General features: G+C 67.8%; 53 protein-coding genes and 1 tRNA gene (1 of these 54 cut by a window edge). 26 read left to right on the top strand and 28 right to left on the bottom strand.

Features of this window, described 5'->3' with window-relative positions; genetic code table 11:
* A protein-coding gene (locus AC10QF_RS17905; RefSeq protein ID WP_005418176.1) for a mechanosensitive ion channel family protein crosses the window boundary here: on the bottom strand, positions 1 to 422 show its 5' portion. The gene continues 172 nt to the left of window position 1, outside the view; 422 of the gene's 594 nt are visible here — the first part of the coding sequence; it begins with the start codon at positions 420 to 422; its stop codon lies beyond the left edge, outside the window.
* A gap of 35 nt (positions 423 to 457) precedes the next feature.
* Positions 458 to 637, bottom strand: a complete 180-nt coding sequence (locus AC10QF_RS17900; protein ID WP_049415771.1) for a hypothetical protein — start codon at positions 635 to 637, stop codon at positions 458 to 460.
* A 126-nt stretch (positions 638 to 763) separates the two neighbouring features.
* Between AC10QF_RS17900 and AC10QF_RS17895 the strand changes: the two genes are divergently transcribed.
* Genes AC10QF_RS17895 through AC10QF_RS17885 form a run of 3 tightly spaced genes read left to right on the top strand, consistent with a single transcriptional unit; the run spans position 764 to position 2,765 of the window.
* Positions 764 to 1,342 carry an RNA polymerase sigma factor gene (locus AC10QF_RS17895; RefSeq protein ID WP_005418173.1) on the top strand — a complete coding sequence of 193 codons (579 nt, stop codon included), beginning with the start codon at positions 764 to 766 and terminating at the stop codon, positions 1,340 to 1,342.
* The gene (locus AC10QF_RS17890) at positions 1,339 to 1,872 is read left to right on the top strand and encodes a hypothetical protein (RefSeq protein WP_494542614.1); all 534 of its coding nucleotides are present in this window, start codon (positions 1,339 to 1,341) and stop codon (positions 1,870 to 1,872) included. Before AC10QF_RS17895 ends, AC10QF_RS17890 begins: the two co-directional genes overlap by 4 nt.
* Before the next feature lie 11 nt (positions 1,873 to 1,883).
* Complete coding sequence (locus AC10QF_RS17885; RefSeq protein WP_494542613.1) at positions 1,884 to 2,765, top strand: DUF4097 family beta strand repeat-containing protein; 882 nt, start codon at positions 1,884 to 1,886, stop codon at positions 2,763 to 2,765.
* A 49-nt stretch (positions 2,766 to 2,814) separates the two neighbouring features.
* Here AC10QF_RS17885 and AC10QF_RS17880 read toward each other — a convergent pair whose 3' ends face one another.
* The 3 genes from AC10QF_RS17880 to AC10QF_RS17870 all read right to left on the bottom strand — a co-directional run bounded on the left by AC10QF_RS17880 (position 2,815) and on the right by AC10QF_RS17870 (position 4,893).
* On the bottom strand, positions 2,815 to 2,997 hold the full coding sequence (locus AC10QF_RS17880; protein WP_005410566.1) for a hypothetical protein: 183 nt from the start codon (positions 2,995 to 2,997) through the stop codon (positions 2,815 to 2,817).
* An 11-nt stretch (positions 2,998 to 3,008) separates the two neighbouring features.
* Positions 3,009 to 3,302, bottom strand: a complete 294-nt coding sequence (locus AC10QF_RS17875; RefSeq protein ID WP_080104338.1) for a YkgJ family cysteine cluster protein — start codon at positions 3,300 to 3,302, stop codon at positions 3,009 to 3,011.
* Between the two features lie 229 nt (positions 3,303 to 3,531).
* On the bottom strand, positions 3,532 to 4,893 hold the full coding sequence (locus AC10QF_RS17870) for an Hsp70 family protein (RefSeq protein ID WP_065197357.1): 1,362 nt from the start codon (positions 4,891 to 4,893) through the stop codon (positions 3,532 to 3,534).
* Positions 4,894 to 5,072: 179 nt separating this feature from the next.
* On the opposite strand from AC10QF_RS17870, the gene AC10QF_RS17865 reads away from it, so the two are divergent.
* Positions 5,073 to 5,408: a zinc ribbon domain-containing protein YjdM gene (locus AC10QF_RS17865; RefSeq protein WP_494542612.1), complete on the top strand. Its 336-nt coding sequence runs from the start codon at positions 5,073 to 5,075 to the stop codon at positions 5,406 to 5,408.
* A 7-nt stretch (positions 5,409 to 5,415) separates the two neighbouring features.
* Here AC10QF_RS17865 and AC10QF_RS17860 read toward each other — a convergent pair whose 3' ends face one another.
* Positions 5,416 to 6,567 carry a transglutaminase-like domain-containing protein gene (locus AC10QF_RS17860; RefSeq protein ID WP_065179251.1) on the bottom strand — a complete coding sequence of 384 codons (1,152 nt, stop codon included), beginning with the start codon at positions 6,565 to 6,567 and terminating at the stop codon, positions 5,416 to 5,418.
* A gap of 229 nt (positions 6,568 to 6,796) precedes the next feature.
* Here AC10QF_RS17860 and AC10QF_RS17855 point away from each other — a divergent pair, with 229 nt between their 5' ends.
* The 4 genes from AC10QF_RS17855 to AC10QF_RS17840 all read left to right on the top strand — a co-directional run bounded on the left by AC10QF_RS17855 (position 6,797) and on the right by AC10QF_RS17840 (position 9,661).
* Positions 6,797 to 7,399, top strand: coding sequence for an HD domain-containing protein (locus AC10QF_RS17855; protein ID WP_494542611.1), 603 nt, complete (start codon positions 6,797 to 6,799; stop codon positions 7,397 to 7,399).
* Positions 7,400 to 7,448: 49 nt separating this feature from the next.
* Positions 7,449 to 7,622, top strand: coding sequence for an oxidoreductase-like domain-containing protein (locus AC10QF_RS17850; protein ID WP_049415754.1), 174 nt, complete (start codon positions 7,449 to 7,451; stop codon positions 7,620 to 7,622).
* Positions 7,619 to 8,236: a DUF998 domain-containing protein gene (locus AC10QF_RS17845; protein ID WP_005418159.1), complete on the top strand. Its 618-nt coding sequence runs from the start codon at positions 7,619 to 7,621 to the stop codon at positions 8,234 to 8,236. The genes AC10QF_RS17850 and AC10QF_RS17845 overlap by 4 nt, the downstream gene beginning before the upstream one ends.
* A gap of 78 nt (positions 8,237 to 8,314) precedes the next feature.
* Positions 8,315 to 9,661, top strand: a complete 1,347-nt coding sequence (locus tag AC10QF_RS17840; RefSeq protein ID WP_494542610.1) for a virulence factor family protein — start codon at positions 8,315 to 8,317, stop codon at positions 9,659 to 9,661.
* Between the two features lie 95 nt (positions 9,662 to 9,756).
* Here the strand turns inward: AC10QF_RS17840 and mprF are convergent, their stop codons facing one another.
* Complete coding sequence (gene mprF / locus AC10QF_RS17835; RefSeq protein WP_005418156.1) at positions 9,757 to 12,321, bottom strand: bifunctional lysylphosphatidylglycerol flippase/synthetase MprF; 2,565 nt, start codon at positions 12,319 to 12,321, stop codon at positions 9,757 to 9,759.
* A 192-nt stretch (positions 12,322 to 12,513) separates the two neighbouring features.
* Between mprF and AC10QF_RS17830 the strand changes: the two genes are divergently transcribed.
* Positions 12,514 to 12,861, top strand: coding sequence for a RidA family protein (locus AC10QF_RS17830; protein WP_005418155.1), 348 nt, complete (start codon positions 12,514 to 12,516; stop codon positions 12,859 to 12,861).
* 50 nt (positions 12,862 to 12,911) lie between these two features.
* Here the strand turns inward: AC10QF_RS17830 and rnfB are convergent, their stop codons facing one another.
* The 9 genes from rnfB to AC10QF_RS17785 all read right to left on the bottom strand — a co-directional run bounded on the left by rnfB (position 12,912) and on the right by AC10QF_RS17785 (position 22,041).
* Entirely contained in the window at positions 12,912 to 13,325 is a 414-nt protein-coding gene (rnfB, locus tag AC10QF_RS17825; protein ID WP_494542609.1) for an Rnf electron transport complex subunit RnfB, read from the bottom strand.
* Between the two features lie 24 nt (positions 13,326 to 13,349).
* On the bottom strand, positions 13,350 to 13,940 hold the full coding sequence (locus AC10QF_RS17820; RefSeq protein WP_005418147.1) for an HAD family hydrolase: 591 nt from the start codon (positions 13,938 to 13,940) through the stop codon (positions 13,350 to 13,352).
* Positions 13,941 to 14,018: 78 nt separating this feature from the next.
* Positions 14,019 to 16,091 carry a methionine--tRNA ligase gene (gene metG / locus AC10QF_RS17815; protein ID WP_111178661.1) on the bottom strand — a complete coding sequence of 691 codons (2,073 nt, stop codon included), beginning with the start codon at positions 16,089 to 16,091 and terminating at the stop codon, positions 14,019 to 14,021.
* Between the two features lie 99 nt (positions 16,092 to 16,190).
* Positions 16,191 to 16,634, bottom strand: coding sequence for a DUF2147 domain-containing protein (locus tag AC10QF_RS17810; RefSeq protein ID WP_065179246.1), 444 nt, complete (start codon positions 16,632 to 16,634; stop codon positions 16,191 to 16,193).
* A gap of 415 nt (positions 16,635 to 17,049) precedes the next feature.
* Positions 17,050 to 17,454 carry an SMU1112c/YaeR family gloxylase I-like metalloprotein gene (gene gloA2, locus AC10QF_RS17805; RefSeq protein WP_053498965.1) on the bottom strand — a complete coding sequence of 135 codons (405 nt, stop codon included), beginning with the start codon at positions 17,452 to 17,454 and terminating at the stop codon, positions 17,050 to 17,052.
* Complete coding sequence (locus AC10QF_RS17800; RefSeq protein WP_053498963.1) at positions 17,451 to 18,521, bottom strand: serine hydrolase domain-containing protein; 1,071 nt, start codon at positions 18,519 to 18,521, stop codon at positions 17,451 to 17,453. Before AC10QF_RS17800 ends, gloA2 begins: the two co-directional genes overlap by 4 nt.
* A 16-nt stretch (positions 18,522 to 18,537) precedes the next feature.
* A complete protein-coding gene (locus AC10QF_RS17795; protein ID WP_494542608.1) occupies positions 18,538 to 20,478 on the bottom strand; it encodes a DUF885 domain-containing protein in 1,941 nt (646 codons plus the stop codon).
* Between the two features lie 94 nt (positions 20,479 to 20,572).
* Positions 20,573 to 21,361 carry a queuosine precursor transporter gene (locus AC10QF_RS17790; RefSeq protein WP_049414431.1) on the bottom strand — a complete coding sequence of 263 codons (789 nt, stop codon included), beginning with the start codon at positions 21,359 to 21,361 and terminating at the stop codon, positions 20,573 to 20,575.
* Positions 21,358 to 22,041, bottom strand: a complete 684-nt coding sequence (locus AC10QF_RS17785; RefSeq protein WP_111096827.1) for a DUF502 domain-containing protein — start codon at positions 22,039 to 22,041, stop codon at positions 21,358 to 21,360. The genes AC10QF_RS17790 and AC10QF_RS17785 overlap by 4 nt, the downstream gene beginning before the upstream one ends.
* 76 nt (positions 22,042 to 22,117) lie before the next feature.
* On the opposite strand from AC10QF_RS17785, the gene AC10QF_RS17780 reads away from it, so the two are divergent.
* Entirely contained in the window at positions 22,118 to 23,431 is a 1,314-nt protein-coding gene (locus AC10QF_RS17780) for a hypothetical protein (RefSeq protein ID WP_099496198.1), read from the top strand.
* A gap of 137 nt (positions 23,432 to 23,568) precedes the next feature.
* On the opposite strand, the gene AC10QF_RS17775 is transcribed toward AC10QF_RS17780, so the two are convergent.
* The 4 genes from AC10QF_RS17775 to trxA all read right to left on the bottom strand — a co-directional run bounded on the left by AC10QF_RS17775 (position 23,569) and on the right by trxA (position 28,382).
* On the bottom strand, positions 23,569 to 24,021 hold the full coding sequence (locus tag AC10QF_RS17775; RefSeq protein ID WP_099496199.1) for a DUF4442 domain-containing protein: 453 nt from the start codon (positions 24,019 to 24,021) through the stop codon (positions 23,569 to 23,571).
* A 73-nt stretch (positions 24,022 to 24,094) separates the two neighbouring features.
* On the bottom strand, positions 24,095 to 25,720 hold the full coding sequence (locus AC10QF_RS17770; protein ID WP_049414428.1) for a CHASE2 domain-containing protein: 1,626 nt from the start codon (positions 25,718 to 25,720) through the stop codon (positions 24,095 to 24,097).
* The gene (locus AC10QF_RS17765) at positions 25,717 to 27,417 is read right to left on the bottom strand and encodes a FecR family protein (protein ID WP_049414427.1); all 1,701 of its coding nucleotides are present in this window, start codon (positions 27,415 to 27,417) and stop codon (positions 25,717 to 25,719) included. Before AC10QF_RS17765 ends, AC10QF_RS17770 begins: the two co-directional genes overlap by 4 nt.
* A gap of 107 nt (positions 27,418 to 27,524) precedes the next feature.
* Complete coding sequence (trxA, locus tag AC10QF_RS17760; protein WP_494542607.1) at positions 27,525 to 28,382, bottom strand: thioredoxin; 858 nt, start codon at positions 28,380 to 28,382, stop codon at positions 27,525 to 27,527.
* Between the two features lie 49 nt (positions 28,383 to 28,431).
* Between trxA and AC10QF_RS17755 the strand changes: the two genes are divergently transcribed.
* The 9 genes from AC10QF_RS17755 (at position 28,432) to AC10QF_RS17715 (ending at position 35,531) form a co-directional block, all read left to right on the top strand.
* Positions 28,432 to 28,611, top strand: coding sequence for a hypothetical protein (locus tag AC10QF_RS17755; RefSeq protein ID WP_146257503.1), 180 nt, complete (start codon positions 28,432 to 28,434; stop codon positions 28,609 to 28,611).
* Positions 28,612 to 28,639: 28 nt separating this feature from the next.
* Positions 28,640 to 29,239, top strand: a complete 600-nt coding sequence (locus tag AC10QF_RS17750; RefSeq protein ID WP_111178058.1) for a DUF998 domain-containing protein — start codon at positions 28,640 to 28,642, stop codon at positions 29,237 to 29,239.
* 105 nt (positions 29,240 to 29,344) lie between these two features.
* Positions 29,345 to 31,987, top strand: coding sequence for a leucine--tRNA ligase (gene leuS, locus AC10QF_RS17745; RefSeq protein WP_494542606.1), 2,643 nt, complete (start codon positions 29,345 to 29,347; stop codon positions 31,985 to 31,987).
* 137 nt (positions 31,988 to 32,124) lie between these two features.
* Entirely contained in the window at positions 32,125 to 32,709 is a 585-nt protein-coding gene (locus AC10QF_RS17740) for an LPS-assembly lipoprotein LptE (RefSeq protein ID WP_494542605.1), read from the top strand.
* A gap of 12 nt (positions 32,710 to 32,721) precedes the next feature.
* Positions 32,722 to 33,759 (top strand): DNA polymerase III subunit delta, encoded by a 1,038-nt coding sequence (gene holA, locus AC10QF_RS17735; protein WP_494542604.1) that lies wholly within the window; start codon positions 32,722 to 32,724, stop codon positions 33,757 to 33,759.
* 3 nt (positions 33,760 to 33,762) lie between these two features.
* Complete coding sequence (nadD, locus tag AC10QF_RS17730) at positions 33,763 to 34,428, top strand: nicotinate-nucleotide adenylyltransferase (RefSeq protein WP_005418110.1); 666 nt, start codon at positions 33,763 to 33,765, stop codon at positions 34,426 to 34,428.
* 58 nt (positions 34,429 to 34,486) lie between these two features.
* The gene (rsfS, locus tag AC10QF_RS17725) at positions 34,487 to 34,897 is read left to right on the top strand and encodes a ribosome silencing factor (protein WP_005418109.1); all 411 of its coding nucleotides are present in this window, start codon (positions 34,487 to 34,489) and stop codon (positions 34,895 to 34,897) included.
* Between the two features lie 64 nt (positions 34,898 to 34,961).
* Entirely contained in the window at positions 34,962 to 35,432 is a 471-nt protein-coding gene (gene rlmH / locus AC10QF_RS17720) for a 23S rRNA (pseudouridine(1915)-N(3))-methyltransferase RlmH (RefSeq protein WP_005418108.1), read from the top strand.
* A 22-nt stretch (positions 35,433 to 35,454) separates the two neighbouring features.
* Positions 35,455 to 35,531, top strand: a tRNA-Asn gene (locus AC10QF_RS17715).
* Between the two features lie 101 nt (positions 35,532 to 35,632).
* Here AC10QF_RS17715 and arcD read toward each other — a convergent pair.
* Complete coding sequence (arcD, locus tag AC10QF_RS17710; RefSeq protein ID WP_329889193.1) at positions 35,633 to 37,054, bottom strand: arginine-ornithine antiporter; 1,422 nt, start codon at positions 37,052 to 37,054, stop codon at positions 35,633 to 35,635.
* Positions 37,055 to 37,194: 140 nt separating this feature from the next.
* On the opposite strand from arcD, the gene AC10QF_RS17705 reads away from it, so the two are divergent.
* Positions 37,195 to 38,247, top strand: a complete 1,053-nt coding sequence (locus AC10QF_RS17705) for a hypothetical protein (protein WP_494542603.1) — start codon at positions 37,195 to 37,197, stop codon at positions 38,245 to 38,247.
* Positions 38,248 to 38,332: 85 nt separating this feature from the next.
* Here AC10QF_RS17705 and AC10QF_RS17700 read toward each other — a convergent pair whose 3' ends face one another.
* The 3 genes from AC10QF_RS17700 to AC10QF_RS17690 all read right to left on the bottom strand — a co-directional run bounded on the left by AC10QF_RS17700 (position 38,333) and on the right by AC10QF_RS17690 (position 42,927).
* Positions 38,333 to 41,128, bottom strand: coding sequence for a TonB-dependent receptor (locus tag AC10QF_RS17700; protein ID WP_005418098.1), 2,796 nt, complete (start codon positions 41,126 to 41,128; stop codon positions 38,333 to 38,335).
* A gap of 195 nt (positions 41,129 to 41,323) precedes the next feature.
* Positions 41,324 to 41,974: an energy transducer TonB gene (locus AC10QF_RS17695; protein WP_072168532.1), complete on the bottom strand. Its 651-nt coding sequence runs from the start codon at positions 41,972 to 41,974 to the stop codon at positions 41,324 to 41,326.
* A 215-nt stretch (positions 41,975 to 42,189) separates the two neighbouring features.
* Positions 42,190 to 42,927 (bottom strand): SIMPL domain-containing protein, encoded by a 738-nt coding sequence (locus AC10QF_RS17690; RefSeq protein ID WP_005418081.1) that lies wholly within the window; start codon positions 42,925 to 42,927, stop codon positions 42,190 to 42,192.
* 130 nt (positions 42,928 to 43,057) lie between these two features.
* Here AC10QF_RS17690 and AC10QF_RS17685 point away from each other — a divergent pair, with 130 nt between their 5' ends.
* Genes AC10QF_RS17685 through tldD form a run of 4 tightly spaced genes read left to right on the top strand, consistent with a single transcriptional unit; the run spans position 43,058 to position 50,538 of the window.
* Positions 43,058 to 43,666: a Maf family nucleotide pyrophosphatase gene (locus tag AC10QF_RS17685; protein WP_065179231.1), complete on the top strand. Its 609-nt coding sequence runs from the start codon at positions 43,058 to 43,060 to the stop codon at positions 43,664 to 43,666.
* On the top strand, positions 43,659 to 45,146 hold the full coding sequence (gene rng, locus AC10QF_RS17680; protein WP_005418079.1) for a ribonuclease G: 1,488 nt from the start codon (positions 43,659 to 43,661) through the stop codon (positions 45,144 to 45,146). The genes AC10QF_RS17685 and rng overlap by 8 nt, the downstream gene beginning before the upstream one ends.
* Positions 45,147 to 45,176: 30 nt before the next feature.
* A complete protein-coding gene (locus AC10QF_RS17675; RefSeq protein WP_494542602.1) occupies positions 45,177 to 49,034 on the top strand; it encodes a YhdP family protein in 3,858 nt (1,285 codons plus the stop codon).
* A 58-nt stretch (positions 49,035 to 49,092) separates the two neighbouring features.
* Positions 49,093 to 50,538: a metalloprotease TldD gene (tldD, locus tag AC10QF_RS17670; protein WP_005418077.1), complete on the top strand. Its 1,446-nt coding sequence runs from the start codon at positions 49,093 to 49,095 to the stop codon at positions 50,536 to 50,538.
* 41 nt (positions 50,539 to 50,579) lie between these two features.
* Here tldD and yjgA read toward each other — a convergent pair whose 3' ends face one another.
* Positions 50,580 to 51,167: a ribosome biogenesis factor YjgA gene (gene yjgA / locus AC10QF_RS17665; RefSeq protein ID WP_005418075.1), complete on the bottom strand. Its 588-nt coding sequence runs from the start codon at positions 51,165 to 51,167 to the stop codon at positions 50,580 to 50,582.
* 68 nt (positions 51,168 to 51,235) lie between these two features.
* Here yjgA and pmbA point away from each other — a divergent pair, with 68 nt between their 5' ends.
* Both pmbA and AC10QF_RS17655 read left to right on the top strand, forming a co-directional pair.
* A complete protein-coding gene (pmbA, locus tag AC10QF_RS17660) occupies positions 51,236 to 52,603 on the top strand; it encodes a metalloprotease PmbA (protein ID WP_494542601.1) in 1,368 nt (455 codons plus the stop codon).
* A gap of 87 nt (positions 52,604 to 52,690) precedes the next feature.
* The gene (locus tag AC10QF_RS17655) at positions 52,691 to 53,062 is read left to right on the top strand and encodes a DUF4870 domain-containing protein (protein ID WP_005418071.1); all 372 of its coding nucleotides are present in this window, start codon (positions 52,691 to 52,693) and stop codon (positions 53,060 to 53,062) included.
* A gap of 75 nt (positions 53,063 to 53,137) precedes the next feature.
* Here AC10QF_RS17655 and AC10QF_RS17650 read toward each other — a convergent pair whose 3' ends face one another.
* From AC10QF_RS17650 to tilS, 3 genes are read right to left on the bottom strand one after another with little or no spacing between them, the layout of a single operon-like run.
* Positions 53,138 to 54,016: a polyprenyl synthetase family protein gene (locus AC10QF_RS17650; protein ID WP_494542600.1), complete on the bottom strand. Its 879-nt coding sequence runs from the start codon at positions 54,014 to 54,016 to the stop codon at positions 53,138 to 53,140.
* Positions 54,006 to 54,266, bottom strand: coding sequence for an exodeoxyribonuclease VII small subunit (locus tag AC10QF_RS17645; protein ID WP_005410522.1), 261 nt, complete (start codon positions 54,264 to 54,266; stop codon positions 54,006 to 54,008). Before AC10QF_RS17645 ends, AC10QF_RS17650 begins: the two co-directional genes overlap by 11 nt.
* 36 nt (positions 54,267 to 54,302) lie before the next feature.
* A complete protein-coding gene (gene tilS / locus AC10QF_RS17640; protein ID WP_175421887.1) occupies positions 54,303 to 55,589 on the bottom strand; it encodes a tRNA lysidine(34) synthetase TilS in 1,287 nt (428 codons plus the stop codon).
* Between the last annotated feature and the right edge of the window lie 197 nt (positions 55,590 to 55,786).

The raw sequence follows: 55,786 nt of genomic DNA, 5'->3' as shown, positions 1-55,786 counted from the left end.
CCCGGCTTCTCGCCGTTCTCCAGCACTTCGATGTAGTCATGCAGGCGGAACGGGCGAGTGGTGAAGATCAGCAACGTGCAGAAGATGTTGGAGAGCACGCTCCAGGCCGCGAAGAAGGCCACTGCGCCCACGGCGGCGAAGCCGGTGAACGCGGTCCACAGCACTGAAGGCTTCGCGCCGAGCAGGCTGAGGATATACAGCAGGGCGCTGAAATAGACCACGAAACTGGTGATCCGGCGCGCGCCCATCACCATTTCAGGTGGCAGCGTGTAGTGCTCGGCAAAGCGCCGGATCAGGCGACGGGCCAGTACCCGAAGCAGCCAGGCGACCAGCAGCACCAGCACGATCTGCAGGGCCACGCCCGCGTAGTTCAGCCATGGGTGGCTCCAGGCCGGCAGGTGATCCTTCAGCGACAACATCATGGGGGCGAAAACAGGTGGCGGGAACGGCCTCGATGTTACCCGGCGCGTGCCGGGGTTTCGACCATCGGCGACCACGCCAGGCAGACCAGCTCCTGTCGATGCTGCTGCAGGCAGGCGCGGCCGTTGTCGGGGCACAACCGCAAGGACAGGCCCGATGCCTGCAGCACGACGCAAGCGACGATAACCAGCAGGGCGGCGCAGGACGGGCTGGACATGGCGGATCTCCCTGGAGGTGTTTTCTCGAATGACCTTCCATGGATGCAGCCATCGTCGAAAAGGTTGCATGGCCTTGATCGGCGATCGGCTCTAAACCTTTTTCCGGGTCGCCGCATCCAAGCGATATGCTCGACACCACCATGCCAGCGCCGCCTGCCGCCCACGCCCCTGTCGACGAACCCGCCCTGGTGCGGGCGGCCGCCGCCGGTGACACTGCGGCCTACGAACTGCTGTACCGGCGCCATGCGCCGCGCGTGTTCGCCGTACTGTGGCGCCTGTGCGGGGGCCAGCAGGCGCGTGCCGAGGATGCCCTGCAGGAAGCGTTCCTGCAGGCATGGAAGGCGCTGCCGGGGTTCCGGTTCGAAAGCAGCCTGTCGACCTGGTTGCACCGGTTGGGCGTCAACGCCGCACTGATGGAACTGCGCGGGCGCGCCGCCGGGCAGGACCACGACAGTCTGGAGGAGGTCGACGGCGGCCTGCAGGAGCTGGCGGTGCACGACCGTTGTGCCGGCACCGAGCGCGACCTGGAGCGCGCACTCGCGACGCTGCCTCCGAGGGCGCGTGCGGTACTGGTACTGCACGACATCGAAGGCTGGAAACACCAGGAAATCGCCGAGCAGCTGCAGATGGCCGTCGGCAGTTCAAAGGCACAGCTGCATCGTGCGCGCGGCCTGCTGCGCGCACGGCTGGGAGACATGACATGAGTACACACGAACACGATTGCGATCACGATCTGCTGGCCCGGCTGCGCGCGCTGCCGAACGAGCGCGATGTACCGGCCGATGGCTGGGCACGCCTGTCCGCGCGGCTGCCGCCGCGCGAGCCGCAGGCGGCGCCTGTGCCGGCCGACAACGTGGTGGCGCTGCCAGCGCGTTCGCGGCGCCGCGGGTGGTTGCCGGCCGGCGCTGTCCTGGCGGCCAGCCTGGCGCTGTACGCGGTGGCGCCATGGCGCCACGTGCAGCCGGATGCGCCGGTGCCGTCTACCCTGCAGTTGCAGGCTGCGGCGATGACCGAGCAGTACCGGCAGGCGGTGGCCTCGCTGCCCTCAGGCCGGGCACCGGAATGGCAACCGGCCCTGCACGAACTGGATGAAAGCGCGGCACAGATCCAGGCCGCGCTGGCGCAGGATCCACGTGCGCCTCACCTGCTTGGCCAGCTCAAGCGCACCTATGCGCTGCGGCTGGAACTGACCCGGCAGGCGGCCTATGCCGCCGAGTCCGGCCTGACGACCTGAGGAGACCCCCGATGACACGAACCCTGATGACCTGCTGCGGCGCGCTGTTGCTGCTGCCCGCAGTGGCCCTGGCTGACACCCGGATCGACGAACGCCACAACCTGGCCGCCGGCGGCCGCATCGAACTGAGCAACGTGGCCGGCAAAGTGACCGTGCGTGGCTGGGACCGCAACGACGTGCAGCTCACCGGTACGCTCAGCGATGGCCTCCAGCTGCGCCAGGAGAAGAGTGCCAACCGCGTACGCTGGGAAATCGAGTATCCGCGTCGCAACAACAACGGTGGCGCGACGCTGGTGCTGAACGTGCCGCGTTCGGTGGAACTGCTGCTGAGCACGGTCAGTGCCAACCAGGACATCAGCGGCATCGATGTGCGTCGCCTGCAGGCCGACACGGTCAGCGGCAGCCTGAGCGCCTCCGGTCGCAGCGGCGACAGCAAGCTCAATACGGTCAGTGGCGGTGTCAGCGCGCGCCTGCAGACCCCGAAGCTGGATGTGAACACGGTCAGCGGCCGGATCGAAGCCGGTGGCGGCGTGTCCGGTGACATCGGTGCACAGACGGTATCCGGCCGGGTCGAGGTCGATGCCCGGCGGGTGCAGCGGTTGGCGGTGGAAACCGTATCGGGCAGCATCGATCTGTCGGCGGCCGGGCTGGCGCCGGGGGGCCGGATCAATGTCGAATCGGTGAGTGCGTCGGTCAACCTGCGCCTGCCACGCGCGGTTTCGGCGCAGCTGTCGGTGAACAGCTTCAGCGGGTCGATCAACAGCGATGCCGGCCAGGTGGAGCGGCCGCGCTACGGCCCCGGCAGCCATCTTGATACGCGGCTGGGCAGCGGCGACGGTGATATCCGCATCCAGTCGCATTCGGGCAGTGTTCGGGTAAGCCTGGATCGCTGAGCGCGATCCGGCAGGCCGCGGCGGCAGCGCCGCCGCGGTCGGTACTGGGTCAGCTGGCTTTCTTCAGCGCCCAGGTGGTGCCGAGGACTTCGATCTTGCCACCGGCCTTGCGGAACGCTGCCAGGTCCGAAGCGATCGAATCGCTGCTGACCACGGTGCTGGCGGCCGCGCCCTTGCGTTCGCTGCGGATGCTGTTGCTGGCCTTCGCGGGGGTCTTTGCCTTGCGGGGCATGGTTGCTCCTGTCAGGTGGAAGGGGAGGAAAGCGCCCAGGCATCGGCCTGGCGCAGGTAGTCCTGCCGCTCACGGCGGCAGTCACTGCCGCCCATCGAGAACTGGCGGCAGATCGCCGGGCGCTGCGAATAGATCGTGCAGCGCAGGTGATAGGGATCGATCGCCGCACACCAGCCTTCCTCGTTGCGCGCCATCACGGCACGGCCGTGGGTGTCGCGTGACAGGAACTGGCCGGGCACGTGGTCGCCGGGCTGCAGCAACACGGGCAGCCGGCAACAGACCGCGTCACAACGGCGGCAGTCGATGGGTGCATGTGCTGCGTCAGGTTGTAAGGCCTCAGGGGCCTGGCGGGTGCCCAAAGCGGGTCTCGATGGCGGCTCCGGTGGTACGCGGACCATGAACGAGCCAGGAAGGCATGGCCGCTAGGCCCGCAGGGCGGGCCAGGCTGCACCGTGGACACACACCGGCGTGGCCGGTGGAAGGTGCAGCAGGGTTCTAGCCGACCAAGAGTAACTTAGATCGCGTAACGTTTTGTTAATCCTGGCTTGCTGCCGCCAAAGCAAGGCCCTGGACCACGCCCAGCGAGGGCTCGCCGTGGACCATGCGGGCGCCCGGGAAGGCCTCCGCAACGGCCTGGCGCAGATACCCGGCGCGGGACATGCCGCCGGTCAGGAACACCGCGTCCGGGTCGCCGCCGATGTCGCTGCGGACCTGGGCCAGCAGCTCCCGGAGCTGCTCCAGATAACCATGCGCGGCTGCGGCCAGGCCGTCGGCGCTGCTGTCGGCATGCAGGTCGCGGGCGATGTAGTCCAGCGTGCTGCGATGTTCGCTGGCGGCGCTGAGGGCGATCTTGGCGCGCTCGACGTCGCGGTACAGGCGGGCGGTATTGCCGGTGTCCTGCAGGGCCTGCAGGCGCGCGCCCCACGGATTGTCGACATGGTCATACTTGTGCTGGCGGAAGTCGCGCTGGCGGGTCATGTCCTGCACGGTGGCCGCTTCCACATAGTGGTGGGCGGGCACGCGGGTGATGCCGCGGCCGAACAGCGGCATGTAGCTGGACAGGCTCAGCGCCAGGTCGATGTCGGTACCGCCGCGGGCGATGCCCCAGGCGCGGTGGATGCGCGGGGCGTCGTCGCCGCCGACTTCGGCGTGGGCGATATCGGTGGTACCGCCGCCGATGTCGACGATCACGGCCTGGTGCCGCTCGCGGCTTTCGGCGTGATAGTGCATGGCCGCCGCGGCCGGTTCCTCGAGGAAATCGATCTGGTCGAAACCGGCCTGGCTGGCGGCTTCGCGCAGGATGTCCAGCGCCTGGTCATTGCCGGCCGCACCGATCGAGCTGCGGAACTGCACCGGACGCCCAAGCAGGGCCGCTCTCAGCGGCTGGCCGAGCTGGGCGCTGGCGGTCAGGCGGATGTGTTCGAGGATGTGCGCGGCGATGCCGGTGATGGTCTGCTTGGCGCGCGGGTGCAGGTTGTAGCCGAGCATCGATTTCGGGCTCTGCACCAGGTTGCCTTCGTGTTCCTCGAAATAGGCTTCCAGCGCTTCGTCACCGTAGACCGCATTCTGCAGCAGGTCGCTGGCACTGCGTTCCTTGCCGGCACGGGCTTCCATCCATTCCCGGCGCAGCGCGCGCAGGGCTTCGCGGCGCAGCGCCTGCGGCGTGCGTTGCTGGCCGGCGGCGCGCGCCGCACGCGCAGCGCTGTCGATCATCTGCTGCAGCTGGTGCTCCTGGCCGTCATCGAGCTGGAAGTCATCCGGGTCGGGCACCACGCCGGGGAAGTACACGCTGGTACGGAACTGCTCGGCGTCGCCGAAGCGGATCGGCAGCAGTTTTCCTTCATGCACGATGGCGGCGGCGGAGTTGCTGGTACCGAAGTCGATGCCGAGGCGCATGGGGAGTTCCGGGGGCGATCAGGGGCCGCGCACTCTGCTGCAGTTCGCCGCTGACTGCAAGGTCCCGCGGTTTCCTGTTCCGGGCCGGGTCAAGGAGGTCGCGGCGTACTGCCCGGAAAATGCCGGGGGAGCCGGGCGGTTACAATGGCAGCTGTTGATTCACTTTGAGGTACTTGCTGATGTCTTCTGCCCCTGCCTGCCCGCAGTGCACCCTGGAAAACACCTACGCCGATGGCGCGCTGTGGATCTGCGCCGACTGCGGCTTCGAATGGACCGCCGAGGAAAGTGCCGGTTCGACCCAGGTCGTGCGTGACAGCAACGGCAATACCCTGCAGGCCGGTGACACCGTCACCGTGATCAAGGACCTGAAGGTGAAGGGCTCCTCGATCCCGCTCAAGCAGGGCACCGTGATCCGCAACATCCGCCTGGTCGAGGACGATGCCGAGCACATCGAAGGCAATTCGGACAAGATCAAGGGCCTGGTCTTGAAGACCTGCTTCCTCAAGAAGGCCTGACCGGCCTTCAGCGCCGGGCCTGCTGCTGTGCGCGCCAGCGGGCCAGGCTGTCCAGCTTGGCCTGGTAGCGCGCCTGCTGCGGCGCCCCGCCCAGTTCCTGTGCACGCAGCAGCTCACGATCGGCGTGCTTGAGCTGGCCCGCCAGGAAATAGACCCGCGCCAGCCCGAAGTGGAACTGGTGCGCGGTGTCGTACAGGCGCACGGCCTGCCGGTAATAGCGGATCGCCTGCTGCAGTTGCCCGGCGCGTTCGGCCTCGGCACCGAGCATGTACTGCGCGAATGGGTCTTCGCGCTGCACCGATTGCAACCGCTGCTCCAGCGCCTGGGCCTGCGCAATCATGCCGAGCTTGCGGTAGAGGGCGCTGGCGTTGGTGAGTGCAGCATCCTGGCGGCCGTCCAGTCGCAGCGCCCTTTCCAGAGCCCGGCGTGCAGCGGCGGTATCGCCCGTGCGGTTTTCCAGCACGCCCAGGTTGTTCCAGGTGGCAGCGAAGCTGCCGTCCTGCGCCAGCGCGGTGTCGAAGAAGGTACGTGCGCCCGCCAGGTCGCCGCTGGCCATGCGTTCGGCACCGCGATTGTTGTAGAAGTGCGCCAACGCCCGCGCCTGGCTGATCGGCAGCGGCCCGCGGCGGTCGTACAGCACATTGCGATCCAGATCGACGGTGGCGAAGCGGCCGGCAAAGCCGACCCCGGCATTGACGTGGCCTACGCTGTAGACCAGGCCCTGGGCCTGGTCCTGGTACCACGACACCACCTGGCCAACTTCCTGCACGCGCGCCTGGATGCCGGCTTCGCGTGCCAGTGCGACGAACATCAGGGTAAAGGCCAGGCAGTTGGCGCGTCGCTGCTGCCAGATCTCGCTGACAGTAAGGGTCGCGTCGGCGTCGTACTGCAGGTCCATGCCATGGCGGTCGAAGATCATCTCCACCAGCGCCTGCAGGCGCTGCTCGCGCGAATAGCTGCGACGGGTCACCTGGGTGTGCAGCATATCGAGCATGGCCGGTGGAATCGCGAACACCTGCTGCGGTGTTGGAATCGTCGGCGCGGTGGTGCTGGCAGCGACCGCAGGGGCTTCGCTCGCGTCAGGGTTCAGTGCGATCGCGGAGGGTGCCGCCAATGCGGCCAATGCGAGCAGAACGGATCGGGCGGCAGGACGGTACATGACGGCTCCCGGCAGCGGCGGGCGCTCCCGCCTGAGGCGAGTGTAGACCTGTGCGCGCACCCCTGCAGTGACCGCTGGTCGGTCCGCGCGTTCATCCACAGCCGGTGTGGACCAGCGCTCGACAAAGCTGTGGACAACCGCGTTGGGGCCCCGTGCGGAGAGCGTTGTGAGGGTGTGGTGAAAAAATGGCCGGCTTGCCCGCTACCGGCGCAGGCGGGATGATCCGGTCATGGACTTCTCCCCGCTGACGCTCGCTCCGGCGCAGTGGCAGGCGCTGCAGGACAGCTATGCAACGCCACCACGTGCCTACCATCACTTCGGCCACGTGCGTGCGGTGCTGCAGCACTGCCAGGAGGTTGCCGACGGTCCAGGCTGGCAGCAGCCGGCCGAGGTCTACCTGGCCGCGCTCTACCACGATGCGATCTATGTGGCGGGGCGAAAGGACAACGAAGCGCGTTCGGCGCAGCTGGCCCTGCAGGCGATCGCACAGGCGCCGGAACTTGCCATGGTCGACGCGGCCCGGGTCGAGCAGCTGATCCTGCTGACTGCCCGCCACGGCGAGCTTGGCCCGGACGATGTCGATGCCGAGGCCGCGTTGTTCCTGGACTGCGACATGGCGATCCTGGCCGCGCCGGAGCCGGTGTTCAGCGCCTATGACCGCGGCGTGGCCGAAGAGTACAAGGGCGTGGTGCCAGGCTTCCTGTATCGCGCCGGCCGCCGCCGTTTCCTGCAGGGCCTGCTGCGTGCACCGCGCATCTTCCTCAGCGAATTCTTCCACCAGCGCCTCGACTCTGCCGCGCGCGACAACCTGCGCCGGCAGCTGGGCCGCTGAACCAGCCCGGTACACTGGGGCCCGTTTCCACCGATTGCCGCTTCCAACCGTGTCCGTCCCTGATCCCGATCCCCGTCCGCTGCCGCCGGAAGAGCCCGGTCCGAACGAATGTTGCGGCAGCGGTTGCCCGCTATGTGTGCTGGACCTGTATGCCGACGAGCTGCAGCGCTATCGCAAGGCGTTGGCCGAATGGCTGGCGCGGCACCCGGAGGCGTCCACATGAGCCGCGCGCGCCCAGCGGCACTGCTGGCGCTGGCGGCGCTGCTGCTGTTCGTGGCCACCGCGCTGTGGACCCAGTTCGCACGCACCGATCTGGACTGGGTGCGGGCCACGCTCAGCCTCTATCTGCACGGGCCGTGGGGGTTGGCATTGCGCGCGGCCTACTGCCTGCTGGCATTGGCGATCGCCCTGCTCGGCATCAGCCTCTACCGGGGCAGCGTCGGCCCGCGGCGCAGCGCGGCGGCGCCGCTGCTGTTCACTGTCTCGGCACTGGGCCTGGCCACGGTCGCCATCGGTGACAGCTGGCTGCCGGAAGCGACGCCGCTGCTGGCACCGTTCATCCATGGGCTGGCGGCCAACACGGCGTTCCTGTGTGCCAGCGTCGGCATGCTGCTGCAGGCCTGGTACCTGCGCCGCGAACCGGGTTGGCAGTCCGCCGCGAGCCTGCTCTGGGGCTGGGCCTGGCTGGCGTTCGTACTGTTGTGGCTGCATGTGTTGTGGCGCGCCGGTCCGCCGCGCGGGCTGGGCCAGAAGGTCGTGATCGTGGTGATCGTAGGCTGGCTGCTGTACTTGGCGCTGGCACTATACCGGCGCAGTCGGCGTACCACGGCCGACTGAATCGCCAACGGCCTGCACCGGTACGTGCCGTGCACGCGGTGGCGGCGTATCGTGTGCGCATTCCATCGGGGATGCGATATGAAGCGTGCAGGGCTGGGCAGGGCAATGGGTGTGGTTCTGGCGCTGGCCGCGCTGCCGGCGACGGCGGCGGGGACCCCGCAGCAGTTCAGCCATGGGCGGTTCGAGCAGATTCCGGTGCACATGCCGGCCGGCACGCCGCAGCGGGTGGTGATCTGGTTCCACGAGCCCACCCCGGGTGGTGACACCAGCCGCCTGCCGATCGAAGCCCTGCGTGCCGACGGCGCCATGGTTGCCGCTGTGGACATCGCGCACCTGCGCGGCGTGCTCAAGCGCGAGGGTGATCCGACCTGCTCGTTCGGCGCCGGTGACGTCGAGAACTTCTCGCGCTGGCTGCAGGCGTCCCTGCATCTGCCCGGCTACCACCTGCCGCTGGTCGGCGGTGACGGCGAGGGTGCCGAGATGGCCTATTCGCTCGCGGCGCAAGCCGACACCCAGGTGTTTGCCGGCCTGCTGACCACCGGCTTCTGCCCGGACCACAACCATGAGCGCATGGTCTGCGGCGATGGTGTGAAGCACAACACGCTGCAGCCCGCCGAACTGAATTTTCCGTGGTTGAGTGCCGCTGGCGATCACGGCTGCAAGGTGGGCGAGGCCAGTCGGTTCGTTCAGCAGGTCGCCATGGCACGCGAATTCAAGCGAACCGCGCGCGGTGATGCCTCACCCGGTCTGGTGGCCGCGGCGCGGGTGATCGGCGCGCAGGCCGGGGTCAGTCTGGCACCGCCGCCGGCCGCGCTGAAAGGCCTGCCGGTGGTGGAAGTACCGGCGACCGGTAGCGGCGATACGCTGGCGGTATTCGTTTCCGGCGATGGTGGCTGGGCCGGCCTGGACAAGGACGTGGCGTCGTCGCTCAACGAGCACGGCGTGGCCGTGGTCGGCATCGACTCGTTGCGCTACTTCTGGAGCGAGCGCACGCCGAAGGGCTTCGCCGCTGACCTGCAGAAGATCATCGACCACTACCGCCAGCAGTGGCACCGCGACAAGGTGATGCTGATCGGTTTCTCGCAGGGCGCCGACGTGCTGCCGGCGACCATCAACCAGCTCGATGCCGATACCCGCGCAGCGCTGGATCGTATCGTGCTGCTGTCGGTAGGCAGGAAGGCCGACTTTGAATTCCACGTCAGCAACTGGCTGGGCGGTGGCGGCGATGGCCTGCCGATCGCTCCGGAAGTGGCCAGGCTGCCGGCGGAAAGAACCCTGTGCGTATATGGCGACAAGGACGAGGACGCACTGTGCCCGGACCTGCCGGCCAATGACGGCGTGAAGCGGGTGAAGCTGCCGGGCGACCACCATTTCGGCGGTGACTATGATCGGCTGGCCGAGGTGATCCTCAAGGGCGGGGCGTAGCGCCGGGCCACGCTGGCCAGCATGCTGGAAAATGCCGACCTTGGTCGGCGCTGGCGTGTCGACCAAGGTCGACACCTGCCGGGTGGCGCGGGTCGTCAGTTGCGCCGCGGGTCCAGAGAGATCAGGCGCGTGGCGTCCAGCAGCGCCGCCGGCAGGTGCATGCCGCCGGGCGCGGCGAGATAGCGCGGCCGCCATTGCGGATCGAACTTCGACTTGAAGCGGCGCAGGCCACTGAACCCGTAGAAACGTTCGCCATGCCGCGCCAGCAGGCCGGCCAGCCGGTTCCAGCGGCCAGCCAGACGATGCTGTGCCAGCCCGGAAAGCGGCGCCATGCCCAGCGAGAAACGTGCATAGCCCTGTGCGCGGCCCCACAGGAACAGCTCGATGAAGAGGAAGTCCATCGTGCCCTTCGGTGCTTCGCTGACGTGGCGCATCAGGTCCACCGACAGCTCGGCGCCGGCCGGTGCCTGCCAAAGATTGGCGAAGGCCACGATCTGGCCTTCGGCCTCGACCAGCGCCACCGGGAAGCGCACCAGGTAATCCGGGTCGTAGCTGCCGAGCGAGAAGCCCTTTTCGTCGCCGGCCTTGTCTTCCAGCCATGCGTTGGAGATCGCGTGCAGGCGCGGCAGCAGGCTGGGAATTTCCTCCACGGGCGCCACGCGGAAGGACAGGCCACCCCGCTTGCCCCGGTTCCAGGCCTGGCGCAGGTCGGCGCGCTCGCGCCCTTCCAGGCCGAAATCATGCAGCGGCACCATCGCTTCTTCGCCCAGCTTGACCAGCCCCAAGCCAAGGTCGAGATAGGTCTGCCAGTAAGTCTCGCCGACCTGGTAGAAGACGGGGCGCAGGCCGAGGCGGTCGGCTTCCTCGCGGAAGCGCCAGATCAATGCGCGGGCGACGTCCGGCGGGCCGACCGGGTCGCCCATCGCGATCAGCGAACCCCCATAGCGCTGCATCATCACGAAGCCGAGTTTCGCTTCATCGCGCAGCACTGCCTTGTCAGCGGTCAGCACCAGGCAGGCCTGGGTGTCGGTGGCACCGGCCAGGACCGGCGCCAGCGATTGCAGCGTCGCTTCATCGGCGGCGGGCAGCGGGCTACGCGTGCTGTGCAGCAGCCGCGCCAGGCCGAACATCACCAGCGCGATGGCCACCACCAGCAACGCGCGCAACGCGCGCGGTGCGTTGCCGGAGACCGCGAACTGCCACCACAGCTCGTTCTGGTATTCGACATGGCTGTAGGTGAAGAACAGCAGCCAGGTCACCGCCACCAGCACCAGCCCCAGGTTGCGCAGCCACGGCCACGACCAGGCTTCATCCAGCAGCGCACCCTGGCGGTAGAACTCGCGGCGCGCAGCCCACAGCGCCATCGCCACCAGCACCGCCGAGACGGCGATCAACGGTTGGCCACCGCGCAGCCACAGCGGCAGCGGGGTGACCACGCACACCGCCATCGCCAGCATCCACGCCGCGTGGCTGCGACGGGCCAGGCCCTGCCCGATCAGCAGCAGCGCGACACCACTGAGGCTGCCGATCAGGTGCGAGGTTTCCAGGATCGGCAGCGAGGCATTCACCAGGTGCCGGCGTGGCGTGGGCAGCGTGCCGTCGATGACCAGCGCGGCGCCGATGCTGAACACCGCCAGCGCGATGATCTGCGGCAACCATGGGCGCAGTGCGTTCCAGCCGGCGCGGGTTGCCCCGGCACTGGCCTGCAGCGGCTGGCGCAGCGCGGGCGCAAGGGCGAGCAACGTGGCCAGCACCAGCGGTAGTACGTAATAGGTCACGCGGTAGATCAACGCGGCCGCCAGCACCGCCGCCGGTGCCACCTGGGGCAACAGCTTCAACAGGCTCCATTCGAACACGCCCAGGCCGGCCGGCACGGTCGAGACCAGGCCGGCCAGTACCGCGACGAGGTACAGGCCGACGAAGCCGGGCAGGCCGGTGGGCGTCGAGTCCGGCAGCAGCACATAGAACGCGGCGCTGGCCAGCACCAGCTCGATCACGCTGAGCACGGTGACGCCGAGCATGGTGCGGCGGTCGGGCAGCCACAACGCATGGCCGAACACGCTGAACTGCCGTCCATCGCGACCGACCAGCAGCACGGTACCCAGATAGGCGAGCAGGGCGACGATGCCGACGATGCGCACGGCATCGGGATTCAGTGGCAATGCCAACGCCGCTGCCGCCGGTTCCATGCAGAGCGCCACGCTGATCAACAGCCACGCACCGAACACGAAACCGAGCGTGCTCATCAGCACCACCTGGCCGATCTGCGCCAGGTCCAGGCCGGCGCTGCGGTAGCCACGCAGGCGCACTGCGCCACCGGTCAACGCGGCAAAGCCCACCGTCTGGCCCAGCGTATGCGCAAGGAAGGCGGTAATGCCGATGCGTGCCGGATGCACGCGGATGCCGCTGCGGCGCAGGCCAATGGCATCGAAGCCGATCAGGCAGGCGTAGCTGGCCAGGCCGAGCATCACGGTGAGCGTGATCTGCAGGCCACTGAGCTGGCGGAACGCCTGGCGGATGGCGCGGTAGCCGTGCTCATCGAATTCACTGGCCAGGCCATGCAGGGCCAGCGAGAGGATCAGCAGGGGAACGACAATGGTGAGGACCCGCTTCCATGCCGGGGTGGAGGAAGCGGCGGCGGGGTTGGTGGCTGCGGTCATCGGCGCAAGGGTGCGTCAGGAGGGGCGAGTGCGGTGTCAACGCGGGGCGTGGCGCATCGTGCGCCTGTCGCCGCCATTTGACCAGCAGATGTGTCGGAGCCCGGTAGTGACGTCTCGCGCGGGGACCCGTGCACCCACCGTTGACCGGATTGGAGGACAATGCGGGCCTGATCACCCGCAGGAGCCACGCCCATGATGGAGCGTTACGACGTCGGACCGCGCATGTCCGAAATGACCGTGTACAACAAGGTCGCCTACCTCTCCGGCCAGATTCCGGAAGACACCAGCCAGGACATCACCGGCCAGACCCGGCAGGTGCTGGCGGAGATCGACAAGCTGCTGGCGCTGGTCGCCAGTGATCGCCAGCACGTGCTGCGTGCGGAAGTGTTCCTGGCCGACATCGCCGACTTCGACGGCATGAACAAGGCGTGGGACGAGTGGGTGGTCGAGGGCGCGACTCCGGCCCGCGCAACCTTCGAAGCCAAGCTCGCCCACGCCGAGTGGAAGGTCGAGATCGTGGTGACGGCAGCGGTGCCGTAACTGCGGGATGGGGTCAGATCCCTTTCCTGCGGAAAGGGATCTGACCCCTGTTACAGCGGCACCAGCTCGATGCAGTCCACCGGGCACGGCGGGATGCACAGCTCGCAGCCGGTGCACAGGTCGGCAATGACCGTGTGCATGTACTTGGCGCCGCCGACGATGGCGTCCACCGGGCAGGCCTGGATGCACTTGGTGCAGCCGATGCAGTCGGCTTCGGCGATCAACGCCACCTGGGCCGCCTTGTGCTCGCCGCGCGAACGATCGAACGGAATCGCCGGTACACCCAGCACCTGCGCCAACGCCCGTGCACCGGCGTCTCCACCCGGCGGGCAACGGTCCACACCCGCCTCGCCACGTGCCATTGCCTGCGCGTACGGGCGGCAGCCGTCATAGCCGCATTGCCCGCATTGGGTCTGCGGCAGCAGGCGGTCGAGGCGTTCGGTCAGGGGCGGGATCAGGCTCATGCGTGGCGAAGGCTGCGCGTTGGGTTATTTCAGGGGCTTGCCGCGGAACCAGCGCTCGTGGGCCAGCGCCAGCATCGGCTTGTCTTCGGAACTGTCACCGTAGGCATGGATGCGCACGTAGCGCGACAGATCGAACTGGCGGCGGATGTGCTCGACCTTGCGCGGGCCGCAGTCGCCACCAGCGTAACGGCCGGTCAGGCGGCCGTCCTGGCTTTCCAGCCGGTTGCAGATCAGCTGCAGGCCCAGCTGCTCGCACCACGGCCGCAGGTACAGGTCCAGCGAGCCGGACACGATCACGACGGTGTGCTGCTGTTCCTTGTGCCAACGGATCTGCTCCAGCATTTCCGGGCGCACCACGTCGGGCAGGAACTCGCGCGAGAAGCCTGCGGCCAGCGTGGCGATGTCATCGCTGTGGCGGTCACTGAAAGTCAGGCGGGTGACGCGTGCACGGATGCGTTCGGCCGAGATCAGCTTCAACCTGTACGCGGCCAGCCACGGCCCGACTTTCCACCATGCCTGTGCCAGCTGTTCGGCGGTGGCCACGCGGCGCAGGAAGCGGCCATAGGTATCGCAGGTGGTCACGGTGTGGTCGAAGTCGAACAGCGCCAGTTCCATTGCGTTGCTTCCCATCGCGTTGCCTCCCGGGGCCGGAGCTGCCGACGGGCGCGGCCGTAACCACGCCCGCTGCAGGCATCAGCGAACCGGCATGCCCGGCTGCGCGCCGCTGTCGGCGTCCAGCAGCGCCAGTGCGCCACCGTCGAAGCCGGCCGACAGGATCATGCCTTCGCTCAGGCCGAAGCGCATCTTGCGCGGGGCCAGGTTGGCGATGAACACCACGCTGCGGCCCACCAGCTTCTCCGGTTCGCCGTAGCTGCCACGGATGCCGGAGAAGATCTGGCGCTTGCCCAGCTCGCCGGCGTCCAGTTCGAAGCGCAGCAGCTTGTCCGAACCTTCCACGAACTCGCAGACCAGCACCTTGCCGATGCGCAGGTCGAGCTTGGCGAAATCGTCGATGCCGATGTAGGCCGGCGCGTCGGCGCTCTTTGCTTCGTCCTTGGCCGGGGCCGGGGCCGGGGCGGCCGGCTTGGCAGCGGGGGCAGCGGCAGCCGCCGGCTGCAGGGTGTCCTTGGAGGCGTCGATCATGGCGTCAATCTTCTTCGGGTCAATACGGGTGAACAGCGGGGTGTACTCGGTGATGCGGTGTCCCAGCAGCGGTTGCGCCAGCTCGGTCCACTCGTTCACCGGCGCGGCCAGGAAGGCCTCGGCCTGCGCGGCGGTGGCCGGCAGCACCGGCTTCAGGGCGGTGACCAGCACGCGGAACAGGTTCAGGCCCTGGCTGCACACGGCCTGCAGCTGCGCATCGGCGCCTTCCTGCTTGGCGATGACCCACGGCTTGACGTCGTCGATGTAGCGGTTGGCTTCGTCGGCCAGGGTCATGGTCAAGCGGATCGCCGCAGCCGGGTCGTTGCGCTCGTAGGCTTCACGGATCGGCGCCAGCCCATCGACGAAGCGCTGGTACTGCGCCGCGTCGGGCAGCTGCGCGGCCAGCTGGCCGTCGAAGCGCTTGCTGATGAAGCCGGCGCAGCGGCTGGCCAGGTTGACGAACTTGCCGACCAGGTCGGCGTTGACGCGGGCGATGAAGTCGCCCAGGTTCAGGTCGAGATCGTCGACGCCACCGCCGGACTTGGCGGCGTAGTAGTAGCGCAGCGCTTCCGGCTCCAGGCCGGCATCGAGGAAGGTACGGGCCATCACGAAGGTGCCGCGCGACTTGCTCATCTTGGCGCCGTCCACGGTCAGGTAGCCGTTGACGTGCAGGCGGGTCGGCGCGCGGTGGCCGGTTCCGTGCAGTACCGCCGGCCAGAACAGGCCATGGAAGTTGACGATGTCCTTGCCGATGAAGTGGTGCAGTTCGGTGGCGGTGCCGGCACGCAGGTGCGCTTCGAAGTCCTCACCGATCCTGCCGCACAGGGTCTGGAAGCTGGACAGGTAGCCGATCGGTGCATCCAGCCAGACATAGAAGTACTTGCCCGGCTGGCCGGGAATCTGGAAGCCGAAGTACGGCGCATCGCGCGAGATGTCCCACGCGCGCAGGCCACCCTCGGCATTGAGCCACTCGCCCAGCTTGGCCTTCACGCCCGGCAGGGCGACATCGCCGGCCAGCCATTCGCGCAGGAACGCATCGAAGTGACCCACCTCGAAGAAGAAGTGCTCCGAATCGCGCATTTCCGGCGTGGCACCGGAGATGACCGAACGCGGTTCCTTCAGGTCGGTCGGTGCGTAGGTCGCGCCGCAGACTTCGCAGTTGTCGCCGTACTGGTCGGGACTGCCGCAGTTCGGACAGATGCCCTTGACGTAGCGGTCGGGCAGGAACATGCCCTTGGCCGGGTCGTAGAACTGCGCGACCGAACGGCGGCTGATGTGGCCGGCCGCTTCCAGCTTCAGGTAGAACTGCTCGGTCAACGCCTTGTTGGCCGCCGAATTGGTCGAGTCGTAGTGGTCGAAGGCCACGCCGAAGGCGGCGAAGTCACGTTCGTGGCTGGCCTGGATGTTGGCGATGAAGGTTTCCGGGGTGACCCCGGCCTTTTCCGCGGCCAGCATGATCGGTGTGCCGTGGGTGTCATCGGCGCAGACGAACCAGGTCCTGCCGCCGCTCATTCGCCGCGCACGTACCCAGATGTCAGCCTGGATGTAGCCGACCAGGTGGCCCAGGTGCAGCGGGCCGTTGGCGTAGGGCAGGGCGGTGGTGACGAGCGCGGTACGGGTCATGGTCGCGGGTGGATCCGAGGGGAACCGCAGATTATCGCATGCCCGCAACGACGTGACCCGGCCGGGGCCGGGTCACGGGTTGACGGAGGTGCGGGGCGCTTATTCGCGCTGCCAGGTCTGCGCGCGGCAGATGAAGGCGATGCAGCCGGACACGTCCAGCCGGGTGCCGCCGGGCTGCAGTTCCATCTTCGACTTGTAGGTCTTGCCGTTGGCCGGGTCGAGGATGGTGCCGCCGGACCACTTGTTGGCGCCGTCGGCCTTCAGGTTCCAGAGGATGGTCATGCCCTTCACCGGCTTGTTCCTGTTGGCGCCTTCACAGCCGTCACAGACCGGGTTCGGGCCCTTGTCCGAGTGCAGGATGTCGACCACCTTGCCGGTCAGCGTGCCGTTGGGGGCCTGGGTGATCTCGACGATCGACTTCACCTTGCCGGTCTTGTCGTCGATGGTCTTCCAGCGGCCGGCGGCGCCGTCGGCGGCCTGCGCCGAGAGTGCGGCCAGGCACATCGGCAATGCCAGCAGCAGGGTCTTGAAGGTCTTGCGCATGGTCCCCTCCCAGGGTTCATTCCGGCACGGTGCCGGCATGGGTCGACTGTATACCCATTCGGCGGAGTATGGGGAAGGGGGGCGTTGCAGGGTTGCGCCCTGCTCCCGCGGTAGTGCCGGCCGCTGGCCGGCAACCTCAACGGCGGGATTCCGTGGGATGGCGGGGCGGTGTGGGGGGGCAGGACACGCCGTAAACCCATCCTTGGGGGCTCGATGGCGCCATCCATGGCGCCAACGGTCCTGCCCACCCACACCGCCCCACCTCTGACAAATTCCTTCGGCTGTTGGTAGGTGTCGACCTTGGTCGACACGGTAGATCCACGCCATGCGTGGATGATGTTTCCGGTGGCGGCGATGGGTCGGCGATGGGGTCAGATCCCTTTTCCGTCGGAAAAGGGATCTGACCCCCGGGGCCTCAACCGACTTCGTACAGCTCCAGCGGCAGGCCATCCGGGTCGGCGAAGAAGGTGAAGCGGCGGCCGGTGTATTCGTCCACGCGGATCGGTTCGCAGTCCACGCCGTGGCTGGCCAGACGTTCGATGAACGGCTCCAGCGCAGCGACCCGGAACGCGAGGTGGCGCAGGCCCTGGGCCTCCGGGCGGCTGGGGCGGGGCGGTGGCGAGGGGAACGAGAACAGTTCCAGCTGGCTGCCGTCGGGCAGGGCCAGATCCAGCTTCCAGGAGTCTCGCGCGGCGCGGTGGTTCTCGGCCAGTACGCGCAGGCCGAGGATACGGACGTAGAAGTCTTTTGAACACGCATAATCGCTGCAGATCAGTGCCGCGTGGTGGATGCCCAGCAGGGCGTCGGAACCGGTGTTCATTGCAGGGTGTCCAGCCAGCGCTGGGCGATCTTCTGCGCCAGCGGGTACGGTTCGGGATCGTTGCGATTGGTCAGCACGATCACGGTCAAGTGCTTTTCCGGGTATCGAACGATCACATTTCGGAAGCCGATGCTTTCGCCGCTGTGCCATTGCACCGGGCCGTTCAGGCGCCATCCGAAGCCGTAGTGCGGCACATCCGGTTCGGATGTCGATGTGGCCGGGCTGAACATCGCGCGGCGCGAGGCCTTCGACAGCAGGCGGTCGTCGTACAGCGCCGCATCCCAGCGGGCGAGGTCGTCCAGCGAGGAGTAGATCCCGCCATCGCCGAGCACGGCACTGGTGGCGCTCTGGTCGGTGCGCTGCCAGCGGCCATCGATCCAGCTGTAGCCATAGGCGCGTGCGGCGATGGTATCGATGCCGTCCTGATGGGCCACGGTGTGGGCCATGCCTAGCGGGCGGAAGATGCGCTGTTGCAGGAAGGCTGCGAAATCCAGGCCGGAGGCGCGGCCGACGATCAGTGCCAGCAGCGCATAGCCGCTGTTGCTGTAGTGGTACTGCGTGCCCGGCGCGAAGTTCAGCCGGTCCTGGCGCGACAGCAGGGTCAGCACATCGGCGTCATGCACCTGCCGAGTGTCAGCCGGATCCATCAGGTCTTCGTAGTCGAGCAGGCCGCCGGTGTGCGATAGCAGCTGGCGGATCGTGATGGCCGCAGCAGCCGGGGGCAGTTCGGGCAGCCACTGCCGGGCAGGTTGATCCAGCCCAAGCCGGCCATCCTCCACCAGCAGCAGCACCGCCGCAGCGGTGAACTGCTTGCTGACCGAGGCCAGCCGGAAGTTGCTGGCCGGGGTGACGGCGGTGCCGTCCTCCACCACCGCCAGGCCGTAGCCACGGCGGAACACCGCTTGCCCGTCGTGCAGCACCAGGACTGCAGCGCCGGGTACCTGGCCGTCGTAGGCCTGCATCAGGCCGTCGATGCCCGCATCCGGTGGTTTCAGCACCGGTGCGGCGATACCCGTTGAAGGCAGCAGGCCCAGCACGACGGCGAACAGGGCGACGGCAGGGCGCATGACGGCTCCGGAGGGGTCAAGGTGAAGGCGTGGGCGTAGTGCTGGCCGGCTGCACCATCCAGCGTTCCATCTTGCGGTCCAGCACGTCCAGCGGCATCGAGCCGTCCTTCAGCAGTTCGGCGTGGAAGCGGCGCAGGTCAAAGGCGGCGCCCTGGCGTGCCCTGGCCTTGTCGCGCAGGGCAACGATGGTGGTCAGGCCGGCGACGTTGGACAGTGCCTGGCCGGGCTGGGCCATGATCCGCTCCACCTCGGCGTTGGCGTCGTCACTGCTCATGTCCACGGTCTTCTGCAGGTAGCTGACGGCCTGCTGCTTGCTCCAGCCCTGTGCGTGCACGCCGGTATCGGCCACCACGCGGGCGGCACGCAGCAGGCGCGAGTACAGGTAGCCGATGCGGTCGTAGGGATCGGTGTAGATGCCCAGGTCTTCGCCCAGCGTTTCGGCGTACAGGCCCCAGCCTTCGACAAAGGCGAGATCGCCACCGAGGCGGCGGAAGCGCGGCAGCTTGGCCAGCTCCTGCTGCAGGCCCAGCTGCACGTGGTGGCCCGGAATTGCTTCGTGCAGGTACTGCACCGGCACGTTCCAGCGCTTGCGGCTGGGCAGGTCGCGGGTATTGATGTACAGCACGCCCGGTTGCCCGGCCGCCGACGGCTGATAGGCGGCAGCGGCGGCGGTCAGTGCGCGTTCCGGCTCCACCGCACGGACCTCCAGTGGTGCCTTCGGCAAGGTATCCAGCACCTGCGGCAGGCGTACGCTGACCTGCTGCTGCACCTGGCGGTAGCGGTTGATCAGCGCGTTGGCATCGCCGTACTGGAACTGGCGGTCGTTGCGCATGCTGCGCAGCAGCTTGGTGGGAGAACCGCGCAGCTTGGCGTCCTTCATTACCGTGGCGATCTGCGCCTGCAGTTCCTGCACGCGCTGTTCGCCCAGCGCATGCAGTTGTGCGGCGGTCTGGTCGCTGGCGGTGGTCTGCACGATCAGGTTGGCGTACCAGGCCTGGCCATCAGGCAATGCGCCCAGGCCGCTGCTGGCGCGTGTGGCCGGCAGGTATTCGGTGGCGATGAAGCCGCGCAGGGCGCGGTAGGCCGGCATGATGCGCAGCTCGATCATGCGCTTGTATTCGGCGCTGATGCGCGCCTTGTCCTCAGCCGGGATGGTGTTCGGCATGGTGCGGATCGGCGACCAGAAGATGCTCTCTTCGGCGGTCGGCTTGATCACCGCATCCAGCTGCGGCAGCACCTTTTCCATCAGGTCGCGCGGCTGCACCACGCCGGCCTTCATGCCCTGGCGCATGTTGTCGATGGCCTGGTCGAACAGCTCGGGAATGCCCAGCGAACGGCGTGACCAGGTGTCGTAGTCCTGCACGGTATTGAACGGCTGCGCGCCGGCACCGGAACCGAGGATCGCCATGATGCTGCCGATGTTGTAGTACTGGCTGATCGGCATCATCCAGCTCGGGTAGCGCTCGGCGGCCAGTGATGCGCGCGCGTCGCGCACGAAGATCTCGTAGCTGAGCAGGTCCTGACCCTGCAGGCCGTCACTGCCGAGCTTCTCGACCTTGCCCAGCCATTGCGTGGTGAAGTCGTGCGACTGCTGGCGCCAGGCGGCAGACAGGATGTTGGGCAGCTGGTCGTTGTAGCGGGCCTCGCCCTGGAAGGTCGCCTGCAGCGGATTCAATCGCATCGAGGCATCCCAGTACTCGTCGTACAGGCGCTCCAGCTGCACCTGCTTGGGTACGGCCCGGGCCGGTGCGACCGGACGCGGCGCGACGCGGCGCGCCGAACTGCCACGGGCCGGCGCGGTGGCGCGGGCGGGCCTGGCCTTGGGCTTGGCGGCCTGGCGGGTCTGCGCGGCGGCAGGGCGGCTGGCCTTCTTCTTCGCTGCTTCGGCCGACGGCACGGCACTGAACAGGAATAACGCGGCGATGGCGGCGGCCAGGGCGCGGGTGGGATGCGGCATCAGGAGCTTCCGTGGAACACAGACCGTGGAGCTTGCACGATCCGGCCGCGTACGGCCAGCGTGAAGGCGCAGTCAGCTTTTTGCCGCTGGGGCTTCAGTCAGCCGCGGCCGCGGCGCGCAGGGCGGCGGCCCTGTCGGCACCCAGATAGCGGGTGATCGCACGCCGCATCAGGTACAGCAGTGGAATCAAGGCAATCGCAAAGCCCATCTTGTAGATGTAGTTGACGCTGCTGACGGCTAGGAACAGCGAGGTCGGCCAGTGCTGCGGGCCGAGCACGAAGGCGATCCAGATCACCACGAAGCTGTCCACCACCTGGGAGATCGCGGTGGATCCGGTCGCACGCAGCCACACGTGGCGCTCGCCGGTGGCCTGGCGGATGCGATGGAACACTGCCACGTCGATCAGCTGGCCGAGCAGGAAGGCCACCAGCGAACCGGCGATGGTCCACATGCCCTGGCCGAACACCGCTGCGAATGCCGCCTGGTAGTCCGGCACGCCGTGGCCGTCCATCGAGGTGACCCACCAGCTGGCCGGCGCCAGCGAAATCGCTGCGAAGGCGAACAGGAAGCCATAGGCGATCAACACCACGGCCAACCACGAGATGAAGCGCACGCCGCGCTTGCCGAAAAACTCGTTGATCGTGTCGGTCATGATGAACACCACCGGCCACAGCAGGGTACCGGCGGTGAAGCTGAGCGAGCCGGTCTGGCCAAACAGGTTCCAGTTCAGCGGATCGATGCCGAGGGTGTCTTCCAGCGCGAAGATCTTCACCCCGATCAGTTCGGCCAGCACGGCGTTGCCGCAGAAGAACGCGGCCAGCACGATGAACAGCAGGACCGCGCGGTCCTGCAGCGGGCGCTCGATCGGCGCCACGGTGGTCATTCGCTGCGTTCGCCTGCGCGCGTGAACGGAACGCTGGACGGTGCGACTGCACCGCCGGAAATGATGAAGCTCATGGCCTGGTCGACGGTCCAGTCGGTCGGGGTCAGCAGCTCCACCGGCACGATCTCCAGGTAACCCGAGGTCGGGTTCGGCGTGGTTGGCACGTACACCGCGGCCAGTTCACGGTCGGTGCCGTGTTCCTTGATGACGCGGGTGACCAGGCCGACCGACTTCATGTCGCGGTGCGGAAAGTCGATCAGCACCACGCGCTGGGTGCTGCCCGGTTCGGTCTGCAGCATGTCCAGCAGCTTCTTGGCGCTGTCGTAGATGATGCTGGCCAGCGGAATGCGCTTGATCACCGCGCCGACCCAGCGCAGCAGGCGCTGGCCGAGCACGCGGCGGCTGGCCAAGCCCACTGCCAGGATCACCAGCAGGGTGGCGAGCAGGGCGATGGTGTTCTGGATCCACTCGGCGCGGACCCAGCCGAGGTAATGCGGGAAGCTTGTCGCGATCTGCTCGGAAAGCGGCACCACCAACGGGCTGGAAATGCCCGAAAGCAGCACGAACACGAACTTGACCACGACCCAGGTCAGCCAGATCGGCAGCAGGGTCAGCAGGCCAGTCAGGAACAGGCGCTGCAGGGAGGGGCGGGGGACCAGGGCGGGGGCTTCGAGCGACATGCGCGCATTGTAGCGGCCACGGCCGGTCGATTACGCTGGCCGATCGACTGCGGCAACGATGCATGGAAGGGAAGCTGTGTTGAAGATTCTGCGCGGACTGGGCTGGGCCCTGGCAGGACTGCTGGTGCTGGCCATCGTGGTGTGGTGTGCCTCGCGCATGTGGCCGGTGCCGGAATCACGGCTGCAGGCCCAGCAGCGGTTGCAGGCCCGCCTGCCCGCTGATGGCCGCAACGGCTTTGCGCTGCTGTGGACACTCGCGTTCGACGATCTCGACCCGGGCCAGCGCGATCAGGCGCTGGCCCGGGATGTACAGCGCTGGGAGGCGGATCCGCGCGGCAAGGGCGCCCGTCCGCAGCTGGCAGAGGACCACGTCGAGCTGCGATCACGGCCTTCGGCCAGCTGCGGACCGACCGCCAGTGACTGCCTCGCCCAGGTGCGCGCGGACCCGCAGCGCTTCGTCGATGCCCACGCTGGCCACCAGCAGCTGCATGCGCGCCTGGACCAGCTGGCCGATGCGGATCACTTCGTGTCGCCGTTCCGGCCAAAAGGGGAAGGCATCCTGGTGCCGATGCCGACCTATGGTTTGGTGATCGACGCCACCAGCGCACGCGCGCTGGCCTATCTGCAGGGTGATATCGACGGTGCGCTGCGTGGCAGTTGCCGCGGGCTGCAGCTGGGCCGTCGGCTGGTGACGGGCGGCAGCTACCTGGTGGAGAGCATCATCGGTGCCAGCCTGGTGCAGGCCAATGCCCAGCTGCTGGCCGACATGCTGGTCGAACTGCCAGCCGACCAGCCGCTGCCAGCGGAATGCGAGCAGGCGATGAAGCCGATGCGGGCCGCCGAACAGAGCCTGTGCCGTGCGATGCAGGGCGAGTATGCGATGAGCAGGGCTGCGATCGAAACCTCGGCGCAGGAGTTCGGTGGTGTGCTGGTACTCGATCGCCGCAGCACCCTGGCGCGCGTGGCGGGCAACCTGGGCTGGGCCTGTGGTGCGGCGGCGATGACCGCGCTGGAGGCGGATCGCCCGCTGCCGGTGCCGGCACCGCCGCAGCATGACTTCGGCTGCCTGTCGAACATCATGGGGTGCGTGCTGGCCGATATCGCGGGTCCGGCCTATCCCGCCTATTCGTCACGGCCCCAGGATGCCGCCGCGATGGTGCGGCTGATCGGTGCGCAACGCTGGCTGCGACAGCAGGCCGAGGACCCTGTGGATGCGCTGAAGCGCTTGCCTGCCCAGTTCCGCTCGCAGGTGCGGGCACCGCAGTTGTCGGCCGATGGCCGCCGCCTGCAGGTACCGCGGCGCTCAGCGCCGCGCAGCACCGGCGAGAGCCCATGGTTGTCGGTACCGTTGGTGGCGGGGGACGCCCCGCCCGCCGCCGCGCGCGACTGAGCAGCGGTGGCCAGTGCGCGCTGTCCTCGTCATCCTCGCGGCTGCCTTCGCTCCGCGTCGCACCGCAGGTGCACACGCGCATACGCGCGCATCGGAGCCTCCCTGGCAGGGCAGCAGAGGACAGCGCCCGCGCCGGATCAGCGCGCGTGTGGCTTCAACCGCAGATAGACCTGCTTGCGCACCTGGGCGACCACCTCGCCGCTTTCGTCGACGACGTCGTTGCTGAACCAGCGCAGCACCTTCCCGCCGCCCGCTGCTTCGGCACGCAGTTCGGCCAACAGCGCATCGTCGATGCGGAACGAGGTGCGCACCGTGCCCCGGCCAGGCTTGAGGAAATCGATCGCACCGGCCCGGTCCCACACGTAGTAGTCACGGCCGAGGATGTGCAGCAGGCCCAGCATCCAGAACGGATCGGTCATCGCAAACAGGCTGCCGCCGAAATGCGTCCCCACGTAATTGCGGTTCCACGGCCGCAGCCGGAGTTCCACGTCGATCTGCCGGTAGTCGGGCGTGATCCGGGTGACGTGGATGCCGGTGAACAGGAACGGTGGCCAGAGGTTGATGCCGACGCGGAACAGGCGGGCGTTCATGCAGATCCGGAGCGCAGGGCGGGGTGTCCAGTCTAACCATTCGCATGCGTATGTTGCACCCGGGGCAGGGATGTCATGCCCCGCCGTCGATCGTGTACCCGTCGCGGCCGTTCGCCTTCGCCTGATAAAGGGCGGTGTCGGCGCCTTCCACGAAATGGTGGGGCTGCAGTTCGCCGTCGGGCACGCGGGTGAATACGCCGATGGTGAGCGTGACGGTATCGTCGCTGCCTTCGCCCGGCGCCGGCAATGCGCGCACGCAGGCAATCAGGTCCTCGATCACCTGGCGTGCACCCTCGGCCGGTGTATCCGGCAGCACCAGCGCGAATTCGTCGCCACCGTAGCGTGCCGCCATGTCGCGCGGGCGGCGCGCATGGGCGCCGATCAGGCGGGCGACATCACGCAGCACGCGGTCGCCGACCTGGTGCCCGTGGCGATCGTTATGGCGCTTGAAGTGGTCGACGTCGATCAGCGCCAGGCTCAATGGCTTGCCGCTGCGCCGCGCCGCATCGCATTCCTGCTGCAGCGACTGCTCGAAGCGGAGGCGGTTGCCCAGGCCGGTAAGGGCGTCGCGGTTGGCCTGGCGGTGCCAGGCCGAGATCCGCCACACCGCCCAGACCAGCAGTGCCAGCGTCACGCCCAGCATCGCGCTGGCCGGCGCCCACCACAGGTCACCCGTGCGCAGCAGCAGCCAGCTCAGCAGGGCCGGCATCGGCAGCGAACACAACGCGACCAGCCAGGGCAGGCGCAGGCCGAGCAGGATCACGCACAGCGCCACCAGCACACCGCTGATGGCGTGCTGCCAGGCATGTGGTAGAACATCGATCTGCTTGTGCTGCAGCAGCATCGAGGCGATGTTGGCCTGGTACTCGCTGCCGCTCATCCAGAACTCGCGGGTGGTCGGGGTCAGCAGGCGGGGCGCGATGCCGCTGGCCGTCATGCCAACGACGATGCGGCGGCCATGCAGCATCGCCATGTCCACGTGGCCATCGAGAACGTCCGCATAGGACACCTGCGGCAGCCGCTCGGGGGGGCCGGCGTAGCGCACGCGAACGTAATCGTCGCGACGCCATTGATAGGGCGAGCCCAGTTCCGGGTCGGGATCGGGCAGGCCGCGTACGGCACCGGCAGGCAGGTCGGCCAGTGCCAGGCCCAGTGCCGGCCAGTGCGGCTGGCCGATACCTGCGTGCAGATAGACGCCACGGGCGACGCCGTCGCCATCCACCTCGACATCGGTGTGGCCGATGGCGGCAGCACTGGCAGCGATCTGTGGGATCGGCAGCATTTCCTCGGCCATGCGGTCGCCGGCCGCCGGTGCGGCCAGCACCGGCAGCACCACCCGGCCATTGCGTCGGATGGCGGCGGCCAGTTGATCATCCTGTCGGCTGTCACGGCGATCCGGTTCGGACAGCATCAGGTCCAGCGCGACGCGTTCGGCGCCGGCATCGGTCAGGCGGTCAAGCAGGCGTGCATGCACCGAGCGTGGCCAGGGCCACTGGCCGATGCGCTGCAGGCTGCCTTCGTCGATGGCGACGATCAGCACGCTGGGATCGGGGCGGTAATCCCAGTTGCCGACCAGCGCGTCATAGGCCGCCTCGTCCTGCCGCCACAGCCATTGTCCCTGGCTGGCCACGATGGTCAGCACGCCGGCCAGCAGGGCCAGCAGGATCCGCTTCGACCATGGCAGCGGCGAGCGCCTCACAACAACAACCAGAGCAGCAGGGCACCGCCACCCGCGCCGTAGCACAGGCGGCACGGCAGCGGGACCTGCTGGGCAGGCGAGAACGCGCTGGCGTGGCCGTCATCGTCGATGTACTGCACGCGTACGTGCAGGGTGCCGCTCCACGGGCGCTTGAAGCTCACCTGCGGCTGGTCCACGGTTTCGTCGACCAGCGGTGCCTTGAAGTCACCGCGGCGATCCACCTGCACCCGGTAGCGCTGGCCTTCGCTGCCGGCCTGCCAGCGCAGCGTCAGCTCGCCGTGTGCGGCCTCGGGCGGTTGCAGTGCCGGGTCCACTGGTTCATTGCTCAGCTGCAGCGGCAACGCCTGGCCATAGCGGCCCTGTCGGCCTTCGCCATCGCGCGAGGCCACGCGCCAGTAGTACTGGCCGGGCGGCAGCGGTTGCGCCAGGCGCAGGTCGGTCGCATGGGTGGCCTGCTCCTGCAGGGGCTGCAGGAAGCTGGGTTCGGTGGCGATCTGCAGGACGCTGCTGCGCGCACCGGGGGCCTGGCTCCAGCGGAAACGCGGTCGGTCGCTGTTGATCGTCTGACCATGCAGCGGCGATACGGTCAGTGGCGGTGGTGGCTGGTCACCGAGCTCGAAATCGGCGCTGGCATCCAGGCCTTCGACCCCCTGGGCGTCGACCGCGCGCAACAGGATGCGCAGCTGGCCAGGCGGCAGGTCGCCGATCGCCAGCCGGGTGTCGGCGGTGGTGGCGGCGAACAGCAGGATCTCCGGCGTTGCCGCCTGCACTACTTCCACCCGGTAATGATCGGCGCCATTGACCGGTTCCCAGGCAAGCAGGGTCGGCAGCGGCGCCAGGCGCAGCGCGTCATTGCGCAACGCCGGCGCCGGCAGCAGTGCGGAGACCGCAGCGGGCGCCGCATCGGCACTGCTGCTGCGGGTGGCTTGGCCCGGCCGGACCAGGCGCTGGCCATGGGGGTTGCCGACCTGCACCTTGCCCTGCAGGACCTCGGTGGCACCGACGTGCCCGTTATCCCCGGCGCTGACCCGGAACACCGTGCCGCGCACGCTGCTGGTGGCGGTGGGCGCATCGATGATGTAACGCGAGGCGGGACCGCGCGCCGGCGTCACCCGGTTGCTGGCTCGCCCCTGCTGCAGGCGCAGTCGGGTGTCGACCATGCCGGTGTGGCCGTAACGGCTCAGCTGGTCCAGGCGCAGGCGCGAGTACTCGCGCAGCTGCAGGCGCGAGGCATCGGCGAATTCCAGGGTGATGCTGGAATCGCCTTCGGTCTCCACGGTGTCACCGATATGCAGCTGTTCGCCGGCCTGGAGCGCGCGGGTCGCCGTGCCATCGGCGCCCGACAGCGCGACCTTGCCGCGCACGGACAGCACCCGGGCCGGCGCCGGTTCGGTGCGCAGCCAGCTGATCGGGAAGCGCAGCAGCTGGCCCGGCGGCAACTGGTAGGGGTTGTCGATGCGGTTGTGCTGCTGCAGCTGCTGCCAGCGTACCGAGGGCTTCAGGTAGAGCCCGCCCAGGTCCCACAGGGTATCGCCGGGCCGGACGCGATAGTTCCAGTCCTGGGCGCCGGCAAGGGCGGGCATCAGGAAGAGGGCGCAGAGCAGAGCGCCCGTTAAATGCATGGCGAACGACAGAGAGCGGACGACGGTCACAGTTTGCAATCCCGGCAATGCGGGGGTGCAGCTGCAAGACCCCATGGCCCCGACCTCATCCCCCCGAACGGATCGTGGCGACCGCATGGCCACCAGCGCGCGCATTATTGCCCGCGTTCAGTGCAGGGATTCTGAACGGGGCGGGCTCCCGTTCAGAACAGCAGCGACGCCATCCTGCGGCGGTACTGGCCGACCAGGTCCTCGTCGGAGATCACATTGAAGGCGTCGATCAGCGCCTTGCGCGGCAGGCCTTCCTCGAATCCGCGGTCGATCCGCAGCATTTCGAGGAACTGGGCCAGCGCGGCCTCGTCATGACCGCCGAGCAGCAGTTGCACGCCGCGCAGGTGGCGGGCCTTGAGGTCCTTGCCGTCAGCGGCGATGCGTGCCTCCAGCACCTCGGCGGCCGGGGCATCTTTCAGCGCGGCGGCGAAGGCCAGGCGGGCGCGGGCACGCACGGCGCGGTCGTCGGTGGCCAGATTGGCAGGCAGGCCGTCGATCAGGGTGCTTGCCTCGTCCACGCCACCGATCTGCAGCAGGGCCAGGGCCAGGTCGAGCTTCAGTTCATCCTTGTCCGGCTCGGCGGCGATCTGCGCACGCAGCACATCGACCTGCGCCTGCGGATCCAGCGGGGCGTCATCTTCGGGGGCAGCATCGCCCACATCGGCCGGTACGATGCCGTGCTGGGCCAGGAACTCACGCAGCTGGCCTTCCGGAATGGCGCCGGGGAAGCCGTCCACCAGCTGGCCGCCCTTGACCAGGAACACGGTGGGCACCGAGCGGATCTGGAAGGCCGCAGCGATCTGCTGTTCCTTGTCGACATCGACCTTGGCCAGCTCGAACGCACCGTTGTACTCGGCAGCCAGCTTTTCCAGCATCGGGCCCAGGGTCTTGCACGGCCCGCACCAGGTGGCCCAGAAGTCGACCAGCACCGGCGTCTGCAGCGACTTCTGCAGGACTTCGGCCTCGAAGGTCGCAGTGGTGGCGTCGAATACATAGGTCGTCTCGGTCATGGGGAAAGCATCGCTTGGCATCTGGAGACCGATTCTATGGTGACGATCGATGTCCGTCTCAACCCTGCCATCACATCGCGCGCGACGGCCTCGGGGGCGTGGCACGCAGTACAGCTCGTGGATCACCCGCTTTCCGGAGCTGACCGGCGTGCTGGCCGAGGTGCGCCGGAAGCACCCGGCCTCGGCCGCGCGCTTGGCGCACTGCGTCACTGCCGCGACAATGCGCTGATCCATTCTTTTCCGGGTGACTGCGCGCAATGTCCATGGTCCGGCTTGATCGTTGGTTGGGACTGCTTGCTGCAGTCGTGTTCGTCCTGGCTGTGTCTGGCTTCGGTGCCGGCCTGGAGGGTTATGCACAGGCCCGCCACCCGGTGGCGCTGCTGGGTGCGCGGGGTGTACCGCATGCGCTGGCCTTCAATCTGCTTGGATTTGTGCTGCCCGGCGTGCTCGCCGCGGTGGTGGCTGAGCGCCTGCGCCGCAGCCTGCCCGCCACTGCCGGCTGGGCATCGAGGGTCGGCAGCCAGATGCTGCTGCTGGCTGGCCTGGGCTTTGCCGCGATGGGCTTGCTGCCGCTGGACGTGGACGATCTGCATGGGCCGGCCAGCCAGCTGCATGCCAGTGCCTGGATGATCTGGGTGCTGGGCTTCGTCGCCGGGACCCTGTTGCTGGGCACGACACAGCTGCGTCAGGCGCATGGCCGCGCCCTGGGCGCCCTGGCCCTGGGCTGCGGCGTGCTGGCTGCGGTGGCCGCGTTTGCCCTGCAGGGCGTGCTGCCGGCGCCGCTGGCACAACGGCTGGCGTTTGCCTGCTGGGTGGCCTGGCTGGCCACCGCACTGCCGCTGTCGCGCCAACGCTGAGACGGCTCCCGGGGCATCGCGGCGCCCACCCCCAGCAGGCAGGATTGGAGACGTTTGCCGCACTGCGGTACGCTGTACCGCTTTGCCGCCGCATCCGCGTGTTCCATGACCAGCGCTGAAACCAACGCCTACGACCCGCAGCAGGTTGAATCCGCCGCCCAGCAGTACTGGGACGCCACCCGTGCCTTCGAGGTCGACGAGACCTCGGACAAGCCGAAGTACTACTGCCTGTCGATGCTTCCGTACCCGTCCGGTGCGCTGCACATGGGCCACGTGCGCAATTACACGATTGGCGACGTGATCAGCCGCTACAAGCGCATGACCGGCCACAACGTGCTGCAGCCGATGGGCTGGGACGCGTTCGGCCTGCCGGCGGAAAACGCCGCGATCAAGAACAAGACCGCGCCGGCGGCGTGGACCTACAAGAACATTGACCACATGCGCAGCCAGCTGAAATCGCTGGGCTATGCCATCGACTGGTCGCGCGAGTTCGCCACCTGCCGTCCGGACTATTACGTCCACGAGCAGCGCATGTTCACCCGCCTGATGCGCAAGGGCCTGGCCTATCGCCGCAACGCGGTGGTGAACTGGGACCCGGTCGACCAGACCGTGCTGGCCAACGAGCAGGTCATCGACGGCCGCGGCTGGCGCTCCGGTGCGCTGGTGGAGAAGCGTGAGATCCCGCAGTGGTTCCTGCGCATCACCGACTACGCCCAGGAACTGCTGGATGGCCTGGACGAGCTGGATGGCTGGCCGGAATCGGTCAAGACCATGCAACGCAACTGGATCGGCCGCTCGGAGGGCCTGGAAATCCAGTTCGACGTGCGCGACGTCGATGGTGGCGTGCTGGATCCGCTGCGCGTGTTCACCACCCGCCCGGACACGGTGATGGGCGTGACCTTCGTGTCGATCGCCGCCGAACACCCGCTGGCGCTGCACGCAGCGAAGAACAACCCGGAACTGGCCGCGATGCTGGCCGACCTGAAGCAGGGCGGTGTATCCGAGGCTGAACTGGAAACCCAGGAAAAGCGCGGCATGGATACCGGCCTGCGCGCGCTGCATCCTGTCACCGGCGAGCCGGTGCCGGTGTGGGTCGCCAACTTCGTGCTGATGGGCTACGGCACCGGCGCGGTGATGGCCGTTCCGGGCCATGACCAGCGCGACAACGAAGTGGCCAACAAGTACGGCCTGCCGATCAAGCAGGTGATCGCGCTGAAGGATGCGCGCACCGACGAAGAGCGCAACTGGGACGGTAGCCGCTGGCAGGACTGGTACAGCGACAAGAGCCGTGCGTTCGAGCTGGTGAACTCGGCCGAGTTCGACGGCCTGGATTTCCAGGGGGCCTTCGAAGCCCTGGCCGAACGTTTCGAGCGCAAGGCCCAGGGCCAGCGCCGCGTCAACTACCGCCTGCGCGACTGGGGCGTGAGCCGCCAGCGCTACTGGGGCTGCCCGATTCCGGTGATCTACTGCGACAAGTGCGGTGCGGTGCCGGTGCCGGAGGAGCAGCTGCCGGTGGTACTGCCGGAGGACGTGGCGTTCTCCGGGACCGGTTCGCCGATCAAGACCGACCCGGAATGGCGCAAGACCACCTGCCCGGAATGCGGTGGCGCCGCCGAGCGCGAGACCGACACCTTCGACACCTTCATGGAGTCGAGCTGGTACTACGCCCGCTACACCTCGCCCGGTGCCCGTGACGCTGTCGACAAGCGCGGCAACTACTGGCTGCCGGTCGATCAGTACATCGGTGGCATCGAGCACGCGATCCTGCACCTAATGTATTTCCGCTTCTACCACAAGCTGCTGCGCGACGCGCGGATGGTGGACAGCAACGAGCCGGCGCGCAACCTGCTGTGCCAGGGCATGGTGATCGCCGAGACCTACTACCGCCCGAATCCGGACGGTTCGAAGGACTGGATCAACCCGGCCGATGTGGAAGTGCAGCGTGACGAGCGCGGCCGCATCACCGGCGCCACCCTGATCGCCGACGGCCAGCCGGTGGTGGTCGGTGGCACCGAGAAGATGTCCAAGTCGAAGAACAACGGCGTGGACCCGCAGGCGATGGTCGGCAAGTACGGCGCCGACACCGTGCGCCTGTTCTCGATGTTCGCCGCGCCGCCGGAGCAGTCGCTGGAGTGGAACGAGGCCGGCGTGGACGGCATGGCGCGCTTCCTGCGCCGCCTGTGGGCCCAGGTGCAGAAGCATGCTGCCGACGGTGCCGCCCCGGCGCTGGACGTTGCAGCACTGGATGCCAACCAGAAGGCGCTGCGCCGCAAGACCCATGAAACCATCGGCAAGGTCGGTGACGACTACGGCCGCCGCCACAGCTTCAATACCGCCATCGCAGCGGTGATGGAGCTGATGAACGCGCTGGCCAGGTTCGAGGACGACAGCGAGCAGGGCCGCGCGGTGCGCCAGGAAGCGCTGCAGGCCGTCGTGCTGCTGCTGAACCCGATCACGCCGCATGCCAGCCACGCCCTCTGGCAGGTGCTTGGCCATGGCGAGACGCTGCTGGAAGACCAGCCGTTCCCGCAGGCCGACAGCAGTGCGCTGGTACGCGATGCCCTGACCCTGGCGGTGCAGGTCAACGGCAAGCTGCGCGGCACCATCGAGGTGGCGGCCGATGCCGTGCGCGAGCAGGTCGAGGCGCTGGCTCTGGCCGAGCCCAACGCGGCCAGGTTCATGGAAGGCCTGACGGTGCGCAAGATCATCATCGTCCCGGGCAAGATCGTGAACATCGTCGCCGCCTGATGTACCTCGCATCGGCCACCCGCGCGGTGGCCGATGCCTTTCCAGAAGCAGGGCCGGGTGCTTGATGGCCCTGCATTCACGCGGCTTCGGGCACGCTGTGTGTTGCCGTGATCGCCCGGCTCCGCCAGACTGTCTCCATGACCCGAATCCTGCTTGCCCTCGTTCTTGTCCTCGGCCTCGCCGGCTGCGGCTTCCATCTGCGCAACAAGCTGATGCTGCCGACCGACACCGCCCCGGTGAAGGTGGTCTCCACCGCCCCGTACAGTGAACTGGTCAAGCTGCTCAATCGCAGCCTGCTGGCCTCTGGTGCCAGGCTGGCCGATGAGGACAGCAAGGAACCCAGTACCCAGCTGCAGGTGTTGTCCGAGCGCTGGGGTGACCTCCCGATCGCCATCGACTCGCAGGGTCGTGCGCAGGAGTACAGCCTGCGCTATGCGGTGATCTTCATCTTCCGCCGCGAGGATGGCAGCGAACTGGTGCCGCAGCAGGTGATCGAACTGTCGCGCGACTACGTGTCGCCGCCGACCGACGCCACCGGTACCACCACCGAACGCGAAATCCTGGCCACGGAGCTGCGCCGGGAAATGTCCGCCTCGATCATCCGCCGTATCGACAGCGTGGTCCGCGCCGAGATCGAGAAGGGGGGCAGCCTGTCCGCGCCGAAGGCCAAGCCGATCGAGGGCGCGGTGCCGGCAGAGCCTGCCGCCGCCATCAAGCACTGAGCGGCAGCGACGATGGAACTGCGTCCGGAGCAGCTGGCCAGCCAGGGCGCTGACACCGCGTTGGCGCCGGTGTACCTGATCGCAGGCCCGGAAACACTGCGCGTACTGGAGGCCGCAGATGCCATCCGCGCGCGTGCGCGCGCCTCGGGCATCGGCGAACGCGAAGTGTTCGATGCCGACGGGCGTGATTTCGACTGGAACCAGCTTGACGCCAGCTTCAATGCGCCAAGCCTGTTCAGCGCCCGCCGCCTGGTCGAGGTGCGCCTGCCCAGCGGCAAGCCGGGCAAGGAGGGCGCCGAGGTCATCAGCCAGTTCTGCGCCAACCCGGCGCCGGACGTGGTGTTGATGATCACCGCCAATGAATGGAGCAAGGCCCACCAGGGCAAGTGGGCCGAGGCGGTCAGCCGCATCGGCGTGCTGTCGGTGGCATGGGCGATCAAGCCGCACGAACTGCCGGACTGGATCGAGCGCCGCCTGCGCGGCAAGGGCCTGCGTGCCGACCCGGCTGCCGTGCAGCGCCTGGCTGAGCGGGTGGAGGGCAATCTGCTGGCCGCCGCCCAGGAAATCGACAAGCTGGCGCTATTGGCCGACGGCCAGCCGTTGGATGTGGAACGGATGGAGTCGCTGGTGGCTGACGCTGCCCGCTACGACGTGTTCCGGTTGGTGGAGGCGACGTTCTCCGGCCAGCCGCCGGCGATGCTGCGCATGCTGGCCGGCCTGCGCGGTGAAGGGGAGGCGGTGGCCGCATTGATGCCGATCGTGATCCGCGAACTGCTGGCCGGCGCAGGCCTGGCCCGCGTGCAGGCGCGTGGTGGCAACCTGGCCGCTGAAATGAAATCGCGCGGCATCTGGGAATCGCGGCAGGCGCCTTACAAGCGCGCGCTGCAGCGGCACCCGGAAGGCAAGCGCTGGGAGCGCTTTGTGGCCGAGGCGGGGCTGGTCGACCGCATTGCCAAGGGGCGCGCTGACGGCGACGCCTGGCTGGCGCTGGAACGCCTGCTGGTGGCCGTGGCCGAGCCGCGTGCCGTGCGCCTGTTGGCGCGGGCCTGAGTGATGAGCCTGCGGATCTACTACGGGGGCACCTTCGATCCGGTGCACCTCGGGCACCTGGCGATCGCGCGTGCGGCCCGGGATGAACTGCAGGTTGCCGTGCGCATGCTGCCGGCCGCCGATCCGCCGCACCGCGCGGTGCCCGGTGCCACCGCTGAGCAGCGCTGCACGATGTTGTCGCTGGCCATCGGCGACGAGCCGGGGCTGCTGCTGGACCGTCGCGAATTGGATCGTGCGACCCGCTGCCCCGGTCGCCCGTCGTACACCGTCGACACCCTGCGCGAGCTGCGTGGCGAGCTGGGCCCGAGCCGGCCGCTGGCCTGGCTGGTGGGCGCCGACAGCCTGCTGGGGCTGTCCGGCTGGCACGAATGGGAGGCCCTGTTCGATCTGGCCCACTTCGTGGTGGCCGAACGGCCGGGCAGTCCGTTGCAGGCGTCGATCGATGGCGAGCTGGGGCGCGCCCTGCAAGGGCGCTGGGCCGACAATGAGCAGGCCCTGTTCGCCAGCCCGGCCGGGCGCATCCTGCGCCTGCACCACCCACTACGCGGGGAATCGGCCAGCGCAGTGCGCTCGCAGATTGCCGCTGGCGGTCCCTGGCGCGCACTGCTGCCTCCGGCCGTGGCCGACTATGTCGCTGCACACGGGCTGTACCGCCCGGCCACGGCGTGAATGGCGCGGCCGCGCCATCCCCGTATAATCGCCCCCACGTTTATCGAGTCGATCCACTTTGAGCAACCAGACCCAGCCCCAGACCATCAAGGTCGATCTGCCCAGCCCGCCGCCGTCCGTGCCGGAACTGCTGGCCAGCGTCCGCCAAGCCACCGAAGACCTGAAGGCCAAGGACCTGGTCGAGATCGACGTGCGCGGCCGGTCCAGCGTTGCCGACTACATGATCGTCGTTTCGGGCACCTCGACCCGCCACGTCAAGTCGATTGCCGATGAAGTCGTGCGCTTCGCCAAGAACATCGACGTGATGCCGCTGGGTGTTGAAGGCGAGCGCGAAGCCGAATGGGTGCTGGTCGATCTGGGCGACGTGATCGTCCACGTGATGCTGCCGCGCGTGCGTGAGTTCTACGCGCTCGAGCGCCTGTGGACCGTCGGCGACCAGCCGCCGTCCAGCGACGACGAAGTGGCCTGAGCCGCACGTTGATGCATCCCTTCGACGGCGCCGATGGCGCCGTCGACGTTTTGGAGGACCATTGATGAAAGCCCGCCTGATCGCCACCGGTGAACGCGCGCCCAGCTGGGTCGCGCAGGGGTTCGCCGAATACCAGAAGCGGCTGTCGCATTGGCTGCCGTTCGAGCTGGTGGAAATCGAACCCGGCCTGCGCGGCAAGGGGCGCGATCCGCGCCGTGCCACCGAGGATGAAGGCAAGCGGGTCATCGCCGCGCTACCGAAGAACGCTTACGTGGTGGCACTGGATGTGCCGGGGCGGCAGTTGAGTTCCGAGCAGCTGGCGCAACGCCTGGAGCATTGGCGCGGGCAGGGCCGGGACCTGGCGTTCCTGATCGGTGGCCCGGAAGGGCATTCGCCAGAGGTCTCTGCGCTGGCCGACGAAAAGTGGTCGATCGGACCGCTGACGCTGCCGCACATGCTGGTGCGTCTGGTGGTGGCCGAGCAGCTGTATCGGGCTGCCGCAATGATTGCCAATCACCCCTACCATCGCGCGTGAAGAGTGGTTATACTAGTCGTCTGCCCGAATAGCTCAGCCGGTTAGAGCACTTGACTGTTAATCAGGGGGTCGTTGGTTCGAGTCCAACTTCGGGCGCCACCTTGCAAAACCTGCATCGCGAGATGCAGGTTTTTTTTTGCCGTGTTGTGGCGGCGAGCCCATGCTCGGCTGCATCCTCCAAGCCGGGCACGCGCTCGGCGCTACAGCGTGATCCGGCCCTTCCAGAACGCTGCCAGCGTGGCGATCGCTACTGCGAGGATCGCGCCGAACAGCGCCCACTCCCAGCGCGTGAAAACCGGCTCGCCGCGCTGGCGCCGGGTCTGCGCAAACAGAACAACGCCGGGCACGTACAGCAGCACCGACAGCAGCAGGTTGTTCAGGCCGCCGGCATACACCAGCCACAGCGCGTAGGCGCTGGCCAGCAGCGCGACGACGAAATCGCGCCAGCGCTCGCGTGGCTCACCCGCGTAGGACTGCCCGCGCCAAGCCAGTTGCACGCCGAACGCGGTGGACAGGAAGTAGGGCACCAGGCTCATCGATGCGGCCAGCAGCACCAGGCCGGTGTAGCTGCCCGCATTGAACAGCACCAACAGCAGGAACAGCTGGATCAGCCCGTTGCTCAACCACAATGCATTGGCCGGCACGCCACGCGCATTCTCGCGTCCCAGGAAGGCGGGCATCGTGCCGTCGCCAGCGGCGGCATACAGCACTTCGGCACACAGCAGCACCCAGGCCAGCAGCGCGCCCAGCACCGAAATGATCGAACCGGCGATGATCACCGTCGCGCCCCATTCGCCGACGATGGCGCGCAGCACGTAGGCCATCGACGGATTGGGCAGCCCGGCCAGTTCGGCCTGCGACAGCACGCCCATCGACAGCAGGCTGACCAGGACCAGCAGCAGCCAGACCCCCAGGAAACCGATCACCGTGGCACGGCCGACGTCGGCACGGCGCGCGGCTCGCCGCGAATAGATGCTGGCGCCTTCGATGCCGATGAACACCCACACGGTGACCAGCATCATGCCGCGCAGTTGCTGGCCGAGGTCGCCGAGCGCAGGCGTGCCGAAGAAGTCGGCGCGGAACACCTCCATGCGGAACGCGCCGGCGGCCAGCACCAGGAACAGTGCGATGGGCAGCAGCTTGGCCACTGTCACCAGGCCGTTGACGATGGCTGCTGTGCGCAGGCCGCGCAGCACCAGCAGGTGGACGGTCCACAACAGTACGGACGAAGCGGCCACTGCGGCTGGCGTGTTGCCTTCGCCGAACACTGGCATGAAATGGCCCAGGCCGCTGAAGATCAGCACGAAGAAGCTGGCATTGCCCAGTACCGAAGCGACCCAGTAGCCCCACGCCGCGGAGAAGCCGATGTAGTTGCCGAAGCCTTCGCGTGCATATGCGTAGATGCCGGTGTCCAGGTCCGGACGGCGGTTGGCCAGGGCCTGGAACACGAAGGCCAGCATCAGCATGCCCGCACCGCTCAGCGCCCAGCCGATCATCGCGGCGGCCGGGCCGGCACTGCGGGCAACGTTCTGCGGCAATGAGAAGATGCCGGCGCCGACCATCGAGCCGACTACCAGTGCAGTCAACGCGGGCAGGCCGAGACGTTGGTTGGACGAGGGCATGCTTTGGTTCCCTTGCGGTCATCCCATCGGCCTTTCGGCCGGGGGTTGCAGCAGTTGCATTCGCGTCATCGATCTTATCCATCTCATCGAGTGCGATGGAAGGTTGGCATAGTGGGCTTCCCTTTATGAGCGCGCACCCCATGACCAAATCGCGGGCCTTTCTCACTCCCGATGGAACCGAGTACGTTACGGCGCAGGCCGTGGGCCACCGTCGCAACAGGGATTATGGTGGAGAACCCACGGGAGATCGCTATTTCTCAACGCATCGTGCAGGTCATCGTCGCCCAGTGAAGCACGTGATGAAGGGGCGGTCGTGGTACTTCGCATATATCGACGGCGTGAAGGGCGGAGCGGCAGCGGGAGGCGAATCGCTGCAGCATCTGTTGTTCAAGGAGGCTTTCAGTCGGCTGGACCATGTGCAGCTGGTTCTGTCGCTTCCTACCGGAAAAGGGCCTCGTCGCTGGCGTGAATCGAGAATCTCGATCTCCCGGGTGGAGCAGGAGTGGCAGGTGCCGGGAAGGGGGGATTATCGGGCAGATCTGTATGTCGAGTTCACCAGCGAGGATGATCTGGGTTCCAAGTGGGACGGGAAGTTCCTGCTTGAGGTCAGGCGATCACATGCTGTGGATGCTGCAAAACAGGATGGCCTCCGGCAACTGGGCATTGCAGTGATCGAAGTGGATATCGGCAGGGTGCCGATCTACGGCTACACCATTCCCGAGGACGAAACCAGTGATGTGGAGGAAGCTCGATACCTCGACAGGATCAAGCGCTTGCTGGAAAGCGAGCGTGGATTCCTGCAGGCGATGGTCCTCAGCAATCCCAGCAGCAACGATTATCTGGAGGCGCTGGTGCGCAGCCAGCAAGAGGAACTGCAGGTGTTGAGCGAGCGGGAAGCCCTGCTGCAGTCCGAGGTGGCAGGGGCGGGTGCACGCAGTCTTGCACTGGAGGAGAGCCACGGCAGGCTAGCTGCCCAGCTGAAGCAGAGCGAGGAGCTGCTTGCCGGCGTACAGAGGGTCGCTGCTGATCTGAGGAAGGAGAAGGTGACGTTGCAGAAGGGGCTGCAGTCCGCTCGTGATGATCTCAATTCGGAGGTCGCCGAACGGCGTCTGTACCAATGTTGCTTCTGGAGCCTCACCGCCGCTACGGTTCTGCTGATCTGCTGGATGGCCTGGCTATGGTTGTTCGGCTGACGCTGGCTCCACAATGCCGGGTGGCATTGAAAAAGCAAAGGCCCGGGTGTTGGCCCGGGCCTTTGCAGGTGACGCTGCTGCAGGATTACTTGAACGTGTACTTGGCGCCAACGGTGAAGTAACGGCCCAGTGCACCGGAGAAGTGCATCGGGTTGTAGTTCACGCCGCCGTAGGTGGTCGGATCGAGCGGTGCGATGCGGTCGAACACGTTGGCCACCGAGGCATTGAGTTCGAAGGCGTCGGTGATGTTCCAGCGGCCGGACAGGTCGAAGGTGGTGAACGAAGAGATCTTCGTCACCGGCGTGCCATCCTCGTAGAACGCCTGGTAGTCGCCGCCACGCTTGTCGGTGTTGTCCATCTTGCTGATGTAGTTGGCAACACCGCTCACGCTCCACGCACCCTGCTTCCAGGTGGTGCCGAAGTTGATCTTGTCCTTCGGCGTACCGATGCAGTTGGTCACGTCGCAGTTGCCGTGCGTGCCGGCATAGTCGACGGTCTCATCGCCTTCGGTGCGCTCGAACTTCAGGATGTGGCTCCACTGCAGGTCCAGTTCGAGCTGGCCCGGGCCGATATCGAAGGTCTGGCGGATATCGGTGTCGATACCGCGGACTCGCGACGAACTGGCGTTCACGTAGCCGGTGTTGACGGCCAGGATGCTGCCCGAGTTGGGCACGCCACCGATGTTGTTGGAGTCACGCAGCACGTTGCCGGCCAGAATGGCAGCTGCGGTGTTGCCCTGCACGATCTCGTTGGTGCGCTTGATCTGCCAGGCATCGACGGTCATCGAGGTGGTCGAGGTCGGCTGCAGCACCAGGCCCACCGAGTAGCTCTTGGACTCTTCCGGCTTCAGGTCCTTGTTCGGGCGGGTGATGATCGCGATCGAGCGCGGTGTGCACTCGTCGGCATCGATGGCGCAACGCACCGGATCACGTGCGTTGGAGAAAGCGGCCAGGCCACCGTCACCGTTCTCGGCCGGGTTCGGCGCACGGAAGCCTTCGGCGTAGCTGGCGCGCAGTGCGATCCAGTCGGCCGGGGTCCACTTCACGCCCAGCTTCGGCGTGGCCTTGCCTTCACCGCTTTCGTACTTGTCGTAACGCACGGCGCCGGACAGTTCCAGCTGTTCCAGCACTGGTGCCGACAGTTCGACGTAGCCGGCGTACACGTTCTGGGTGCCGTCGTAGGCCGAATAGCCCAGGCCGATGATGTCACCCTGGTCGGTGTAGGTCTGCGGGGTCAGGCTGTTGCTGGTCTTGCGCCACTCGGTACCGATCGCCAGGCCCAGCGGCCCCCCCTTGAGGTCGGCCAGGCTGCGCGACACGGTGAAGTCGAACATGTCCAGGCTCGACTTGGCACGCGCGCTGATGGTCGGCGAGATGTAGTCGTACAGTGCCTGCGAGTTCAGGTTGGCGTTGTCGCCGATGCGCCAGGTACCACCGGCGCAGTTCGGATTGCCCAGCGCGCACAGCACCGAGCTGTAACGCAGGAAGCCGGTGCGCTTGTTGACCAGGTCGGTGCCCGAATGCAGGTAGGCGGTGTCATAGCTCCAGTCGCCCCAGTTGCCCTTGACGCCGACCAGGAAGCGGTTGAACTCGTTGGTATTGTTGGTCACGCGCGGGCCGACGTCCCACGCGCTGTAGCGCAGGCGCGCCGCATACGGCAGCGGGTTGTCCGGATGGCCGGCATAGAGCATCGTCGCGCCGTCACCGCTGCTGGCGTTCTTCGGGCCGCCGGGGAAGCCCCAGCCGCCGGAAACACCCGACGGGGTATTGCTGAAGATGGTTTCCTTCTTCGAGTAGCCGATCTCGGTGTAGACCTCGCCGCCTTCACCGAAGGCGAAGCTCGCACGGCCGAATACGTTGATGTACTTCTCTTCGGGGGTCAGGTCACGGAACTGCTGGGCCGGATCCCACAGGCAGCCCTGGGCCGCCGAAGAGGCCTCGGTCTGGCCCGGAATGGAGCTCAGGTTGGCGCAGCCCGGCAGGGCGACCAGATGCGGCGACGGCGCATCATTGTTGAACACCGAGCCGTTCGGGCCGACGCCGCCGTTGGTACGGCCGCTGAGGTAGGCGCCGCCGAGGAACTGTGCGTCGGTAGCGTCATAGCCCCACTGGCGCGTGTCGCCGGTACCGATCCACTTGCGGTTCTTGCGGTCGCTGATCTTGATCGCGTCGGACTTGCCGACATCCAGGCTGAAGAATGCGTTCCAGCCATCCTTGGACAGGTCGCCGGTACCGGCGGTCAGGGTGGCCTTCTTGGTATCGCCGTCGCTGTCACCGGACAGGCCGTAGGACGCACGCAGGATCGCACCTTCGAAGTCGCTGCGCAGGATGATGTTGACGACGCCGGCGATGGCGTCGGAGCCATAGATCGCCGAGGCGCCGTCCTTGAGCACTTCCACGCGCTCGACGGCATCGAGCGGAATGGTGCTGAGGTCGGTGAACACCTTCTGGCCGTCGTCGGCCAGGCCGTAGGTCGCCATGCGGCGGCCATTCAACAGCACCAGCGTCGAGCCCGCACCGAGGCCGCGCAGCGAGATGCCGGCGCCGCCACCGGCGAAGCCGTTGCCGAAGGTCTTGGGAATGGAGCCGGCGCCATCGGCGGTGATCGTCTGCAGGTACTCGGCCAGCGTGGCCTTGCCACTGCGGTCGATCTCCTGGCGGCTCACCACCTGCACCGGGGACGGCGTCTCGGTGTTGGTGCGGGGGATGTTGGAGCCGGTGACCGTGATGCGGTCGAGGTTGGTGGCTTTTTCCTGCGCGAAGGCGGAGGAGGAAGCGACGGCGCCGGCCAGCAGCAGGGCGCCGCCGGTGAGGATGTGGGTGATGGACGATGCCAGGGTGGTGCGGCGGCGGCTGGCGGGCCGTTGGATCGGGTGTTTCACAGCTTCTCTCCTAACTGGAAAACCGTAGCGTTGAGGGCTGTCGCCGGATCGATACCGGGACGCGCCAATCTAGGTTTCCAGCAGGTGACGAAGTCGTGAATTTTTGCTTAATCAGTAACGCTTGCCCCTGGCATGTCCGCATTTGCCGGGCAATGGCAGTGGCCGGCCCGGCGCAAGGCCGGGCCGGTGGGACGCTCAGTCCGGCAGCGAGAACTGCACCGGCACCATGCCGATGGCCGGAACCGCCACGCCGTCACGCTGGGCAGGCTCGAAGCGCCAGTGCTTGAGCACCTGCTGGCGGGCGGCCTGGTCCAGGTTGCGCGAGCCGCTGCTGCGCTCGACGCTGACCGCGACCGGCTGGCCACGGGTGTCCACTTCCACCCGCAACAGCACCGTGCCCTGTTCGTGGTTGCGCAGGGACTGGATCGGATAGGTCGGCGGCGGAGCGCTGCGGTACTGCAGCTGGGCGCCGGCCAACGGGGTGGAAGTGTCGATGCTGGGCGCCAGCTGCGGCGGAGCCGGTTCGGCGGCCGGCAATGCGATGCCCTGGGTCTCTTCCACGGTCGCGGTGGGTGCGGGCAGTGGCGGTACCACCGGCTGCGTCCGCGGCTTCGGTACCACCTGGACGATCTCTTTTGGCGGGACCGGAACCGGCGGCGCCGGCGGTGGCGGGATCTTCTCGATCAGCCGGACCGGCGTCTTTTCACGCGGGGCCTGCACGGCCTGGTAGGTCGCAGGGATGAGCAGCAACAGGAAGGCCAGCAGGTGCAGGGCGATCGCTGCACTCCAGGCGGCTACGCGGGCGGGGTCGAAGTGCGGGGATGCAACGGGATAGGTACGAACCATGATCCACCTCCATGCCAGTGACGAAGTCCTCAACGCACCAGGGTCCGTGGCGGGGTTGCCGCACGCGGCTGGCAGTCCATCAGTAGCGCGGCATGGCGGCCACTGCCTAGAGGCAGGGGCATGCGCGTTGGGCTGGCCTTCAGCCAACGCCGCCGGAATACACGAAAAAGGCGGGCCCCTGCGGGACCCGCCTGCGTCGGCCGTGCCGGGCGCGATCAGCGGCCCAGTTCGAACACCACGTCCAGGTTGACCGAGACGGTCGATTCACCCGGTGCGACCGGGGTAGCCTTGTCCATCGCCGCACCGGCGGCCATGGTGCGCATCATCGGCATCGGGCGGAAACCGCCGTTGCTGTTTTCAGAGATGCTGACGATGCGGCGCACCTGCAGGCCCAGCGATCTGGCATAGGTCTGGGCGCGGGCCTGGGCCTTCTTCAGGGCGGCCAGGCGGGCTTCGTCATAGACCGGTTCGGGCTGGTCGATCTCAAACTGCGGACCGTTGATCTGGTTGGCCCCCTGCGCGGCCAGCGCGTCGAGCACCTTGCCGAGCTTGGCGATGTCGCGGACCTTCAGGCTGACCGTGTTGCTGGCCTGGTAGCCGGTGATCTTCGGTGCCTCATTGTCAGCATAGCGGTACTGCGGGTTGAGGCTGACGCCGCTGGTCTGCACGTCGCGCTCGGCGATGCCGGCGGCCTTGATCGCGGCCAGCACCTTGTCCATCTGCTGGGCGTTCTGGCGCATCGCGCTGTTGCCGTCGGCGGCCTGGGTGACCACACCGGCCGACAGGGTGGCGACGTCCGGCACGCGGGTGGCCTCGGCGTTGGCCGAGATGTTCAGCAGGGTGCCTTCGGCCGCGGCGGCGATCGACGGCGACGACGGAGCGGCATGAGCAGTCATCGAGGTTCCAAGGGCGAGGGACAGGGCAAGCAGCAGCGGGGTGGCGGTCAGGCGCATGGGATCTCCTTGTTGTGCCGGTGAGGGTGGTGTCGTAGCGATGAACGCGCTGTGAGCCTGTTCGGGGTTGTACGCGTTCCGTAACGGGTTGCCGACGATTCAGGTGGCGGCCTCAGGTTATGCTGTGCCGATGCTCTATCTTGCTTCCCGCTCCCCCCGACGCAACCAGCTGCTGGCCCGACTCGGACGCCCCTTCCAGGCCCTTGACCTGGAGGTCGTCGAGCAGCGCGCGGCCACTGAAAGCGCCGAACAGTATGTATGCCGGGTCGCCGCCGACAAGGCGCGCGCCGGGCTGGCCCGGGTGCTGGCCGACGACCCGCAGGCGCGGGTGCTTGGTTCGGATACCGAGGTGGTCCTGGACGGCGAGGTCTTCGGCAAGCCGGTCGATGCCGCTGACGCGCGGGCGATGCTGGCGCGGCTGGCCGGGCGCACCCACCAGGTGATGACCGCCGTGGTGGTGGTCGGCGCGGGCGGCCTGGACAGCGAGCTGGTCATTTCCGAAGTGACCTTCGCCCCGATCGATGCCGCCGACATCGCCGCCTATGTCGCCACCGGCGAGCCGCTGGACAAGGCCGGCGCCTACGCCATCCAGGGTGGGGCCGAACGCTGGATCGAACACCTTTCCGGCAGCTACTCCGGCGTGATGGGGCTGCCGCTGCTGCATACCGATCGTCTGCTGGCGCGCTGTGGCGTGCCGGTCCCCACTGCCGATGCCGCCAGGGAGGCTGCCGATGTCTGAGGAAATCCTGGTCAATGTGACCCCGCGCGAGACCCGTGTCGCGGTGATCGAAAACGGCATGCTGCAGGAACTTCACATCGAGCGCGGTTGGCGCCGTGGCGTGGTCGGCAACATCTACAAGGGCAAGGTGCAGCGGGTCATGCCCGGCATGCAGGCCGCCTTCGTCGAAGTCGGCCTGGAGCGCGCGGCGTTCCTGCACGCCAACGACGTGGTGCGGCCGGCGCCGGTGGCCAGCGCCGACACCGAGAACACCACCCTGCCACCCCCGGCCAGCGTGCCGATCGTCGAGCTGCTGCGTGACGGCCAGGACATCGTGGTGCAGGTGGTGAAGGACCCGATCGGCACCAAGGGCGCGCGCCTGACCACGCAGATCAGCATTCCCTCGCGCTACATGGTGCTGCTGCCGCAGTCCAAGGTGGTGGGCGTGTCGGCGCGCATCGAAGACGAAACCGAGCGCGCCCGCCTGAAGGCGCTGGTGACCGAACTGTCGGCGCAGCACGGTGGCTACGGCTACATCGTGCGGACCAACGCCGAAGGGCAGCCGGCCGAGGCCATCGCCGAGGACATCGCCTACCTGTCGCGCGTGTGGAACGTGGTCGAGCGCCGCGGCCGCGAAGCGCCGTCGTGCAGCATCATCTATGAAGACCTGAGCCTGCCGCTGCGGTCCGTGCGCGACCTGATCCGCAAGGACGTGGACAAGGTGAAGGTGGACTCGAAGGAGACGTTCGGCCAGTTGCAGGCCTTCGTCGCCAAGTACATGCCGGTGCTGGCCGAAAAGCTGGAGCTGTATTCCGGCGACCGCCCGATCTTCGACATGTTCGGCGTGGAAGACGAGATCGGCCGCGCGCTGGACAAGCAGGTGCCGCTCAAGTCCGGTGGCTACCTGGTGATCGACCAGACCGAGGCGATGACCACCATCGACGTCAATACCGGCTCGTTCCTCGGCCAGCGCAACCTGGAAGAGACGGTGTTCCGCACCAACCTGGAAGCGGCGCAGGCAGTGGCGCGTCAGCTGCGGCTGCGCAACCTGGGCGGCATCATCATCATCGACTTCATCGATATGGATGATGCAGAGCATCGCCGTCAGGTGCTGCGCACGCTGGAAAAGGCGCTGGCCCGCGACCATGCCAAGACCACGGTGTACGACTTCTCGCCGCTGGGCCTGGTGGAGATGACCCGCAAGCGCACGGTGGAAAGCCTGGAGCGCCAGCTGTCGGAGACCTGCCCGCAGTGCAGTGGCCGCGGCAGCATCAAGACCACCGAGACGGTGACCTACGAGATCTTCCGCGAGATCACCCGTGCCGTGCGCCAGTTCGATGCCGCGCGCCTGCTGGTGATCGCATCGACCAAGGTGGTCGCGCGCATCACCGATGAGGAATCCTCGGCGGTGGCCGAGCTGGAAGAGTTCCTCGGCAAGAGCATCCGCTTCCAGGCGGACGAGCAGTACCTGCAGGAGCAATTCGATGTCGTTCTGCTCTGATCCTCGCCGGCTGCAGGCCGGCGGTGGCCGATGAGCGCGCCGCCGCGCCTGCGACTGCGAAGGATCCGCCGTCATTTCATTGCCGCCTGTGCGGTAGGCCTGGTCGGGCTTGCACTGCTGGTGGGTACCTTCAGCCAACTGCTGCCGCTGGCCGAGCGTCATCCCGACAGGATCGCCGCCTGGCTGAGTGAGCGGGCCGGCCAGCCAGTGCGTTTCGAGCAGCTGCAGACGGCTTGGACCCGTCGTGGCCCGCTGCTGCAGCTGAAGGGCCTGCGCATCGGCGCCGGACAGGGCCTGGCGATCGGCGAGGCCGAGGTGCTGGTATCGATGTACAGCGGGCTGCTGCCTGGGCGCTCGCTGACCGAACTGCGCCTGCGTGGCCTGGAGCTGGACCTGCAGCAGGGCGAAGACGGACGCTGGTCGGTGCGCGGGTTGCCGCAATCCGACAACGGGGGGGATCCGCTGGATGCGTTGCGCCGGCTCGGCGAGCTGCAGGTGATCGGCGGCCGCCTGGGCGTGCACGCGCCGGGGATCGGCATCGACACCACGCTGCCGCGCATCGACCTGCGCATGCGGGTCAATGGTGATCGCCTGCGCGTGGGTGTACGCGCCTGGGCGCAGGCCGAAGCGCTGCCGCTGACCGCGGTACTGGACGTGGACCGCATGCGCGGCAACGGCCAGGCCTGGCTGGGTGCCGACCCGGTCGATTTCCATGCCTGGTCGCCCTTGCTGGCGGCCGGCGGCGTGCGCCTGCGCGAGGGCAAGGGCGAGCTGAACCTGTGGCTGACCCTGCGTGATTTCGCGCCGGTCGCGCTGACCACCGATTCGGACCTGCGGGACGTGCGCGTCGACGGTGCACCGATGCCCGGCGTGGCAGCGCCGCAGCTGCAGCTGCAGCGGCTGCAGGCCCGCCTGCGCTGGCAGCGCCAGGCCGATGGCTGGGCGTTGCAGGTGCCGCGCCTGCGCCTGAAGACCGAAGATGGCGCACAGCAGCTCGATGGCCTGCAGCTGCAGGTCGGCAAGCAGCTGCGGGTGAACGCCGGTGCGGTGCAGGCCGGCATCGCACTGCGTGCGCTGGCTCTGAGTGATCGCCTTGAGCCGGGTCTGCGGCGCTGGCTGTTCCTGTCCAGGCCGCAGCTGGACGTGCGCGCGTTGCAGCTGTCGGGCGAACACGATGGCCCCCTGTGGGCGCAGGGTGAACTGCAGTCGCTGGGTTTCGCCAGCGTGGGCAACTCGCCCGGCCTGCGCGGCCTGGGCGGGCGCTTTGAAGGCGACGCCGATGGCTTCAGCCTGCAGCTGCAGCCGCAACGGCAGCTGCAGTTCGATTGGCCGACCGGCTTTGGCGTGCGGCATGACCTGCATCTGGCCGGACAGGTCGTGGGGTGGCGCGACGAGGGCGGCGGTTGGCGGATCGGAACGCCGGCGATGCGCGTGGAAGGCACCGACTACGCGGCCGACGTGCGCGGCGGCGTCTGGTTCCAGGGCGACGGTACGCGGCCGTGGCTGCAGCTGGCCGCGAAGCTGGACGACGTGCCGATGACGGCGGCCAAGCGCTTCTGGATCCACTCCAAGATGAGCAAGGGCGCCACCGACTGGCTGGACATGGCACTGGCCGGCGGCCAGGTGCGTGGTGGTGTCGGCCTGGTCACCGGTGACCTGGACGACTGGCCGTTCGACAACAATGATGGCCGCTTCGAGGCCACCGGCCACATCAGCAATGGCGACATCCGCTTCCAGCACGACTGGCCGCTGATGAGCCAGGTCGACGCCGACATCGCCTTCATCGGCCCTGGCTTCGACATGCGTGGACGGGGTGATCTTGCCGGCGTGGCGGTACAGAAATTCGAAGCGGGCATTCCGGACTTCGGGCACCAGCCGTTGTACGTACGTGCCGACGCGCCGAGCGAGGCCGGCAAGCTGCTGGCGATGCTGCGCCAGAGCCCGTTGCACAAGGATTACGGCGATACGCTGGACAACCTGGTCGCCAGTGGTCCGGCCCATGTGACCTTCGATCTGCTGCAGCCGCTGCATCAGGACGAGGGCGAGGGCCACCTGCAGGGCACGGTCGATCTGGCCGGCGTGAAGCTGGTCGACAAGCGCTTCCAGCTGGCCTTTGACAACATGCACGGGCAGGCGCGCTACAGCAATGGCGGTTTCGGCGCCGAGGACCTGGCGGTACGCCACCTCGGCCAGGAAGGACGGCTGAGCCTGCGTGCCGGCGGCTACGTGCACGACAGCACGCGCGCCTTCGAATCGCAGCTGACGGCCCGCCTTGATGCCGGCGTGCTGATCGACCGCGCACCGGAAATGACCTGGCTCAAGCCCTACATCACCGGCACTTCTGCGTGGACCATCGCGGTCAACCTGCCCAAGGTGGCCCCGGGCGCGCCCGCGCCGCCGAGTGAACTGCGGTTGAGTTCGGACCTGGTCGGCACCCGGCTGGACCTGCCGGCACCGCTGGACAAGCCGGCCGCCGAACCGCTGGCGACCACGGTGGCCGCGCAGTTGCCGATGGGCGCCGGCCGCATCGATGTGGCCTTCGGCCAGCGCTTGGCCCTGGCCGCACGCAGCCACAACAACCAGACCGGCGTGCAGGTCACGCTGGGCAGTGATCATGTTGATCGTGAGCCGCCGCCGAGCGGGCTGACGGTCAATGGCCGCAGCGCGACGCTGGATGCGCTGGAGTGGATCGGCCTGGCGCGGGGTGGCGGGGACGACGATGCGATGCCGCTGCGAGCGGTGGACGTGCAGGTTGGCCAGTTGAAGCTGATCGGCGGCGTGTTCGAGCAGACCCGGCTGCAGCTGCACCCGGGCCCACAGGCACTGGATGTGCGGCTGGACGGCCCGTCGCTGGCCGGACGCCTGACCGTCCCCAATGCGGACGGTGGCACGATCAGTGGCCAGCTTGACCGCGTGCACTGGCAGTCACTGCCGGCGGCACCGGGCGCGCCGGTTGCACCGGCGCGGGTACAGGCCGGTGCCAACGACATGGACCCGGCCAAGCTGCCGCCGTTCGCGCTGGACATTGCCGACCTGAAGTTCGGCAAGGTGGTGCTGGGCCAGGCGGTGCTGCGCACGCGACCGTTGGCCAATGGCCTGAACGTGGATGCGCTGCGTTTCCGTGCGCCGGACCAGGAGATCGACATCAGCGGTCGCTGGCTGGGCCGGACCGGTGGTGCCCGTACCGAGTTGACCGCACAGGTGCGCAGCGAGGATCTGGGTGGGTTGATGCAGAATCTTGATTACGGCGGCCAGTTGCGCGGCGGTTCCGGCCAGGCGCAGTTGCAGGCCTCGTGGAGCGGAGGCCCGTCGGACTTCCAGCTGGGCAACCTGCAGGGCAGCCTCGACCTGCACGCGCGCAATGGCCAGCTGCTGGAGCTGGAGCCAGGCGCCGGCCGCGTGCTGGGCCTGCTCAGCGTCGCGCAGCTGCCGCGGCGCCTGATGTTCGACTTCCGCGACTTTTTCTCCAAGGGCTTCGCGTTCAACCAGATCGACGGCAGCATGCAGTTCGGCCAGGGCATGGCGCGCACCGACAAGGTGCTGATCGAAGGCCCGGCGGCCAACATCACCATCCGTGGCCAGGCCGACCTGCGCAACCAGCGGTTCGACCAGACCATCGACGTCAACCCGCGCGCGGGCAACCTGCTGACCGTGGTCGGTGCGGTGGCCGGCGGCCCGGTGGGGGCCGCGCTGGGCGCGGCCACCAATGCGGTATTGTCCAAGCCGCTGGGCGAGATTGGCGCCCGAACCTACAAGGTGACCGGTCCATGGAAGGAGCCGAAGGTGGAAGTGATCGAGCGCAGCCGCGACAAGTCCCCATCACCGCCCGAGCCGGCGTCTGCACCGGGCATTCCGCCGACCGTCACCGACCTGCCGCGCTCGCGCTGAGCGCGGTTCCCTGTTCACGGGGCTTGCCTGAGCGCCCCCGCACCCCCAGATCGAAACCATGACTGATATCGCCCTGACGCTTGCCCAAGACCGCCTGCTTCGCCCCGGCGGCCTGGATACCGCTGGCCTGGAGCGCACCTTCGGCCAGTTGCTCGGCCCCGGTGTCGACTTCGGCGACCTTTATTTCCAGCACGCCCGCCGCGAGAGCTGGAGCGTGGAAGACGGCATCGTCAAGGACGGTGCCCATTCCATCGAGCAGGGCGTGGGCGTACGTGCGATTTCCGGCGAGAAGACCGGATTTGCGTACTCCGATGACATCCATGCCGACGCGCTGCTGGCGGCGGCGCAGTCGGCGCGCGCGATCTCGCGTGAGGGCGGTGCGCAGTCCGGGCGATCGCTGCTGCGCGGCAATGCGCGCGCACTGTACCCAGCGCTGGACCCGATCGATGGTATCGGCAACGAAGCCAAGGTCGAGGTGCTCAAGCGCCTGGATGGTTACCTGCGTGCCGCCGACCCGCGCGTGAGGCAGGTGATGGTGAGCCTGTCCGGCGGCGTCGATACGGTGCTGATCGCCCGCAGCGACGGTGTGCTGGCGGCCGATGTGCGTCCGCTGGTACGCCTGAATGTGCAGGTGATCGTCGAGCACAACGGCCGCCGCGAGTCCGGCTATGCCGGTGGCGGTGGCCGTTATGGCTACGAAGACCTGTTTGCCAGCGGCCGCCCCGAAGCCCTCGCCCAGGAAGCGCTGCGCCAGGCGCTGGTGAACCTGGAAGCAGTGCCGGCGCCGGCCGGCATGATGCCGGTGGTGCTCGGCCCGGGTTGGCCGGGCGTGCTGCTGCACGAAGCGGTCGGCCACGGCCTGGAAGGCGACTTCAACCGCAAGGGCACCAGCGTCTACGCCGGCCGCATCGGCGAGCGTGTGGCGGCACCGGGGGTGACCATCGTCGACGACGGCACCCTCGACGGCCGCCGCGGTTCGTTGAACATCGACGATGAAGGCCACCCCAGCCAGTGCACCACGCTGATCGAGGACGGCATCCTGGTCGGCTACATGCAGGACAGCCTCAATGCGCGGCTGATGGGCATGGCCCCGACCGGCAACGGGCGCCGTGAATCGTTCGCGCACCTGACCATGCCACGCATGACCAACACCTACATGCGCGCCGGCGAGCACGATCCGCAGGAGATGATCCGTTCGGTGAAGAAGGGCCTGTACGCGGTCAACTTCGGCGGTGGCCAGGTCGACATCACCAGTGGCAAGTACGTGTTCTCGGCCACCGAGGCCTACCTGATCGAGGACGGCCGCATCACCACGCCGGTGAAGGGCGCGACCCTGATCGGCAATGGCCCGGAAACCATGCAGAAGGTGCGCATGGTCGGCAATGACCTGGCCCTGGACGAGGGCGTGGGCATCTGCGGCAAGGACGGGCAGAGCGTGCCCGTGGGGGTCGGCCAGCCCTCGCTGTTGATCGAGGGCATCACCGTCGGCGGTACCCAGGCCTGAGCGTGGCGATGGCCACAGCAACCGCCCGGGCCGGCGCGGACTCAGTCCTCGTCGGCTTCGCCGGTCCCGATGTGGTCGGTGTCTTCGGCGCCGGCCTTCAGGCCCAGCGCGGCCGGCAGCATCAGGCCGCGCAGCACCTGGAAGATCTCGCGATAAGCGCGCGGCGGCTTGTTCCTGGCCTTCTCGGCCTGCGCGTTGCGTACCAGCGTGCGCAGCTGCTGGCGGTCGGCCTGCGGATAGTCATCGAGCAGAGCGGCCAGCGCCTTGTCACCCTCGGCCAGCAGGCGGTCGCGCCAGTCTTCCACGCGGTGCATCATCGCCACTTCGCGGCGGCCGGTTTCGCTGTTGGCGTCCAGCGCATCGCGGATCGCATCCAGCGTGGCCTCTTCTTCGCGGCGCATGTGCTTGGCCAGGAACGCCAGTTGGCGCTTGTGGGCGATATGGGCGGTGATGCGCTTGCACTCGGCGATGTGCGGCAGCAGGTCTTCCGGAATCGGCAGGCGCGCCAGCTGGGCCGGGGTCAGCGACACCAGCTTCTCACCCAGGGCCAGCACGTCGAGTGCATCGCGCCGGTTCTGGCTGCGGCTCTTGTCGTGGAATTCACCGGTTTCTTCGTCGCGTCCGCGCATCGTCCCTACCTGATTTCAAAAAAAGTCGCCCGGCGTGATGCCGGGCCCAACCCGTACAGGATAAAGCATTGAACGTGATCGCCCCTGAAGTGGCCGTCGGCGACGACAGCCTGGCCCGGCTGGAACGGCTGGCCGACCTCTCCCAGCAGCTGCTCGACCGCGCCCGCGCGCTGGGCGCCAGCCAGGCCGAGGTCAGCTGCAGCGAGGACCGCGGCCTGGAGGTCAATGTCCGCCTCGGCGAGGTCGAGACCGTGCAGTCCACCCGTGACCGTGGCATCGCCGTGACCGTCTATTTCGGGCAGCGCAAGGGCAGTGCCAGTACTGGCGACCTGAACGAGGCCAGCCTGGCCGCTACGGTCGAGCAGGCCTGCGCGATCGCACGGCATACCGAGGATGACCCGGCCGCCGGCCTGGCCGAGGCCGCACTGATGGCCACCGACTTCCCGGACCTGGATGGCTGGCACCCGTGGGCGCTGCAGGCCGATGAGGCGGTGGACCTGGCCCTGGCTTGCGAGGCCGCTGGCCGCGAGGCCGATGCGCAGATCCGCAATTCCGATGGCGCTTCCGTGTCGAGCATGCAGAGCCTGTCGGTGTACGCCAATTCGCACGGCTTCTTCGGCCGTGAGCGCGGCACCCACCATTCTATCGGCTGCGCGCTGATCGCCGGGCAGGGCGACGGCATGCAGCGCGATGGCTGGTACACCAGCGCGCTGGCGCAGGGGGACCTGGAAGACGTGGGTCTGGTCGGCCGCCGCGCCGCCGAGCGCACCGTGGCCCGCCTGCAGCCGCGTTCGTTGGCCACTGGCAGCATGCCGGTGCTGTTCGCCCCGGAAGTGGCGCGCAGCCTGGTCGGCCACCTGCTGTCGGCAGTGTCCGGCGGCGCGTTGTACCGCCAGGCCAGTTTCCTGCTGGACAGCGTCGGCCAGCGCCTGTTCCCGGAGTGGATGCAGATTGACGAACTGCCGCACCTGCGCCGCGGCCTGCGCTCGGCCGCCTTCGACGGCGACGGCGTGGCCACCCGTGCCTCGGCGCTGGTCCGTGACGGCGTGCTGCAGCGCTATGTGCTGGGCAGCTATTCGGCGCGCAAGCTGGGCCTGCAGACCACCGCCAATGCTGGCGGCGTGCACAACCTGCAGCTGGCGGCCAATGCCGGCTCGCTCGAAGAGATCGCCCGGCAGATGGGTGACGGCCTGCTGGTGACCGAGCTGATGGGGCAGGGTGTGAACGGGGTGACCGGCGACTATTCGCGCGGCGCCGGCGGCTTCCGTGTCGAGAACGGCGAGATCCAGTACCCGGTGGACGGCATCACCATCGCCGGCAACCTGCGCGAGATGTTCAGCAGCATCGAGGCGGTCGGCAGCGACGTCGACCCGCGCTCGCACATCCGGACCGGCTCGATCCTGCTGGGGCGGATGACCATTGCCGGTAATGATTGATGGTATCGATGGCGTAAGCTATGCCCGCCTGACGCATCCAGCTTGGTGCTGGTGGGTCAAGACCACCCAATGAAAAGGAGTTTTGTCGTGAGTGAATTCGATAACGTCCCGCCGCCGCCGGCAACCACCAATGCCCCGGCCGACCAGCGCACGATGGCGCTGGCCGCGCACCTGCTGGGCATCTTCACCTGGTTCATCGGCCCGCTGATCATCTGGCTGATCAACAAGGATGACGCCAGCAAGTCCTTCGTGACAGACCAGGCCAAGGAAGCGCTGAACTTCCAGATCACCATCACCATCGCGATGCTGATCTGCATCGTGCTGACCATCGTGATCATCGGCGGCATCCTGGCGCCGATCGTCGGCATCCTGAACCTGGTGTTCTGCATCATCGCCGCCGTGAAGGCCAACAACGGCGAAGCCTACCGCTACCCGTTCGCGCTGCGCCTGGTCAAGTAATTCCGGCTGCACGCGCAAACAGGAACGCCCGGCATTGCCGGGCGTTCCTGTTTGGCGGCAGCATCACGCCAGCGATCAGTGATCGCGTTCCACCGCCAGCGTGGCCAGCGCGCGCAGCGCGTCGGCCTCTTCGCCATGGCCGGCCAACGTAGCCTGCATGCGTGCGGCCAGTTCGCGCAGCTGCGCCTTCGCACCGTCCATGCCGAGCAGCGCGGGGAAGGTGCTCTTGTCCTGCGCCTGGTCCTTGCCGGCGGTCTTGCCCAGCTGTTCGGAACTGGCTTCGACATCGAGGATGTCATCGCGGACCTGGAAGGCCAGGCCGAGCGCGTCGGCGAAGCCGTCCAGCTGGGCCAGCTGTGATTCGTGGGCCTGGCCGCACAGCGCCCCCATGCGCACCGCTGCGCGGATCAGCGCGCCGGTCTTCAGCGCATGCATGCGGGTCAGTGCCGCCAGCGTCTGCTGCTGGCCGGTGGCGTCGATGTCCAGCGCCTGGCCACCGCACATGCCGGAAGCGCCGGAGGCGTGGGCCAGGGTCTGCAGGCAGGCCACGCGCAGCGTGGCCGGCAGCGGCGCATCGGCCAGCAGACCGAAGGCGCGGGTCTGCAGGGCGTCACCGGCCAGGATCGCGGTGGCTTCGTCGAAGGCGATGTGGGTGGTCGCCTTGCCGCGTCGCAGCGCGTCATCGTCCATCGCCGGCAGGTCGTCGTGCACCAGCGAATAGGCGTGGATGAGCTCGACGGCCATCGCCGCTGCGTCAAGGCTTTCAGGCTGCGCGCCGAACAGGTGCCCGCTGGCATACACCAGCAGCGGGCGCATGCGCTTGCCACCGCCCAGCACCGAATAGCGCATGGCCTGGTGCAGGCGCTGCGGTGCTTCGGCAGGCGAGGGCAGGGCAGCGTCGAGCTGGCTTTCGATACGGTCGCGCCAGCGCGCGAACAGAACCTCAGCCGTCATGGCTGGGCGGATCGAAAGGTTCGGATGCTTCCGGCTGCGCCGGATCGCTGAGCAGGCGCACGCGCAGTTCGGCCTGTTCCAGCGCCTGCTGGCACTGGCGGTACAGACCGACGCCACGTTCGTAAGCACTGAGCGACGCTTCCAGGCTCAGCTCGCCGGTTTCCATCTGCTCCACCAGCTGCTCCAGCGATTCGAGCGACTGCTCGAACTGGGCGACCGGGGAGGCGTTTTCGGGGGACTTCTTGGCCATGCGGCAAGTGTGGACGGGCTGCGCGCGGGGGTCAATTCACCAGCCGCCGGGACGCCACTGCAGCTGTGCGTCGTGGGCCTGCAACCAGGCCTGCAGGGGAGCTGCGATGACCACGTCGGCGGCGGCAAGCAGCTGGGGCCCATCGAAGATCAGCGGCAGCTGGGCGCGCCGCCAGGGGGCCAGGTGCTCGCGTTGCAGGCAGTCCTTCAGCGCATGCGAATGCGGGCGGCCGGGCAACATGATGCGCTCACCGCCCACGCGTGCACGGACCTGAAGCGGGCGTTCGAAGGCCACGGCGCCCTGCAGGCGCAGTTGGCCACCATCGGGCAGCGGCAAGGGGGCATGCCCGTCCCATTCGGCCTGCCATCCGCGGGGCAGCGATGGCAGCTGCGCGGGCAGCAGATAGGCGTGCTCGCGCCATTGCTGGATAGCATGCTCGTGCCAGCGCAGCCGCGCCTGGCGATCGTTGCTGGCCGGCAGCAGTTCGTGCAGACCCTGCTGCAGTACCGTGGCCGGCAGTGGGGCGGCACCGTGGCCGATCACCCAGGCGCGCAGCACGCGCGCGGCACGCCCCGGTGACACCTGGCGCAGCAGCTGCAGCGAAAGCACGCGTGGTGCCACTTCCAGGTGCGCGATCAGCTCGGCGTCTTCCTCGTCCAGCAGAGCACGGGTCTGCCCGCAGTGCATTGCGCTGCCCGCCAATGCCGCAGCCGCATGCGGCCAGCGCTGGCGCAGCAACGGCAGCACCTGCAGGCGCAGGAAGTTGCGATCGGCGTGGTCGTGGCCATTGCTGGGGTCTTCGATCCAACGCAGCGCGTGCTGCCGCGCGTAGTCGAGCAGTGCGCTGCGTGGCACCGCCAGCAGCGGCCGCCATAGAGGCTGTTCGCCAAGGCGGCTGTGTGCGGACATCGCGGCAAGGCCATCGACGCCGGATCCGCGCAGGGCACGAAGCAGGAAGGTCTCGGCCTGATCGTCCTGGTGCTGCGCCAGTGCCAGCGTTTCGCCGTCGCGCAGTTCGGCGGCGAACGCTGCACGTCGTGCCTGCCGCGCCGCGCCTTCAAGGCCGAGGCCCGCGCGCTTGTCGACCTGCACGTGATGCACGGCCAGTTCAATGCCCAGTGCCGCGCATTGCTGCTGGCAATGCAGCACCCAGGCGTCCGCATCGGCCTGCAGGCCATGGTGTACGTGCACCGCACGCAGCGCCGTGCCGGAGGCCTGTGCGCAGCGCCACAGCCAGTGCAGCAGCACGGTCGAGTCGACACCGCCGCTGTAACCCACCAGCAGCGGCGCATCCAGCGGAACGAGGGCAGGGAAGGCAGTCACGGCGGCAAGTATAGGGTGGGGTTTGCTTGGCAGGGCTGCGCCCTGCACCTGCTACGAGCCAGAGCAACAGCAACAGCAACAGCAACAGCTGGTCTGCTGAGGGATGGCGGGGTGGGTCCGGTTGCGGGGGACGCTGCAAGTACGTCCATGTAAGCTCGGTCGCCGCATCCATGCGGCTCACGCCCCCGCAACCGGAC

It is taken from the genome of Stenotrophomonas maltophilia complex sp. Om-AH-Sm3 (genome assembly GCF_059337855.1).
This window is presented reverse-complemented; position numbering and strand designations above follow the sequence as displayed.

Coding starts and splice junctions, on each gene's coding strand:
- AC10QF_RS17900 (WP_049415771.1), bottom strand. CDS start 637: ATGTCCAGCCCGTCCTGCGCCGCCCTGCTGGTTATCGTCGCTTGCGTC.
- AC10QF_RS17895 (WP_005418173.1), top strand. CDS start 764: ATGCTCGACACCACCATGCCAGCGCCGCCTGCCGCCCACGCCCCTGTC.
- AC10QF_RS17890 (WP_494542614.1), top strand. CDS start 1,339: ATGAGTACACACGAACACGATTGCGATCACGATCTGCTGGCCCGGCTG.
- AC10QF_RS17885 (WP_494542613.1), top strand. CDS start 1,884: ATGACACGAACCCTGATGACCTGCTGCGGCGCGCTGTTGCTGCTGCCC.
- AC10QF_RS17880 (WP_005410566.1), bottom strand. CDS start 2,997: ATGCCCCGCAAGGCAAAGACCCCCGCGAAGGCCAGCAACAGCATCCGC.
- AC10QF_RS17870 (WP_065197357.1), bottom strand. CDS start 4,893: ATGCGCCTCGGCATCGACTTCGGTACCAGCAACTCCGCCGCCGCCATC.
- AC10QF_RS17865 (WP_494542612.1), top strand. CDS start 5,073: ATGTCTTCTGCCCCTGCCTGCCCGCAGTGCACCCTGGAAAACACCTAC.
- AC10QF_RS17860 (WP_065179251.1), bottom strand. CDS start 6,567: ATGTACCGTCCTGCCGCCCGATCCGTTCTGCTCGCATTGGCCGCATTG.
- AC10QF_RS17855 (WP_494542611.1), top strand. CDS start 6,797: ATGGACTTCTCCCCGCTGACGCTCGCTCCGGCGCAGTGGCAGGCGCTG.
- AC10QF_RS17845 (WP_005418159.1), top strand. CDS start 7,619: ATGAGCCGCGCGCGCCCAGCGGCACTGCTGGCGCTGGCGGCGCTGCTG.
- AC10QF_RS17840 (WP_494542610.1), top strand. CDS start 8,315: ATGAAGCGTGCAGGGCTGGGCAGGGCAATGGGTGTGGTTCTGGCGCTG.
- mprF (WP_005418156.1), bottom strand. CDS start 12,321: ATGACCGCAGCCACCAACCCCGCCGCCGCTTCCTCCACCCCGGCATGG.
- AC10QF_RS17830 (WP_005418155.1), top strand. CDS start 12,514: ATGATGGAGCGTTACGACGTCGGACCGCGCATGTCCGAAATGACCGTG.
- rnfB (WP_494542609.1), bottom strand. CDS start 13,325: ATGAGCCTGATCCCGCCCCTGACCGAACGCCTCGACCGCCTGCTGCCG.
- AC10QF_RS17820 (WP_005418147.1), bottom strand. CDS start 13,940: ATGGAACTGGCGCTGTTCGACTTCGACCACACCGTGACCACCTGCGAT.
- metG (WP_111178661.1), bottom strand. CDS start 16,091: ATGACCCGTACCGCGCTCGTCACCACCGCCCTGCCCTACGCCAACGGC.
- AC10QF_RS17810 (WP_065179246.1), bottom strand. CDS start 16,634: ATGCGCAAGACCTTCAAGACCCTGCTGCTGGCATTGCCGATGTGCCTG.
- gloA2 (WP_053498965.1), bottom strand. CDS start 17,454: ATGAACACCGGTTCCGACGCCCTGCTGGGCATCCACCACGCGGCACTG.
- AC10QF_RS17800 (WP_053498963.1), bottom strand. CDS start 18,521: ATGCGCCCTGCCGTCGCCCTGTTCGCCGTCGTGCTGGGCCTGCTGCCT.
- AC10QF_RS17795 (WP_494542608.1), bottom strand. CDS start 20,478: ATGCCGCATCCCACCCGCGCCCTGGCCGCCGCCATCGCCGCGTTATTC.
- AC10QF_RS17790 (WP_049414431.1), bottom strand. CDS start 21,361: ATGACCACCGTGGCGCCGATCGAGCGCCCGCTGCAGGACCGCGCGGTC.
- AC10QF_RS17785 (WP_111096827.1), bottom strand. CDS start 22,041: ATGTCGCTCGAAGCCCCCGCCCTGGTCCCCCGCCCCTCCCTGCAGCGC.
- AC10QF_RS17775 (WP_099496199.1), bottom strand. CDS start 24,021: ATGAACGCCCGCCTGTTCCGCGTCGGCATCAACCTCTGGCCACCGTTC.
- AC10QF_RS17765 (WP_049414427.1), bottom strand. CDS start 27,417: ATGGGGTCTTGCAGCTGCACCCCCGCATTGCCGGGATTGCAAACTGTG.
- trxA (WP_494542607.1), bottom strand. CDS start 28,382: ATGACCGAGACGACCTATGTATTCGACGCCACCACTGCGACCTTCGAG.
- AC10QF_RS17755 (WP_146257503.1), top strand. CDS start 28,432: ATGTCCGTCTCAACCCTGCCATCACATCGCGCGCGACGGCCTCGGGGG.
- AC10QF_RS17750 (WP_111178058.1), top strand. CDS start 28,640: ATGTCCATGGTCCGGCTTGATCGTTGGTTGGGACTGCTTGCTGCAGTC.
- leuS (WP_494542606.1), top strand. CDS start 29,345: ATGACCAGCGCTGAAACCAACGCCTACGACCCGCAGCAGGTTGAATCC.
- AC10QF_RS17740 (WP_494542605.1), top strand. CDS start 32,125: ATGACCCGAATCCTGCTTGCCCTCGTTCTTGTCCTCGGCCTCGCCGGC.
- holA (WP_494542604.1), top strand. CDS start 32,722: ATGGAACTGCGTCCGGAGCAGCTGGCCAGCCAGGGCGCTGACACCGCG.
- nadD (WP_005418110.1), top strand. CDS start 33,763: ATGAGCCTGCGGATCTACTACGGGGGCACCTTCGATCCGGTGCACCTC.
- rlmH (WP_005418108.1), top strand. CDS start 34,962: ATGAAAGCCCGCCTGATCGCCACCGGTGAACGCGCGCCCAGCTGGGTC.
- arcD (WP_329889193.1), bottom strand. CDS start 37,054: ATGCCCTCGTCCAACCAACGTCTCGGCCTGCCCGCGTTGACTGCACTG.
- AC10QF_RS17705 (WP_494542603.1), top strand. CDS start 37,195: ATGACCAAATCGCGGGCCTTTCTCACTCCCGATGGAACCGAGTACGTT.
- AC10QF_RS17695 (WP_072168532.1), bottom strand. CDS start 41,974: ATGGTTCGTACCTATCCCGTTGCATCCCCGCACTTCGACCCCGCCCGC.
- AC10QF_RS17690 (WP_005418081.1), bottom strand. CDS start 42,927: ATGCGCCTGACCGCCACCCCGCTGCTGCTTGCCCTGTCCCTCGCCCTT.
- AC10QF_RS17685 (WP_065179231.1), top strand. CDS start 43,058: ATGCTCTATCTTGCTTCCCGCTCCCCCCGACGCAACCAGCTGCTGGCC.
- rng (WP_005418079.1), top strand. CDS start 43,659: ATGTCTGAGGAAATCCTGGTCAATGTGACCCCGCGCGAGACCCGTGTC.
- AC10QF_RS17675 (WP_494542602.1), top strand. CDS start 45,177: ATGAGCGCGCCGCCGCGCCTGCGACTGCGAAGGATCCGCCGTCATTTC.
- tldD (WP_005418077.1), top strand. CDS start 49,093: ATGACTGATATCGCCCTGACGCTTGCCCAAGACCGCCTGCTTCGCCCC.
- yjgA (WP_005418075.1), bottom strand. CDS start 51,167: ATGCGCGGACGCGACGAAGAAACCGGTGAATTCCACGACAAGAGCCGC.
- AC10QF_RS17650 (WP_494542600.1), bottom strand. CDS start 54,016: ATGACGGCTGAGGTTCTGTTCGCGCGCTGGCGCGACCGTATCGAAAGC.
- AC10QF_RS17645 (WP_005410522.1), bottom strand. CDS start 54,266: ATGGCCAAGAAGTCCCCCGAAAACGCCTCCCCGGTCGCCCAGTTCGAG.